The organism is Enterobacter sp. Li2LvB3 (genome assembly GCF_056156645.1).
Window position 1 is genome coordinate 1 of the sequence record NZ_JBSICG010000001.1, and the last position, 57,671, is coordinate 57,671.

The following is a 57,671-nucleotide window of genomic DNA, read 5'->3' on the forward strand; positions in this document are numbered from 1 at the left end:
CCTTAATGCGAGTAAGGGTTTTTTGATCGCTTGGAAGATTAAGCCAACTGTAACGTACAAAATAACAATCGAAAGCATGGCATACGCAAAATCGCTGATTGGATACATTTACTTACTTGCCCCGTCGAGTCCTGTTCTTCAGTTTACATCCTCCTATCGAAAATGTACCCGTAACAGTTGGTGATCTGTTAGACCGCCAGCCCAGACCCTCCGCAAAGAACCAGAATGTTCACAAAATATCCAACAGCCGACACCCCCAGCAGTGCACTTCACTACTTCATCCCATAGGCCATCACAACAGGGAAAACTTACCACAACAGAGCATTTTGCTGTTCGTTTTCTGCTCTATTTAACATAATGGTTCTTATAAGTACTTGACTGGAATTGTCAGGTATTGCTTTTCGGAGCGTTGATGCGAAGCGGGGTAGACAACAGCGATTTCATCAACAGAAGGAAAGCATTCGGGAGGATTTGAGGTAAGTTCTCTTGTTCAAGGATTTTGGATGAGTTTATCTGGTCACCACACAATTTCAGGTTTCAGGCCTTTGAAGTTGCCAGTGCATCAAATGCCATAAAAGCACATTTTTCTATTCGCAGCAGACACAAAGCCACTACAGCGACGTTACCACAACGGGTTGAAGGTTTGCCATCACCTAGCGAAATTCTCTCGTCCCAGCGGCCACAGATGCGTACCTTTTTCCACACCAGCGTATGCATTCTCACCAATCCCTTCTACGCTTCACCAAAAGCGCTACAGCGCGTCATCTCCACACAATTGTAAACTGACAGACCCATATCACAGCGCCACGCTGAGAGGCTCTCACAGGCCCAGAAATGGACGATTTTTCGTTGATTTTGCACGAGAAATTATTATTTTTCGGTTTGAAATGAGGAGGGATCGGTGATTGTGTTTAGCCACACCACGAGTGACAGATCTGCCGAGGCAGCGCCATTACTGGCTTCGTTGTATACCTTACACTATAACGGTTACCACATCCCACAGGTGAGACAGTGACAACACGACGCATTTACGGCGATATACCAGCGATTAAATTTGAATTTTCAGCGGTTTATTTGCAGCTTGGTGAGGCGCACATCCCAAAGGATGAGGTGATTGAGAAGTAACCAACCCCGGTCACTGGTGTCCGGACACCCCGGTCATGGATGACCTACGATATAATAAAGAACTAGATAATAAAGATAAAAAACCTAAAACATGATCTTTATAAAAAAAGCTAACGGCAAGGCCGCATAGCGGTGAGCGTTATCGTTCATCACTTCGTGACCGGATCACCAGGTGTCTTCTGTCAGAGGGGAGGGTGTCTTCTATTGGAAGATACGTGTCTTCCACCAGAGGGGAGGTGTCTTCTGAGAGACGTAGCATAAGAGCATTTATAAAAACACTTATAAAACACTTATAAGATCTTAAAGACCTGAAGGTCAAAGACAGATTGAACATGCGTTCAATTGTTGGAGTTGTTAGGTGTTATGTAGACAGGCTTCGCCTGTTTACACTATGTGTGGAAGACAAGCGCAAGCGCGTCAGTCCAATGTGAACGACTGCGATGCAGTCAGGAGCTTTAAACGCGACGTAACTCCCCCCTTGGAGGGGCGGCGCTCCCCCCTCAGACTTCACAAAGACGCTATGCGGTGAATCCCCGATTCATCTTGATTGTTGTGACCGTTGATTGACAAAGGACAATCAAGACTAGATAACAGGAGGCTCACAGAGCGCATCAGACACGCTACACGGCATTTAAACGGTAGAGGTAACCCATAGGCACTGCCTACGGCTTGGAATCGCTTAGAGCGCGTCAGAGGCGATTTGTGTAACCCTGAATTATTTCCCACCTAAAATAAGAATGCAATACATATAATTAAATTCAGCACGAATTGCTAATGACATTGTATGTTGCTTTATGGAATTATGCGGCCCAGCCCAAAAGGTTGCTAGCACACTTTTATCTATGATACAACAAGAAACTTGACAAAAAGTGTGATTTATGACATAATATATTCATACCTTGAGAAAAGGAAACATTAAAACAACATAGGAGATTAGATGACAAAACCAGTCCTGTTCGACTTTTCGAACGCTACCGCCTCAGAGATTGTTTCTGCAATCGACAACAAAATCACTTCTTTAGTAAATCTTCGCAGTTTCAGAACCCGCGTTGGCGGCTCCAAGAAAGCAGACAAACTATACCCGGCAACTCGTGAAGCCATGAATATCATCAAAGGTCTGCGCCAGCAGGCTAAGAATGCAAAAATCATCCGGGATATTCTGAAGCCTTACAGCCATGAGTTGGCAAAAGGCCGTGATGTTATGGAAATCATTGAACCTGTGCTTTCTGGCTGGCGTGTCTATTACGCCTCTCATGGCATCGGCCTGATGAATGAGCAGATCCTTCTGCTTAAGATGATTGAGTCTAGCGGTGAACTTGAAGGCATTATCGGAAAAACTATTCCAGACTTAACAACACCAGCTTAATCCCGCCTTAGCATCACCCGCTGGCGCAAGCCATCAAACTAAACCGCCGTAAAAACGGCTCCTCACCCTTGGTCAATTCCATGATCGCAGGGGTGTGTTCCCACATCTCACAGACAGGAGACAGGATGTATGAATATTTCATTTCCGGATGAAACGTACCGCACATTGCTAAGGGAGGCCAACCGCCGAGACATGCCAATGGCAAAATTATGTAGTGAATTGCTGCAAATGGCAGCCAAAATCATCGAAAACAATAAAACAGATAACCAGCGAGGATATTATGACGACCGAGAAAGCAGAAAGTAAACTTTACGAATCCCTACCGCAGCCGAACGAAGACAAACCGATCACGGTTGATACTTTTTCCCCTTGGGTGATCCAGATTGCCCGTATCAAATATTTCAACGGAGTGAAAAACAGCCCAGAAATCATGGCGGTCTACAGTCATCTGCTTGGATGGAAGAAGACGACAGGTGAGATCCGTCCGTCTCAACAATATATTGCGGATTGCTGTTGTATGGGACTCTCAACTGTTCAGAAAAAAGTGAAACTGCTAATGATAATGGGGTGGATTACAGCGATACCAGCTCGTAAACCAGGAAGTAAAGAGATCTCCCATACTGACTACACAGTCAAAGATCCTGAGGAAATTTTAGCAGAACTTAACGCTGGGTTATCACAGCAAGGTGACGCAGTAGTAACCATCGCAAATAATCAGAAAGTTAAAACCGGGGAGAGCGGCAAAGATGAGCAGAAACAACAGGATGACGAACAACCCGTTACTACAACCTCTGCGGCTGCTGCTGGAGTCGGAAAATCTGTATCTCCTGTGGATGTTGGCGGCAATGCTCCTTTATCCTCTGATGCTGATGCGTTGAACGAACGGCACTATGCCGATCTTAATACCCTCAACTACTGGCAGAATCAGGGTGAGGAAGGTTTAGAGGAATATCTCACAATGTGGGGCAAGACTTCGAAAGAGGCGCAGACTCTGATCAAGAGCCATATCACCATTCTCCATAGCCAGGGAAGTAAAGGATCGAGGTCTGCCGCTAACGACGAATCGTCAGGCGCTGATGCAATTTACAAACAGCAGCAGGCGCGAAGAGCAGCCGAATCGAAACAGGCTATTAATGCCCCGCAGCAGCAAGAGGATGAGCAGCTTGAATTTAATGATAACGAACCGTTTTAGCAATTGGAGGAATAATTGTGTGAGAACGTAACTGGCAACAGCCACTCTCTGGCTGACCAGAAAAAAACAGATTTAGAGCGTCTTTTTAAAAAGCGCCGCCGTGATGAGGATATTGTTAAAACCGCTAAGGCACTCCTTGTGCATGGCATGACCCCCGGCAAAGTTGCCTTGTTATTACGTCTTGATCCTGAGTTTGTAGCTGAACTGGCTAAGACATGGAATCCCAAGTTTCGAAAGGTGAAATACACCAGTCAGTACGCAACTAAGCGAACTGTACGCCAATATTTCGACTCGGGTGCAATGCTCGGAAAAATCTGTGCTGACCTCCAGTTACCTCTATTTTCTGTGATCACGTTTCTTCAACGTGACGGAGTGAGCGATCAGGAAATGGCATCCCGAATGCCTGTTAGTGACGATCCGTTGTTCATTGAGTACCGGAAGACTATTTCACGCAAGCAGGCAGCGCCCCAACGCCGATCACCACGCCTGCATTACTAACACCCTGAAAGGGTTAACAGCAATTGCTGTTAATCGCCTTGCGATGCACTGACCCAACCCCAGCCGGGGAAACTTGACCCTATTTGAATATTTATCCTTTCTGCCGTTAGCGGTAGCCGTATTTCTATGGCTTCGTGACGGCCTGGACCTCTACAGGAAACATAAAAATGAAAAACGTAAACGACATCCGCGCCGATATTCTCGCCGCAATGCAGGCCGCTGCCGAACCGGAGAGCGGAGATCTGAATAAAAGCGCCCACCAGGTGTTGGCTGATGCTATCGAGGGATATCTGACCGCTTCGACTGCAACAGCCAGCAAATCAGCCCCGAAAGGTGGCAAGGCTATCAAAAGCAAAGGCATAGCTTTAACCGCTGCCGTTCAGGGTGGACCCGCTAACCTCCGTCCGGTCAGTCTCATGATGAAGAGCAAGATCGAAGATCTGACTAATGAACAGTGGTTAGCGCTAAAGTATTTAGGCTACCAGATCAACAGATTAGCTTAATATGAGATTAACGGACTCGAGCTAAATACGGCGGAGTAAACCGCCGATTGTCGCATATAGGATTATTTGACAAGACTTAAATGAGGTGGTCGCTTGTGTTTGATCGACGACGAAAGGCCGTCCCCAGCTATGGCCTCCATGAAGAAGCGATTGTTAAATGTGAGCGCGCCTATTTCATCAGCGGGGAAGCGCAGCTGTTTAAGTATTTCGACACGCTTTACTCCCTGAGAGTGCAACGATGTAAAGACTTTTTCCAAAATCAACGACTTCTCTCGTTCTGGCATGCCCTGGGGTTCCCCAGTACGGTAACCACGGCGGTTGAGTTCTATCGCCAGTTGTCTGTAATGCCATTCAGAAGACAAACCGACATCAAAGGTACGTCGAACTAAAGCCGCTAGGGATACTTTCCAATTTTTCTTCAATAAAACAAGCTGGTCTAGGCTAGGCATCCTTGGTACTGAGGCTAAGATACTACGCTCAGGCATCAATAACGCCGAAGCAAAGCGATCTGCATCCTGTTCAGCTTGGCGACCATTGTTGCTGGAGTGTTTGTGCAGAACCAAATGACCAAGCTCATGAGCAGCGTCAAAGCGGCTGCGTTCTGGAGTTTTCATTGTATTCAGCAGAACAAAGGGTTTTTCGTCCATCCAAAATGAAAAAGCATCTACTTCAACGCAATTTTCAGCAAGTGAGAATACCCTGACGCCATTAGCTTCAAGCAAATGAATTATGTTCGAAATTGATAGTTCACCAATACCCCAGGCTTCTCTAACTGCTCTAGCAGCACGCTCCGGCTCAGAATATCCGTCGAAACTACAATCAGGGATGTTGGGCTTCGGTAACTTGAATTGCCCATCAATCCATGCCGATAATTCTTGTGCTAGTTTGCCAGCGCCGAGTGCCGAATCACGTTTTTGGGCGCTTAACTTTGTCATTGCACGAAAACTGACGGCTTCGGGCGTCAATGAAGGAACATCCCGATCGAGGAAAAATTCGATAGGATATTCCAAAACAGAAGCGATTCTTTCCATACTATCGCTGGCAATTGGCTCGAAGATACCTGCTTTTTCATAGTTAGAAATGGTCTTGCTGGTTAATCCAGCAGCTTCAGCTAGCGCTCTTTGAGTCAGGCCTCTCCGTTCTCTTGCTATACGTAAACGCTCTGAATTAAACATGGTGCATCTTTAGCCTGTTTTCAAAATATCAAGATCAATATCTGGTGTAAACTGAGGAGTCTCACCACCCTGAACCATTGGATCTGGCTGATGGGCATCAAGAATCAAACGAGTAGAAAAACTGTTAACAACATTTTTGTCATTGTAGGAAACAGGCCGGGACAGCTCCGCGCGAATACCTACACGGTTGAATTCATCCAGTTCATCAAAATCGTAAAGTAAGAACCATAAGTCCCGTCCGATTTTGTTCGGGAGTAATGGGACAACCTCACCTTCTGGCAGGTCTAAATCTAATTTGAGCTGGTTATCATCCAGCATTAGTTTCCCCTGACCAGGGTGGTTATTATGGATTAACCCCATGAGTTCACGAGTAAAGTCTCCTTTCTTCATACGTGACTCAGGATAGCCATGAACCAAACCCGTTTGATCGCAGCCACGGCAGAGATAAATCGCCACCGTTTCACTAATAGTCAATTCAACGTTTCGTAGAGACAATCGCTTGAATCCCTTCGGAGCAAGGATATCTCTGGCAGCGCTTACCCCTTCACCGTAAAAGTACTGTCCGCGAGACGTTACAGGGTGATTTTGTGTAGTGGAATAGCGACCAGACAAACCACGCTCAAGAATGCGTATAAGGTCGTTTTGACTGAGATTCAGAGGTTGCAAGTAAGATTCGATATCATTCGGATCAGCCAATACTACGGTTTTTTCGAGATTATGAGAGTACATCGGTATAGGCCTCATGATTATTTTCTGTTTTTTATACCTCAATTGAGGGAGGAAAACAAGAAAATAACTGGATGAATAGACAGATGTGACTTCTTTACTCCACTTAAATTTGCTAACTCTTCTGATGCTGTTGGAAGTGGATACCGGTATAGCTTCATAGAACTTTATAGCTCTTACACCTAGTAATGATGTAACCTTTTGATTGTAAAAATAATAAGTAAATGATAAAATAGTTTATATTGGTTATTATTATCATTGAATCCTTTCCTGCTGTGATTGCTCTCTAGAGATTATCGGCCTGAAAAGGCTATGCCATGGCGGCAACCCAATAAAAGATTAAGATTCGCCTTTAGCACCCGTGGACGGGTTTAAAACTTTGTTTTAAATCGCGTTGCGATGTCATAGGGCGTACAAAGTCCGGGCCACTGGTCTGGATTTGCCATTAAATCCGGCGCTCTCCTCGTCGGTCATCTTGCCATGATGCAAACTGGCATTGAGTGCTGCAGCGAAGATATGAGGTCTCCCGCTGCTGTGCTCCCTCATTCCTGAAGCGTGACTCACCGATCATGCTTTCCATATCTCTCCATCAGAAAACTACTTACCTACACCAGGCGGGATATTCTCGCCTTGGTCTTTTTCTGTATGGAAAACGAAGTGAAGAAGGTCGCCTTTGTGCGGCCTCTTTTATACCTGAAGCAAATCTCGGCGAATCTGCCGAATAACAATAACTGTATGGAGATACAAATATGTTGATGTACGAAGAGAACTATTCCCCGCAGGATGTGATCGCCTATCGAGACGATGAGGTGTTTTCCCATAAAACCCGCACTTTCGCCACGCTGGCAATTGATGTTGTGCCTGGCACACTGCTTACCTCAGAAGGTGAAGCATACTCCAGTGGTAGCGATGTTCTGATCGCGCTGGATGACCAAAAGGCTGGCACTAATGTTCCGGTGATTGTTGTAGACCGAGGCTGCATCTTAAAGCGCAATGGTCTGAAAGCGGTTACCCCTGCTGCGCTGGCGAACGCCATCACTGCTATCGAAACAGACGGTAAAAACCGTGTTTCTATTTCTGAATAAGAATAACGATAAGGAAATCAAACTATGACTATTTCTACCTCTGGTTTTAAGGTTAATTATTTCACTGGCGCGTACAAAGAGCGGTTCGGGGATAATTTCCTACTCCAAGCGTTGGATATTTTCAAAGAAAAGACAAGCCCACTGCCTAAACTGGAACTCGACGAGCTTCACGAAAATATGCAGGCCGTTTCTTCCAGTGTGAACCGTTACAGCACGGAAGTTTCAGTGACAGATCGCCCCCTCGCAAAAAATCGCCTGATTGAAATCCCCCATTTTGTAACAGTTGGGAATGTGAGCGCAGCCGATTTCCAGTCACGTCGCCGGGCCTCTACCCAGCGTCAGACTCTGCGCGATGAGTTAATTTCTGATGAGGGGATTCGCCAGTATCTGAAATTCCGAGCCACCAAAGAAGAGTATCTTGCTCGCGCATTATTCACCGGACAGGTTCTGTCACCGTATACACAAGATCGTCCTGTGCTGGATTTTGAAGATGAATTCGGGCAGCTAAATGCAACTGCAACCGTGGACGCTACCAAATCAGGTGATGGCCCGTTAGAAGATCTGGACACCGCAGCAAACGCAATGAGTTTTGCTCTAGGTGGTTGGATGTCGTCTATGCGTGGCGTGGTGGTTCTGTGTTCACCGGAAGCGTACAAGGCGATTAAATTCCATCCCTCTATGCTGACACTGGTTAATCATGGCGTGTTGCCAGATAGCAACCTCTTCAATGCGAGCGTTAAGGCCAGCCTTCCTGCATTCCAAGCAATGACCATCGATGGTCTGACATTCGTCAATACTGGTTTGCTATACCGCGAGTTTATCCCCGCAGGGCAGGCGTTCATGGTTCCTCTATTCGGTGCAAACAATGTTGTTGGTAGTGACCTGCAACCATTCGAGGTTTACCACGGGCCAGCCTCACGAGATGCACGTCTAGCGGCAGAGGAAGCAGAGAGCCAATTCTTCCAGTATTCATGGGAGGACCACCTTCACAACACCACGGTCCAGTCAGAATATGGCCTGCTGCCGATCTGCTACAACCAGTCAATGATTACCCGTTTAACGGTGAATACGTCAGAAGGCTAACGCTACGGTAAATTTGGGGCTGACCATTCGGCCCCGCCGTGAAGAATGGCCCAAAAGGGGCGAGGCAAAGGAAAGGAGATACATATGAAATTAGCTTTGATCGGTACTGGCAACATGCCGCTGATGCAGTGGATTCTAGATGGCAAGGGCGATGATGCGATCATCAACATGTCAGCGTTAGCGCGTCGGCTTGATTGTAGTCGTTCCAGCCTACTTGACCGCATCCATACGTATGGATTCGACAGCGCTATTAGGTACTACTTGAGCGAACAGCGACAACGAAAACTGAAAACATGAGAGCCGGGTTAATCCCGGCTTTTTTTTTAGCGCTTTTTATTCGATTGGGAAACAACCGAACCAGCTAAGGTTTTAGTAACCTCGCTTGAGCGTGGGTTTTTCAGTGCTGCGGATGCTTTGGCTTCCATGTTTGCGCCAGTCTGATTTTTTGTTCCTGCTTGTGATAGCACCGAACCCGCTAAACTTTTCTGAATCGCAGAGGCGTTTGGGTTGTTTAGAGTCTCTGCTGCCAGATGTGCTACATCTTTCGAGGATTGCTTATCATTGTTCGCCATTTCAACACCTATTCACAGGATGGATTTTTGGATATATTGTATTTGTTATATCAATAAACACAATATGTAGTGGTTATGATAGAAACGAAGCGGCAAGATTAGCAAGCTCGGAAAAAAGTTTTTACTGGTTTTATGACCAGTGTCAATTGTTTGATAACTGACCGTTTACGAAGCGGTAGAGAAGTCATATAGGTAGTATGCAGGCATAAGCTTGTAATACTCAGGACAAACCAAATGGCAGATAACTTACAGCGTCGGCAGCCAGAAGATAAACGTTTCATCAGCTTGAGTGAATCTTGGGAAGTAGCATATTGGACCCAAGCGTTGGGTGTTACTGAATCTCAGCTTAGGGCTGCTGTTAGAGCTGTTGGTAATGGCACCGCTAAGGTAAGAGCACATCTAGGTAAATAGGTTTGTGAAGGCATATTCAACTGTGCTGTTGAGGCTGGGGAAACCCGGCCTTTTGAATAGCCACGGATAATCTAGACACATCCGAGCCGTTGATAATATTGGTTTTCATATTCCGTCGGTGGCATCTGATCACTCGAACCATGTCGACGCTTACTGTTATAAAACATTTCGATGTAATCAAAAATATCGCTGCGCGCTTCTTCCCGTGTTCCGTAAATCTTTTTCTTTATCCGTTCACGCTTCAGTAGCTGGAAAAAGCTTTCTGCAACTGCGTTGTCGTGACAGTTACCACGACGGCTCATACTGCCCTCCAGACCGTGTGATTTCAGGAACGACTGCCACTCATGGCTTGTGTACTGACTACCCTGGTCCGAATGAACCAGCACCTGTTTTTGGGGATTACGTCGCCACACGGCCATCAAAAGCGCATTCAGAACAATATCTTTTGTCATCCGCGGTTGCATTGCCCAGCCGATAACTTTGCGCGAGAACAGGTCAACAACTACGGCCAGATACAGCCAGCCTTCGTGGGTTCGGATGTACGTTATGTCCGTTACCCAACGTTCATCTGGTGCTTCCGGGTTGAACTGCCGCTGGAGTCTGTTGGGTGTCACGATACTGGCTTCACCTTTACGCGATCGTGGGCTTCGATACCCAACCTGAGCCTTTATCCCGGCACGCTTCATCAGCCGCCAGACCCGGTTAATCCCACATTGTTGCCCACTATCTCGCAGGTCGATATGGATCTTGCGATAGCCATAAACGCAACCGGACTCCAGCCAGAACTGTTTGATTTGTCCTGTCAGTCTGAGATCCGCCTGATGCCGTGGTGAATACGGCTGCTGAAGCCAGGCGTAAAACCCACTCGGATGAACATTCAGCACCCGACAGAGCAGGCGAACAGGCCAGCAACAGGAGTTGTCACGGATAAAGGCGTACCTCAGTCGGACAGCTTTGCGAAGTACGCCGCGGCTTTTTTTAATATGTCCCGTTCGTCAGTAACCCGCTTCAGCTCCTTCTGAAGTCGACGGATCTCGGCCTGAGCATCTGACTGCTCTTTGTTGGTGGAAGAGTCCGGTCCGAACTTCTTTATCCAGGCATAAAGACTGTGGGTAGTAATATCGAGGCGTGTTGCAACGCTGGAAACAGAATGACCACGATCAACAACCTGTTTGACAGCTTCAATTTTAAACTCTTCAGGGTAACGCTTACTGCTCATGTGCACCTCTCTTTAAGCCATTTTAAATGACTCTGAGGTGTCTGTTAAACCCGTGGCTATTCATTTTTTGTGTTCGGTGTTTGGTACTGTGAGCCACAACTTGAGACACAAGCTGGGACACAGAGCATTTTTTAAGGTTGTGTCTTTGGCTTCCCGCTGGCATGATCCAGAACAGGGATTAACGGGACGTTAATCGCAAGCTTTTGATTTTGTTTTATTTGACTCGGGGTGCCCTTCTTCGATGAAGGCTGAGAAATACCCGTATTACCTGATCTGGATAATGCCAGCGTAGGGAAGTCAGATGCCTTCCCGGTCATCGCTTCTTCACGCAAGGCAGGAGCGACACCATGCAGCCTGACCTGCCCGACTTACACGTTTTACATCAGTTCCGAACCCGTTCCCCGCTCACGCACTGCATGACTAACGATGTCGTGCAAACTTTTACCGCTAACGTGCTGCTGGCGCTTGGTGCTTCTCCGGCGATGGTCATTGAAGCGGAAGAAGCTGAACAGTTCGCTACTTTTGCAGATGCATTGCTGATTAATGTCGGCACGCTTACCGCCCCGCGCGCGCAGTCGATGCGGCGGGCGATAGAGAGCGCCGTTGCCGCAGGTAAACCCTGGACGCTCGACCCGGTTGCGGTCGGCGCGCTGACGTTCCGCACCCGTTTTTGCCATCAAATCCTCACGCTTAAACCTGCCGCCATTCGCGGTAATGCCTCGGAAATTCTGGCGCTTGCCGGAATGAGCGCCGGGGGCCGTGGCGTAGATACCACCGACACGGCCTCAAGCGCACTGCCCGCGGCGCAGGCGCTGGCACGACAGACTAATGCCATCGTCGTGGTCACCGGGGAAGTCGATTATGTGACTGACGGGCTGCGAACCCATACGGTGACAGGGGGTGATCCCCTAATGACGCGCGTTGTGGGAACCGGATGTGCGCTTTCGGCTGTGGTGGCCGCCAGTTGTTCATTGCCTGGAGACCGGCTGGATAACGTGGCGGCAGCCTGTGGCTTTATGAAGCGCGCAGGAACGGTCGCCATCAGGCATTCTCGCGGCCCGGGTAGCTTTGCCAGTGCGTTTCTCGATGCGCTCTACACCCTGGAGGAACAGGCATGAAGCGAATTAATGCACTGACCATTGCCGGCACCGATCCAAGCGGCGGCGCGGGTATTCAGGCCGATCTGAAAACCTTCTCAGCGCTGGGAGCCTATGGCTGTTCGGTGATCACTGCTCTGGTGGCGCAAAATACACGTGGCGTACAATCGGTTTATCGTATTGAACCCGATTTTGTCGCGGCACAGCTGGACTCGGTGTTCAGCGATGTGCGCATCGATACCACAAAAATCGGGATGCTGGCGGAAACAGATATTGTTGAAGCGGTGGCTGAACGGCTTAAACGTTACCAGATACAAAACGTGGTGCTCGATACCGTGATGCTGGCCAAAAGTGGCGATCCGCTGCTTTCTGTTTCTGCTGTCGAGACCCTGCGGCAAAAACTGCTCCCGCAGGTGGCGCTGATCACGCCAAACCTGCCAGAAGCCGCAGCGCTGCTGAATGCGCCGCACGCGCGGAATGAACGCGAGATGAAAGAGCAGGGCAGTGCGCTGCTGGCCATGGGCTGTGGCGCGGTGCTGATGAAAGGCGGCCATCTTGATGATGCCGAAAGCCCGGACTGGCTCTTTACCCGTGATGGCGAAGTGCGGTTTACCGCGCCCAGGGTACAGACCAAAAACACGCACGGTACAGGCTGTACACTCTCGGCGGCGCTGGCGGCACTGCGCCCGCGACATAACTCCTGGGCCGATACGGTGCAGGAGGCCAAAACCTGGCTCTCTGCGGCACTGGCAAAAGCCGATACTCTGGAAGTGGGTCACGGTATTGGGCCGGTTCATCATTTTCATGCATGGTGGTAAGCCGTATACTGACAGGAAACACCACGCCTGAGAAAACACAGATGGAACAAGCGCATACCCGGTTAATCGAGCAGCTTAACGAACGGATCGCCGCGCCGGACAACACGCCGCTGTATCTTAAGTTTGCCGAAACGGTCAAAAACGCCGTGCGTAGTGGCGTGCTGGAACACGGGAATATTTTGCCGGGTGAGCGCGACCTGAGCCAGCTGACCGGGGTATCGCGCATCACTGTGCGTAAAGCGATGCAGGCGCTGGAAGAAGAGGGCGTGGTCACCCGCGCCCGGGGTTATGGCACGCAAATTAATAATATCTTTGAATATTCCCTCAAAGAGGCGCGTGGATTTTCTCAGCAGGTGGTGTTACGCGGGAAAAAGCCCAATACGCTGTGGGTCAACAAGCGGGTGGTGAAATGCCCGGAAGAGGTCGCCAGCCAATTATCACTCGCGCCGCAAAGCGATGTCTTCTTACTTAAACGTATTCGTTACGTGGATGACGACGCCGTTTCGATTGAGGAGTCCTGGGTTCCGGTGGGATTAATTCACGACCCGGATGCGATTGGCATCTCGCTGTATGATTATTTCCGCAGTCAGAATATCTTCCCGCAGCGCACCCGTTCCCGCGTTAGTGCCCGGATGCCAGACAGCGAATTTCAGGCGCATATCAAAATGGACGATAAAATACCGGTGCTGGTGATAAAGCAGGTTGCGCTTGACCAACAACACCGGCCCATTGAGTACAGCATCAGCTATTGTCGAAGCGATCTATACGTCTTTGTGTGCGAGGAGTAACGCGTCCCGCGTAGGGGCGCAATCGCCGCCCCGATGGCTGACCACCCATGCCGCGACCGCGTTGCCAAGCTGCACCGCGTCGGCCAGACTCCATCCCGCAGCCAGCCCGGCAAGCGTACCGCCTGCATGACTATCGCCCGCGCCGATGGTGTCCACCACCGTGGCAGGAAAGGCTGGAACATACCCGCTCTCTTCCCCGTTAAAATACCCGGCACCGTCTTTATCGTGACGCACGATCAGCGCTGAGGCGAACCGCTTTTGCCATTGCGCGCCTAATGACTCCGGATCCATGCCAAACCTTTCGGCGGCAATGTCTGCCTCCTGGCGATTCAGGGATACGATAGGCTGACGGGCCATAATGCGTGCCATCAGCGCGTCGGGAATATCGGCAATGCGCGGGCCAAAGTCGATAAACGCAGTCACGTTATGCAGGCCTTCCAGCCATGTCGTAAGCAGCTCGCCGCAGGGTGACGCCAGCTGGTAGCCGGATAAATACACCAGACTTGCGGGCGGTACGCTGAGCGCATCCAGCCAGGGTTTCTGCCACTGGTTTTCCACGCCGCTGAACGACATAAACGTGCGTTCACCGTCAGGCTCGACCAGCGCCAGACACCAGCCGTTGTCGCCTGTTTCGGCTTCCACCGCGCTGTGCAGATCCTGTTTTGCCATCGCGTTACGGATGATATCTGCCCATACGCCGTGGCCGACGGGCAGTGCGTTTTGCGCGGTAATGCCAAGTCGTTTCAGCGCAATGGCAATGTTCAGCGCACAGCCGCCAATGTTCACGCCCTGCTGTTTTAGCTCGATATCACACCCGCGCCACGGCAGGGCGTAGGCATCAGCAATGACGTCAATCACTGCCGCGCCCAGTACCGTTACCGGGCGTGTAGCCTGTAATGTCTCAAGGTGACGGGCAAAATCTGACGTCATACACCCTCCCTTTGCTCCCGGTAGTGCAGTAATTTTTCGCAGTAATGACCAAAGTCGAGCTGGTTAACGGCATCGAGTTCATCCTTAAGCGCCGGATCAATCGCCTGCACGCCATGCAGCGCGCCACAGATGGCCGTTGCCATCGCCCCGATGGTGTCAGTATCACCGCCCAGGTTGGCACATAAAATGGCGCAGCGGTTCGGATCGGTTCCAGCCAGTTCAACCATCGCAATGGCTGCCGGAACAGATTCAATGGTACTGGTGCCCGCCCCGACGAGTTGATAAACCTGCTCGCTGGCGGACTCGATCCCCTTTGCAGTACGCACGGTGTGCAGCGCCAGTTCGATACGTGCGGCCAGAGAAGCGCTGAATGTGGTGGGCTTCGCTTCCTGGGCGTAACGGGCGATGCCGGGCAGGGCATCAACAATGTTTTGCCAGCGCTCACCATCAATGGCACGCGAAATCGCCCAGGCAATCACCACCGCTCCGGCAATCGCGAGGTCAGATTTATGCGTGGGGCTGGACGCCAGCGCCACCTGTTCGACAAAGTGCTCAAGACGGGTAGCGGGCAGCAAACATCCCAGCGGGGATGCGCGCATGGCCGCGCCGTTGGTTACGCCGTTGTTCTCAAGCGCACTCACCGGTTTACCGTCGCGGATGGCATTCAGCGCGATTTTGGACGTTGGGCCAAGCACGTTTTTGTTAAACGCGTCGAACGACTCGGCCCAGTGCAGAATATGTCTGCCGATGACATCAGCATTGATCTGCCCGTCGCATTCGATAATCGCATCGGCCAGGCACAGTGCCATTGAGGTGTCATCGGTAAACTCTGCCCGGTCAAAATAGCAGGCCGCGTTGTTCTCGGCCGGCCCTGGTAAGAAGCGGTCTATCCAGCCGAAGTGGGCTTTTACACGGCTTCTTGGCCACAGCTCCGATGGCATCCCCATCGCATCCCCTAACGCCTGCCCGTAAAGAGCCCCGAGAACACGTTTGTGTTTCATTTCACTTCCCCTTGTGTCAGCGCGGCATCGCCATCAACCACCTCAATTGCGGTGATCTCTTTATCCGATTCGCGGAAAAACAGCATAAACATCACGGCGATCACGGCAATCATGATCCCACCAAATGCCCACATTCCGGCCCAGTTGAAGGTCAGCCCGTTCACTGGCTCTTTGTATGCGAACATTTTTTCCATCATCACACCGCCCAGGCGGTAACCCAGCAGGCTACCAAAGCCCTGACAGCACAGCGTGATCAAACCCTGCGCGGCAGTACGCATATGCGCGGGCGCTTTTTTATCAACGTAGATGTACGCGGTTACGTAATAGAAGTCATAGCTCACGCCGTGCAGCAGAATACCGAGGAACAACAGGGCGTAGGTGAAGTATTGCTCGGCGCCGCCGTAAACAAAGAAACCATAGCGGACTGCGGCGGTGATAAGCCCCAGAAGTAATACCTTCTTAATACCAAAGCGTTTGGTGAAGAATGGCAGCGCCAGCATAAAGAAGATTTCAGAGAACTGGCCGAGCGTCATCCAGCCGGTGGCGTTTTTCATGCCCACTTCGGTGAGATACCCGTTGGCGAAGATGTAGTAAAACGCCAGCGGCATCGCGAACAGGAACGAGCAGAAGAAGAACACCAGAAAGTTCTTGTCGCGCAACAGGATCAGCGCATCAAGCCCCAGCATCACTTTGATGTCCAGCTTGCCGGTGCTCTTCGGTGGCGTATTCGGCAGAAACAGCGCAAACACGCCAAGCAGCGCGGAACTGGCGGCGGTCATCAGCAGCGGGATGTTGGTATCAGAGATGTCGCTATAGCCCATCATTTGTGGCAGAAAACCGCAGGCCAGGCCGGAGGCGATCCAGCCGATAGTGCCCATCACGCGGATGCGCGGGAAATCGGCCTCCACATCGTCCACGTTAGAGAAGGCGATACTGTTGGTCAGGGCGATGGTGGGCATATAGGTCAGGGAATACGCCAGCAGCAGCGGGAAAAAGGTGGCGAACTGGGTCTGCTGCGCGGCGAAGTACATCAGCACAGCCCCGGCAAACATCAGCACCGCCAGCACTTTCTGGGCGGCAAAGAAGCGGTCGGTTAACGAGCCGACAAGAATCGGCGAGAGGATCGCGGCGATCGCGGTACAGGCGTAAGACCAGCCAATTTCCCCGGCGCTAAAGCCGCTTTTGCTCAGCCAAAGCCACAGCGGCACAAACCACGCGCCCCAGATAAACCATTCAACAAACATCATGAATGACAGTTGGACTTTCGTTTTCATTGTTTAATCCTGCATGTCAGAGAGGGTACTCCTTTAACATACCATTCAATAATACCTTTTAAATACCTTTGTGGTGATTGTTTGATCAATGTAGCATTTTTGTTGTACACGAATCGAGCCAGCGGATTGTGCTGAAAAAATCCCTGCTGGTGGAAAATCTGTTAAGTCAGTACCAGGCTTAGTCTGCCCACAAAAATGTGGGTCTGGATATCACTCACCGACACGACGTCGGAATTACGGGAGCATCACTATGACTGATATTGCGCAGTTGCTTGGCAAAGACGCCGACAGCCTTTTACAGCATCGTTGTATGACCATTCCTGCCGACCATCTCTATCTGCCCGGTCACGACTATGTCGACCGCGTGATGATAGACAACAACCGCCCGCCAGCCGTACTGCGTAATATGCAGACGCTCTACAACACCGGGCGGCTGGGCGGAACCGGGTATCTGTCCATTCTGCCGGTTGACCAGGGCGTTGAGCACTCTGCGGGGGCATCCTTCGCTGCCAATCCGCTCTATTTCGATCCGAAGAACATTGTAGAGCTGGCGATTGAAGCGGGTTGCAACTGTGTGGCGTCGACTTACGGCGTGCTGGCCTCGGTGTCCCGCCGTTACGCGCACCGCATTCCTTTCCTGGTGAAGCTGAACCATAACGAAACCCTGAGCTACCCAACCGAATATGACCAGACGCTGTACGCCAGCGTCGAGCAGGCCTTCAGCATGGGCGCGGTGGCGGTAGGGGCGACCATCTATTTTGGCTCTGAACAGTCGCGTCGTCAGATTGAAGAGATCTCTGCCGCCTTTGAGCGTGCGCACGAGCTGGGGATGGTGACCGTGCTGTGGGCCTATCTGCGTAACAACGCGTTCAAGAAAGACGGTGTGGATTACCACGTCTCCGCTGACCTGACCGGCCAGGCAAACCATCTGGCGGCGACCATCGGCGCGGATATCGTGAAGCAGAAAATGGCCGAGAATAACGGCGGTTATAAAGCAGTTAACTTCGGTTACACCGACGATCGTGTTTACAGCAAACTGACTACCGATAATCCAATCGATCTGGTGCGCTACCAGCTGGCGAACTGTATATGGGCCGTGCGGGGCTGATTAACTCCGGCGGTGCGGCAGGCGGTGAAACGGATCTGTCAGACGCGGTACGTACAGCGGTTATCAATAAACGTGCGGGCGGCATGGGGCTGATCCTTGGCCGTAAGGCGTTTAAGAAATCGATGGCCGACGGCGTGAAGCTGATTAATGCGGTTCAGGATGTGTATCTGGATACCAAAGTGACCATTGCTTAAAACATTGCCCCCTCTCCCCAAAGGGGCGAGGGGATTGTTGAAGCGCCAGCCGGCAAAAACATCAGCGCAAAAGCACACAGTCCGGCGGCAACCGACACTGTAGCGCGCCAGGCAAAACTTCGATGCGGAACCGCTCTCCGCTCAACGGCTCTCCGTCGAGGTTAAAGGTCATCCCGTGCGGGGCATTTACCTCAAACCAGGCCGATTGACCGTCGATAATGTTCGGGCTTTCCTGCGGCTGAGTAAGTGTGGTGAACAGCGCAGGCAATAGCCCGTCACCAGTGAAAATACGCAGTTCTAACAGACCGTCGTTAATCAGCGCCCCCGGGCACAACTGCTGCCCGCCGCCTGCCTGACGCCCGTTGCCGATACCGATCACCAGCGCATCTCCTTGCCAGTGAAAATCATCCCCGGTGATTTCGCAGCGATCCGGTTTCAGCGTATCCATCCGCATCAGGCCGTGGATCAGATAAGAGACACCGCCGAGCGCCGCTTTCAGTTTTTCCGGCGTTTCGCTGGTGATCCGCGTACCAAATCCGCCCGTCGCCATATTGATAAAACAGGTCTTATCATTCACCAGAGCGATATCCACAGCGGTGGTTTTTCCAAGAATGGCCAGCTGGAGCGCTTTCGCCAACTCCTCCGGGATCCCGGCGCTGGTGGCAAAATCGTTAGCCGTTCCAAGCGGCAAAATGCCCATTGCCGGGCGCTGGGCCGTCTCCAGGTGAATCAGCGCGGTGGCAATTTCGTTAATGGTCCCGTCGCCACCGCCGGATATCACGGTGTCCACGCCAAGCTCGCACGCCTCGGCAATATACCGGGCGGCATCGCCTTTTTCCCACGTGACACGTACGTGAATACAGGCACCGTCGTTTCGCAAGTTAACAATTGCCTGACGCAGCATATCGTTACCGGCACTCTTGCCGTTCAGAATTAATAAACTGGCTGGATAGGTTGCCATCCGCATCGCTCCCTTTTTTGCTTTATCAAAAGTGTATCTCAGGGAGGAAAAAAGCGGGTAAGAACAGGACGAAAGGCAAAAAATAAGCCCGCGTAAGGGAGATTACGCAGGCTAAGGAGGTGGTTCCTGGTACAGCTAGCATTTATGGGTTATGTTTTTCAGCGCTGTGGATAATACCCGTATTGAACGAAGCGGTATGTGATCCGATTCTAAGAATCATTCCAACCTGAAAAAATCCCCATTATTAACTATTTGCTGTGCGGATTTCGGGTGCTTTCTCCGTCGAAATTACGCATCAGCAGCGCAAATTCCAGATCCACTTCTTCCGGGACTGGCAGCCAGACAACGTGACCGTCACCCGGAGCCACCTCAATCGCTTCGCCTTTTTTGTTTTCCAGATGCTCCAGACGGAAGTTCATGTTGCCCTGCGGGGTCATCAGCTCCAGGCTGTCGCCTTTGGTGAATTTGTTTTTCACGGCAACCGCAGCCAGCGGGCCTTTGCGCTCGCCGGTGAAATCGCCGACAAACTGCTGGCGCTCAGAGATTGAATAGCCGTGCTCGTAGTTCTGGTAGTCGTCATGGGTATGACGGCGCAGGAAGCCTTCGGTATAACCGCGGTGTGCCAGGCCTTCCAGCGTTTCCAGCAGGCTGGTATCAAACGGTTTACCGGCGGCGGCATCATCAATGGCTTTACGGTAAACCTGAGCGGTGCGGGCGCAGTAGTAGTAGGACTTGGTGCGGCCTTCGATTTTCAGCGAATGCACGCCCATCTGGGTCAGGCGTTCAACGTGGGCGATGGCGCGCAGATCTTTGGAGTTCATGATGTAAGTGCCGTGTTCGTCTTCAAAGGCGGTCATGTACTCGCCCGGACGTTTGGCCTCTTCAATCATAAACACGCTGTCGGTTGGTGCGCCGATACCGAGCGTTGGTTCGACGTTGGTGACCGGGATAGGCTCGTGCTTGTGCACGATATTCCCGATGTCATCCTCTTTGCCTTCCTGGACGTTGTATTCCCAGCGGCAGGCGTTGGTGCAGGTGCCCTGGTTCGGGTCGCGCTTGTTGATATAGCCAGAGAGCAGGCAGCGGCCGGAGTAGGCCATGCACAGCGCGCCGTGAACGAAAATCTCGATTTCCATTTCCGGCACCTGGGTGCGGATCTCTTCGATTTCTTCCAGCGAAAGTTCACGAGACAGGATGACGCGGGTCAGCCCCATCTGTTTCCAGAATTTCACCGTTGCCCAGTTGACGGCGTTCGCCTGTACCGAGAGGTGAATATCCATTTCCGGGAAGTTCTCCCGAACCAGCATGATTAAACCCGGGTCCGACATAATCAGCGCATCTGGCCCCATATCCACTACCGGCTTGAGGTCACGGATGAACGTTTTCAGCTTGGCGTTGTGCGGCGCGATGTTTACCACCACGTAGAATTTTTTGCCCAGGGCATGTGCTTCATTGATGCCGAGTTGCAGGTTCTCGTGGTTGAATTCGTTGTTGCGCACGCGCAGTGAGTAGCGCGGCTGGCCCGCGTAAACAGCATCGGCACCATAAGCGAAAGCGTAACGCATATTTTGCAGCGTTCCCGCCGGGGAAAGGAGTTCCGGTTTAAACATGTTTGTTCTCGTTCTGATGACAGGTCAGATCCGCGTACACCTGGTGCAGCGGTAAGGGGAGATCCCCCACTTTAAGGGCGGGCATTGTAGCGCTGCGGGGCAGGGAGGTAAAGCGATTGTGGCCGGGCGGCGGCTGCGCTTGACCCGGCCTGAAACGTCAGAGTCTGACGATCATGCAATCCTGCACGCATCCGCTTCCCAGCGATACCCTACACCATACACCGCGCGAATAAATGACTGGTCGGTGTCGAGCGCTTCCAGCTTGCGGCGCAGGTTTTTGATGTGGCTGTCGATGGTACGGTCGGTGACGACGCGGTAATCGTCATACAGATGATTCAGCAATTGCTCGCGGGAGAACACTTTTCCCGGCTCGTGAGAGAGAGTTTTCAGCAGGCGGAACTCGGCGGGGGTGAGATCCAAAAGCTTGCTGCGCCAGCTCGCCTGGAAGCGGCTTTCATCGACAATCAGCGGGCTTTCGGCATCCAGCGCCTGCAATTCGCGATGCGGCTTGCAACGGCGGAGAATGGTTTTCACGCGGGCCACCACTTCACGCGGGCTGTATGGTTTACAGATGTAATCGTCGGCACCGATTTCCAGGCCCAGCAGACGGTCGATTTCTTCGATTTTGGCGGTCACCATAACGATGGGGACGTCAGAGAAACGGCGAATTTCCCTACACAGTGTCAGACCGTCGGTGCCCGGCAGCATCAAATCCAGCAGGATCAGGTCCGGCGGCGTCTGGCGCACATAGGCCAACACCTGATCGCCATGGCTGATAAGCGATGGGGCATAACTTGCCGCACGTAAATAGTCGATCAGTAACTGCCCAAGCTTAGGCTCGTCTTCCACGATCAGAATACGTGGTGTGTTTTCGTCAATCGGTAACTCGGTCATACTTCTCTCGATATATCCCGTTCCAGCGGTAACTCTACTGTAATGCTTACCCCGCCAAAAGGCGAATGGGCGGCGCGGATTGTGCCGTTATGAGCCTCAACGATGTTGACGCAAATCGCCAGCCCAAGCCCGGAGCCACCGCTGGCGCGGTTGCGCGAACCTTCGGTACGATAAAAGCGCTCAAACAACCTTTCCAGTTGTCCATCCTGCACGCCGGGTGCCGAATCCGCAAAGGTGAGGGCAAAGCGCCCGTTTTCGCGCTTGCCGGAGATATGCAGCCCGCCACCGCTGTCGGTATAACGCAGGCTGTTTTCCAGCAGATTATTGAACAGCTGCATCAGGCGGTCGCGGTCGCCAAACACGATGGCGCTGTCCGGCAGCGAGAGGTCAATTTTCAGGTTGCGGCTGGCAAAACGTTCGCGGAAGGCGCCGCTGGCGACTTCCAGCACGTTAATCACATCGATCGGTGCTTTCTGGTAGGCCAGTGCCCCTTCATCGGACATCGAAAGCTGGTGCAGATCGTCAACCAGCTTGGTCAGTGTGCCGACTTCGGCCTGCAGAGAGGTGACAGATTCCGGAGTAAACTGCCGCACGCCGTCCTGAATGGCTTCCAGCTCCCCGCGCAGTACCGCCAGCGGCGTGCGCAGCTCGTGCGAAATATCGGCCATAAAGTCGCGGCGCATCTGCTGGTTTTTCTCAAGCGTGCTTGCCAGTTGGTTAAAGTCCTGCGCCAGTTTGCCCAGTTCGTCCTGGCTGCGGGTGTCCACGCGGGTTGAGAAATCCCCGGCCGCCAGCTTGTGCGTGCCTTCTACCAGCCGTTTCACCGGTGCAAGCAGGCCGCGTGCCAGCGGGAAGGTGGCCAGCGCGGCAAGCAGCGTCGAAAGCGCGACAATCAACCAGCTGGTCTGGCGCTGCTGTTTGTCGAAGTTGATATCCGTGTTGCGCGTCAGGCGTTCAACCGGGGAGGCGATCACCCAGCCGACCGTCGCGTTATTCACTGTGATGGCGCGCTTTGTGCCATCAGGCGGGACGGGCGCACGCGGGCCCACAAGCACACGCATGTCCTGGTCTATCACCCAAAACTGGGTACGCCAGCCGTGCGGCGGCATCCCGGGGCCGGGACGATCGTCGTCGGTATCGTGCTCAAGCGAGCGGAGGATTTGAAAAACAAAGCGGTCGTTATTACGCAGAAAACGCCAGTTGCCGTGCAGGGCATACTGTTCACCCAGCGCATCGCTCAGCCCCTGTAAACGCTGTTCGTTCCCGTGTTTGATGTAGTCAATAAAACCGCGCTCAAAGCTAACCCGCACCGCCCAGTGCATCGTGATCAGCAGAACGATACAGGTGGCAAAAATCGCCACAAACAGCTTTCCGGTGATCCCGGGGCGCCAGAATTTCATGATGCACTCCTTTTGCCACGACGGATAACAACGTTCTTACTGGTATCGTCCGGTACTCTGGCGAAGATAATCGCGGGCAGGGCGATAATTACCGCCATGCTGAGATAGGTATATAAAAACACCTGATGCGCGACCGGCGTGTCGACGCTGAGATGCTGCTGCCCGTACATGCCGAGCAGCAGGCCCGCCACGGTAACACCCACGCTCATGGAAAGCTGCATGATCATCGACAGCAGGCTGTTGCCGCTGCTGGCCAGTTCGTCCGGTAGATCTTTCAGCGTCAGGGTATTCATCGACGAGAAACGCATCGAGTTGATAATGCCCTGGCAGAACAGAACCAGCGGCAGTGCGTAGTACCAGCCCATCAGCGCTACGCCCATAAATAGCAGGCTGATGAGCGCCAGCCCCAGGGTGGCCGTGACCAGCACGCGACGGTAGCCAAAGCGGTTCACCACCTGCACCACTATGCGTTTCATCCCCATGCTACCAAGCACCATCGGGATCATCATTAAGCCCGCGTGGAACGGTGAAAAGCCCATCCCAATCTGGAGAAAAACCGGCGTCATAAACGGCAACATACCGCTGCCGATGCGCCCGGCAAAGCTGCCAAACAGCCCAAGACGGTAGGTAGCGTTTTTAAACAGCGACAGGCTGAACAGCGCCTGATCGTTACCCCGCGCATGGTACAAATACCACAGCACTGACATCACGCCGAGGGCGACAAGCATGCCCAGCGTCAGGGATGAAATCCCCAGCCCTTTTTGCCCATCGAGCGCCAGGGTCAGGGTCGCCATACCGGCGGCCAGCAAGGTAAAGCCAACGAAATCAAAGCGCCGGGTTTGCATGGTGTAGTTAGGCATCAGCACCAGCGTGGCGATAGCCCCCACGATACCCACCGGCAGATTAATCAGGAAAATCCAGTGCCAGGAGGCGTATTCCACCAGCACACCGCCCAGCGCCGGGCCGAGTAGCGGGCCGACCTGGCCGGGCAGGGTGACAAAGGTCATCGCCGCCATGTACTGTTCGCGCGGGACGATTTTCATCACCGTCAGTCGCCCGACGGGCACCATCATCGCCCCGCCAACCCCCTGAAGGACACGCGCCATCACCAGCTCATTGAGCGTGTTGGCTTGGGCGCAAAATAGCGAGCCCGCGGTAAATAGGATGATGGCGGTGAAAAAGATATTTCGGACCCCCACTTTGTCTGCCAGCCAGCCGCTTGCGGGCAGCATGACGGCAACCGTCAGCACGTAAGCGACGATCACCATATGCATGTGCAGTGGGCTTTCCCCCAGGCTTCTCGCCATAGAGGGGAGGGCGGTATTAACGATGGTCGTATCCAGCGACTGCATAAAGAAGCCGAAGGCGACAATCCATAACTGCCAGCGGACATTTTTGGGGAGTTCTGTCATTTACCCGTTTACCGTTTCTCTGTTTTTACGTGAAAAACGCACCCGCAGGCGGTCGAAGAAGAGATAGACCACGGGGGTGGTGTAGAGCGTTAACAACTGGCTCATCACCAGACCACCAACAATCGTTATCCCCAGCGGCTGACGCAGCTCTGAGCCATCGCCACCGGAAATCACCAGCGGCAGGGCGCCAAACAGCGCCGCCAGCGTGGTCATCATGATCGGGCGAAAACGCAGCTGGCAGGCCTGGAAAATGGCCTCTTCCGGGCTCAGATTGCCGTGACGCTGCGCCACCAGCGCGAAGTCGACCATCATAATGGCGTTTTTCTTTACTATGCCTATTAATAGCATGATACCGATTAGCGCGATTAGGCTGAATGGTGCACCGAACAGCTCCAGCGCCAGCAATGCCCCCACACCCGCCGAAGGCAGGGTAGAGAGGATTGTCAGCGGATGAACGTAACTTTCATACAACACCCCCAGCACGATATACACCGTGGCGATGGCCGCCAGGATCAGGATCACCTGTGAGTTCATTGTCTCCTGGAATACCTGTGCCGTTCCGGCAAAACTGCCGCGCACGGTGGACGGCACGCCAAGCTGGGTCATAGTGCGGTTGATAGCATCACTCGCCTCAGACAGCGACGAACCGGTTGGCAGGTTAAACGAAATGGTTGAGGCGGCGGAAAGCCCCTGATGGTTAACAGAAAGAGGGGCGTTTGCGGGCTGCCAGCTGGCGAAATACGAGAGCGGGATGGCCTTACCATCGCTGTTAATCACAAACATTTTGTCCAGCGCGCTGATGTCCTGGGTGTAGCGCGGATCCACTTCCATCACTACCTTATACTGGTTCATCGGCTGGTAAATGGTGGAAATCTCGCGCTGACCAAAGGCGTTGTTCAGCAGGCTGTTGGCGGCTTCTACGTTAATGCCCAGCCGCGACATGGTTTCGCGATCGTAGGCCAGATCCATCTCTGCGCCGTTGTCCTGCTGATCGGAGTTCACGTCTGCCAGTTGTGGCAGCGCCGCCAGCGCTTTACGGATCTTCGGCTCCCATTCGCGCAGGGCGGCGAGGTCGTCAGACAGCAGGGTGTACTGATAGCTGGCATTGGCCTGACGTCCGCCCACGCGGATATCCTGAACGGCCATCAAAAACAGATTGGCTCCTGGCTCTTTGGCAAGCTTCATGCGCAGGCGGTCGATAACCTGCTGCGCAGTTTCGTTGCGCACATCCCGGGGCTTGAGGGTAATAAACATCATCCCGCTGTTCACGCGTGAGCCGCCAGTAAAACCGGTGACATTATCCACGGCTTTGTCTTCGCGGATGATTTTCATAAAGTCCTGCAATTTACCGCGCATCGCCTGGAACGAGATGCTCTGGTCGGCCTGAATGCCGCCCATCAGTACCCCGGTATCCTGTTCCGGGAAGAACGTTTTCGGGATAGAAATGTACATCCAGACGTTGAGCACAATGGTGCCAATCAGCACCAGCCCGACAATCCGCGTGTGGTTCAGCACCCATTTCAGCGACTTGCCGTAGCTCTCCTGCATGGCCATCAGGACGCGGCCAAAACCTTTACGCCGTGGCTGCGAATGCGGTTTGCTGCGCTTAAGCATCCAGCCACACATCATCGGCGTTAACGTCAGCGAGATGGCCAGCGAAATACCAATGGCGACGGAGAGCGTAACGGCAAACTCCCGCAGCAGGCGGCCAGGCAGCCCGCCCATCAGCAGCAGCGGCAGGAACACTGCGACCAGTGACAGGCTCATGGAGAGCACCGTGAAGCCCACTTCGCGCGTTCCCTGAAGCGCCGCCTGGAGCGGTTTCACACCCGCTTCCAGATGGCGCGAGATATTCTCCAGCACCACAATGGCGTCATCCACAACGAAACCTGTGGCAATGGTCAGCGCCATCAGCGAAAGGTTGTTCAGGCTAAACCCGCACAGGTACATGGCGGCAAAGGTCCCAATCAACGACACCGGAACGGCCACCGCCGGGATAAGCGTTGCGCGACCTGAGCGCAGGAACAGAAACACCACCAGGATAACCAGCGCCACGGAGATAATTAACGTCTGCTCCACCTCTTCGAGCGAGGCGCGGATCGTCGGAGAGCGATCCTGGGCAATCTGCAAATCAATGGCTGCCGGAATGGTTTCCTGCAACTCCGGCAGGCGCGCACGGATGCTGTTGACCGTCTGGATGATGTTGGCTTCCGGCAGCTTGCGGATCATCAGCAAAATAGCCGGTTTGGCGTTGGTCATCCCGGCGTTACGCACATCCTGCACCGAATCGGTAACGCTTGCGACATCGCTTAAGCGTACCGCCGCACCGTTGTTGTAGTGGATGATCAGCGGTTGATATTCCGCGGCGGTTTTCAGCTCGTCGTTAGTCTGGATCTGCCAGCGATGGCTCTGGTCATCGATCGCCCCTTGCGGCTTGCGAACGTTCGCATTGCTGATGGCAGTGCGCACGTCATCCAGCGACACGCCCTGGTTGAACAGCGCCTGCGGGTTTAAACCCACGCGTACTGCGGGCAGGGAGCTGCCGCCGACGTCAACGTCACCCACGCCGTCAATCTGGGCGATGGTCTGCGCCAGTTGGGTTGAGGCAAAGTCGTAAAGTTGCCCCTGAGAGTAGGTGTCTGAGGTGAGCGTCAGGATCATGATTGGCGCGTCAGACGGGTTGGCTTTACGGTAGGTCGGACGGCTTGGCATCCCGCTTGGCAACAGGCTTTGCGCGGCGTTGATTGCGGCCTGTACGTCACGTGCGGCGCCGTTAATATCACGGTCGAAGCTGAATTCCAGAATGATACGCGTGCTGCCAAGCGAACTGCTGGAGGTCATTTCGTTCACCCCGGCAATGCGTCCCAGCGAGCGTTCCAGCGGCGTGGCCACCGAAGAGGCCATCGTTTCTGGCGAAGCGCCGGGCAGCGAGGCGCTGATCATGATCACCGGGAAATCCACCTGTGGCAGCGGTGCCACCGGCAGCAGCCGGAAGCCAAGCACGCCGCACAGAGTGATTGCGAGCGAAATTAATATCGTCGCGACCGGGCGGTAAATGAAGAGGGCGAAAAACTTCACTTACGCCTCCTCTTCACGTTTCGGGAAACGGCTTTTGGCCCAGATAGCCAGCTGGTCAAAGAGCAGGTAAATCACCGGGGTGGTAAACAGAGTCAGTACCTGGCTTACCAGCAGACCGCCGACCATGCCAATCCCCAGAGGGCGGCGCAGCTCAGCGCCCACGCCGGTACTCAGCATCAGCGGCAGGGCACCCAGTAGCGCGGCCAGCGTGGTCATCAGGATCGGGCGAAAACGCAGCAGACACGCCTGGAAGATTGCGTCCCGCGGCGACATGCCCTGTTCGCGTTCGGCGGCAAGGGCAAAGTCGATCATCATGATGGCGTTTTTCTTCACGATGCCGATAAGCAGGATGATACCGATTATCGCGATCACATCCAGTTCACTGCCTGCCAGCATCAGGGCCAGAAGGGCACCAACGCCTGCGGTCGGCAGGGTAGAGAGGATAGTTATCGGGTGAATAAAGCTTTCGTACAACACGCCGAGCACGATATACATCGCCACCACGGCGGCGACAATCAGCCAGATGGTATTCCCCAGTGCCGCCTGGAAGGCCAGCGTGCTGCCCTGGAACTGGGTCTGAATGTCTGACGGGAAGCTAAGCTCTTTTTCTGCCGCAAGAATGGCCTCTACGGCTTCACCCAGCGAGTATGCGTCCGGCACGTTGAACGAAATGGTGGTGGACGGGAACTGATCGAGATGGTTAATCGCAAGTGGGGTATAGCGCTCTTCCACGCTGGCAATGGCACTTAACGGCACAATGCCGCCATCTTTACTGGTCAGGCGCACCGTATCCAGCGCGGCAAGCCCCGGAGTGTTTTCGGTGTTGTGCTCCAGCACCACGCGATACTGGTTCGCCTGGGTATAGATAGTGGAGATCAGCCGCTGCCCGAACGCGTTGTACAGCGCGTTATCCACATCCGCCATCGTGATACCCAGACGGCTGGCGCTGTCGCGATTAACGTTCACATATGCCGCCAGCCCTTTGTCCTGCCAGTCGCTGCTGACGTCGGAAATTTGCGGCAGCGCCTTGAGTTTATTCACCAGTTGCGGCACCCATGTGCTGAGTGCATCAAGCGAAGTGGCCTGTAATGTGAACTGATACTGGGTGCGGCTCACCTGGGTATCGATGGTCAAATCCTGAATCGGTTGCAGATACAGCTCGATTCCCGGCACGCGGGCGACGGCAGTTTGCAGGCGTTCAATCACCGTTTGTACGCGGTCATCCCTGTCACTCAGCGGTTTGAGATTGATTTGCAGACGCGCGCTGTTCAGCGACGGGTTGGTTCCGTCAACGCCCACGAAAGAGGTCAGGCTTTCAACCGCCGGGTCTTTCATGATGAGCTCTGACACCTGCTGCTGGCGCTGCGCCATGCTGGCAAAGGAGACGGACTGCGGGGCCTGAAGCGTGCCCTGAATGATGCCGTTATCCTGAATCGGGAAGAATCCTTTCGGGATGAAAATCCACAGCATCACGCTCAGCGCCAGCGTACCCAACGCCACGCCAAGGGTTGCCCACGGATGATTCAGCACTTTTGCCAGCAGACGGCCGTAAGCGGCGATGATGCGTTCGAACATCCGCTCCGACGCACGCGAGAAGCGATTTTGTTTGCGCAGGGACTCAACGCTCAACATGCGGGCGCACATCATCGGTGTAAGCGTCAGGGACACTATCGCCGAGATTAAAATCGCGACCGCCAGGGTGACGGCAAATTCGCGGAACAAGCGGCCGACAATATCCCCCATAAACAGTAGCGGGATCAGTACGGCAATTAATGAGAAGGTGAGAGAAATAATGGTAAAGCCGATTTCTCCCGCCCCTTTCAGCGCGGCGGCTAACGGTTTTTCGCCTTTTTCGATGTAGCGGGAGATGTTTTCGATAACCACGATGGCGTCATCCACCACAAAACCGGTGGCGATGGTGAGCGCCATCAGTGTCAGGTTGTTGATCGAAAAATCAAGGAACACCATCACGGCAAACGTACCCACCAGCGATAACGGCACGGCGACGGCAGGGATAATGGTGGCCGGTACGTTACGCAGGAAGAGGTAGATGATCATAACTACCAGCGCAATGGCCAGCATCAGCTCAAACTGGGTGTCGGAGACGGACGCGCGAATATTGGTTGTGCGGTCGGAAAGCACTTTCACGCTGACGGACTTCGGCAGGCTTTCAATCAGTTGCGGCAGCATGGTGCGGATGCTGTCGGCGGTGTTAATGATATTGGCGCCAGGCTGGCGCTGTACGTTCATTACAATCGCCTGCTGTTTGTTGGCCCAGGCACCAAGCCAGCTATTTTCTGCGCCTTGCTCAACGGTTGCCACATCGCCCAGGCGAACGGGCGCGCCATTTTGATACGCCACAATCAGCTGGCGATATTCATCGGCAGACTGCATCTGGTCGTTCGCAGAGAGCGTGACGGCACGCGTCGGGCCATCCAGCGAGCCTTTTGCGGAATTGACGTTCGCATTGCTGATCGCCGCGCGAATGGTTTCGCTGGTTAATCCCAGAGAGGCAATGGCCTGGGCATTCAGCTTCACGCGCACAGCCGGGCGCTGCCCGCCTGCCAGTGTTACCAGACCCACCCCGGACACCTGCGAGATTTTCTGCGCTACGCGGGTTTCTACCATATCTTCCACCTGGGTCATCGGAATGGCAGATGAGGTGACCGCAAGGGTCATGATTGGCGGATCCGCCGGGTTAACCTTGCTGTAAACCGGTGGGTTGGGCAGGTCGGACGGCAGAAGGTTAGTGGCGGCGTTAATCGCGGCCTGCACTTCCTGCTCGGCAACGTCCAGCGACAGCGTCAGCTGGAACTGGAGAGTTACCACAGAAGCGCCGCCCGAGCTTTGCGAGGACATCTGTTTTAAGCCGGACATCTGGCCAAACTGACGCTCCAGCGGCGCGGTAATGGCAGAGGTCACGACATCCGGGCTGGCGCCAGGATAGAGCGTGATAACCTGAATGGTGGGGTAATCAACTTCCGGCAGCGCCGAAACGGGCAGAAAACGGTAACCAATGATCCCTGCCAGCAAAATGGCCACCATCAACAGCGTGGTGGCAACGGGGCGCAAAATGAACAGGCGTGACGGCCCACCTGTAGAGCTCGGTGGCATCACCTGCATCAGGAAGCCGCTCCCTGTTTTTTATGTTCGCGTCTGGCGGGTTGTTCCGCGGCGGTGGTGCTGTCATGCGCTTCAACCACTTCGACTTTGGCGCCTTCGGTCAGGCGGTCAATGCCGTCGGTCACCACGCGGTCGCCTGCGGAGATCCCGGCGCTGATAACCACCGTCTGGCTGTCCTGGATCCCGGTTTTCACCAGATGTTTGCTGACCTTGTTCTCACTGTTCAGCACCCAGACAAAGTTGCCTTCATTCCCCATTTGCAGTGCCGCTGCCGGAATGACTACGGCATTTTCTTCCGTGGCTACCAGCATTCGTGCATTTACAAACTGGTTCGGGAACAGGGCATCGTCCTGGTTGTTAAAGCGGGCTTTGAGCTTGATGGTGCCAGTGGTGGTATCAATCTGGTTATCAAGGCTCAGGAGAGAGCCTTGGCTCAGTTTCTGTTTGTTGGTGCGATCCCAGGCTTCGACGACCAGCCCCTGACCGGCTTTTTGCGCCTGCACAACGGTTGCGATATCGCTTTCCGGCAGGGTAAAGATCAAATCGATAGGATGGGTCTGGGTTATCACCACAATACCGGTGGTGTCGCTGCTGGAGATTTGATTTCCGATGTCGACCTGTTTCAGCCCCACGCGGCCATCAATGGGGGCGGTGATGCGACTCCAGTCGAGCTGTAACTGTGCACTGGCGACGGAAGCTTCATCAGCTTTTATCGTGCCCTGGGTTTCGCTCACCAGTGACTGCTGGGTATCAAGCTCCTGGCGTGACACCAGATTGGTTTTGACCAGCTGTTGATAGCGCGCTAAATCACGCTGCGCATTCGCGAGCGTGGCTTTATCTTTTGCGAGCTGCCCCTGAGCCTGGGCGAGGGCGACTTTGAACTGGCTCGGATCGATCTCTGCCAGTAAATCACCGGCTTTAACCTGCTGGCCTTCCTGGAAATGAATGGCCATCAACTGACCTTCGACACGGCTGCGGACGGTTACCGTGTTTGCCGCCGTAATGGTTCCCAGGCCGGAAAGATAACGAGGAACGGCTTTGTTCACTGCAGTTGCGGCTTGCACTGGCGCCAGCGCGCCGCCGCGCATCCCGTGACGGCCACCACCCACAGGGCGCTGTGGCTGGGAATTTACCCCTGCGGGTGCCGCACTGTCGGAAGATTGACTGTGCCAGTACCAGGCGGCGGCAAGGACCACCACAATGATGCCAGCGGCGATTGCCCAGCGGGATTTATGACTGCCTTTCATCGTTATACGTTCTCATCCTGAAATACTTCGGGGAATGATACTAGTTTAGTCAGGCAAGACGGCAGAAAAATGGAGGAAATATGGAAGACTGTCTGGAATTGTCTGAGAGTGGTGCTTTTACTTACCCGGCTTGCGGTTCGAGGATTTTGTAGGCCGGGTAAGGCGGAGCCGCCACCCGGCACAACGACATTAGCTAAACATCACCTGCGCCCAGCGCGCCAGACCTGCGGTAACAGAGCCAAAGTCATCACCGCCCGCAATCGGTATTCCCGGCAGTTGTTCCGCAAGCGCTTTCTTGATGAGCGGTGAGCGGGCGCTTCCTCCCGTCAGGTAAATCACGTCCGGCTTCTCTTTGCCATTTTCCAGCGCCAGCTGAACCTGCTCCAGAATGCGCTGTAGCGGCTGCGTGAGTGCCGTTTCCAGCCCTTCCTGCGTAATGGCAGTGGCAAGGTCATCGCTAATGAACGGCAAGGTCACCGCGTGCTCAGGACGGGCCGAGAGCGCAATTTTACTCTCTTCAGCGGTACGCACCACGCGGTAGCTCAGACGCTGACGCCACACTTTATACAGCAGGGCGACTTTATCTGCATCCTGGGCATCGCGTACCAGATCATTCAGGAAACGTCCGTTGGCGGTGCTGTAGAAATCACTTTGTGCCGGTACATCGTTGATGGCGATAGCGTTCCACCACGGCAGGATCGGCAGGGCGATCCCTTTTTCGGTTTGCCCACCCATGCCCAGCAGCGGCATCAGGCTTTTAAACGCCAGAGCGATATCCAGATCGTTACCGCCCACGCGGCAACCACTGTGCCCCAGCAGGCTATTTTCGCGGTCACGACGCGCGTGCCATTGCGGCCCCATCAGCAGCAGAGAGCAGTCTGTCGTCCCCCCGCCGATATCCACTACCAGAACCCGCTTTTCTTCCGTCAGTGTGGCTTCAAAATCAAGCCCTGCGGCAACCGGCTCATACTGGAACACCACATCACGGAAACCCGCGCGGTGTGCGGCACGCTCAAGAATACCCTGTGCCTGCTGGTTGGCTTCTTCGCCGCCTAATCCCTGAAAGTTAATCGGACGACCAATCACCGCCTGGGTGATGGCATCAGTAACCTGGGTCTGCGCCTGATTGCGGATGTGCAACATCATGGCGCACACCAGGTCTTCAAACATGGCCACCTGCTGCGGTTTCAGCCCGCTTGCGCCCAGGAACGACTTCGGTGATTTAACGAAGTAGACCTCTTCAGGATCCTCAACGTAGTGGCCAAGCGAAGAGAGGCCAAACTGCACGCTGGAAGGCGTGACGTCGATATCCTCTTCGCGGTTAAAACTGACCGCACGGCGCAACAACGCCTGCGATTCTGCGGCTGTGGCCGGAACCTGGTGATGACGGAACAGCCATTCGCTGACCGCTTCACGCGTGGGAGCGCAAAGCATGGACGGCAGCAATGTGCTCTCTTTTTCCATTTTCAGCAGCTGCGGTTGCCCGTTTTGCATGATGGCAACTGAACAGTTTGCCGTACCGTAGTCAAATCCAATAAACACGTAGACATCCCCATGCCAGTGAGAAGGGGCGAGACTTTAGCGAAATGTCTGGCCTGCGACAACAGGAATATGAAAGCAAGGCGAAGCAAGCGAGTTCGGTTTATGCTGTGCAGAACCTATAAGGAGTCGCGATGTACACCCTGAACTGGCAGCCCCCTTACGACTGGCAATGGATGTTTGGCTTTCTTGGCGCGCGTGCGGTCACGGGCGTTGAAACCGTCACGGATACCTTCTACGAGCGGAGTTTCGCCTGTGACGGGCATCAGGGCGTGTTTCGCGTTACTCCTGATACCGACACCTGTACCCTGAAGGTTACTCTAAGCCCGGGGCTGGTTCCTGTGGCGTCGGCCTGCCTGGCGCGGATTGAACGTCTGTTCGATCTTGCCTGCGAACCGCAACGCGTCCTCGCAACGCTCGGTGAGCTTGGCGCAGCCCAGCCAGGGCTTCGCTTGCCGGGCTCGATGGATGCCTGGGAGCAGGGCGTAAGGGCGATTCTGGGGCAACTGGTGAGCGTGGCGATGGCGGCGAAACTGGCCGCGCGCGTGGTGGCACTGTGTGGTGCACCGGTGAAAGATTTCCCTGACTACCTTTGCTTTCCCTCCCCTGATGCGCTGGCAGCCGCCGATCCGCTGGCGCTGAAGGCGCTTGGGATGCCCGTTAAGCGGGCTGAGTCGCTGATTCATCTGGCGCAATCTGTGGTCAACGGGACATTCCCGCTCACGCCGCCGGATGATATCGAGGCGGGAATGAAAGCGTTACAGCAGCGTCCCGGGATTGGCCGCTGGACGGCCAACTATCTTGCGCTGCGCGGATGGCAGGCAAAAGATGTGTTCCTGCCGGATGATTATCTGATTAAGCAGCGTTTTGCCGGGATGACACCGGCGCAAATCCGGCGCTATGCCGAGCGCTGGCAGCCGTGGCGCTCCTATGCGTTACTGCACATCTGGTACACCGACGGCTGGACGCCGTTAGTTGATGGCGAAGTAACTGGTGTTCAGCAGTAACTCCAGCGGCTGCGGTTCGGCGATGGTGTCGCCATAGATAAAGTCGATGCCAATGCCGGATAAGGTGTCCATCATCATCGGCTGATTGCTTGGGCCGGCAATGGTTTTCATGCCCAGGCGCTGCGCGTGGCCCTGGATAATGGTCACCATCATCTCATCCATCAGATTACCGTGAACGTTGGTCACCACTTCGGCATCCAGCATCAGGTAATCGGCCATATTGATGCTCAGCTGGTTAAACACATCCATATTGCGCCCCACCTGGCTTAACACCACACGACAGCCAACGTGACGGAGTTTTTGCAGCCCATTCTGCACGTTTGGATCCGGGTTGTTCAGAACGTCAATGGTGATAATCAGATGCAGCAGACGCCCCGGGAACGGGCCTTTCTCCAGCAGTTCGAGCAGTTCGTCTACCAGCGTGACGCTGGCTAAACCCGCCTCTGAAAGCGGCAGGGCAACGCCCATTCCTTTGCTGGCAACCTGTGCCGCATAGGTACGGAAAAACTCACTGAAAATACGTCTGTCGAGGGCATGCAGCAGTTCAGGTTCGGCCAGCCCGGCACGGAATGCATGTTCTTCCTGCACTTCGCCCTGGCTGGTCCACAGGCGCAGTGAAATCAGCCAGAAATTACTGCTTTCCGGGATGCGCGGCGAGGCCACGCTGCGGGCAATCATCATCAGGTGGTTGTCTTTGATCATGTGCCACTGCTCATCGAGCGACATCATGCCACGCGTGGTGTGAACACGTTCCTGCTGAGGCTCGTAGACCGTAACTACACCACGACCGTTATTCTTGGAGGCGTAACAGGCGATATCCGCCTGGGACATCACTTCCGCTGCCTGGTAGTTATTTTCGTCAATCAGGGTGATGCCCGCACTGGCGCCGATACGATGCAGGCGACCTTCCCACATAAAGTGATAGTCATTGATGGCGTGGATCAAACGCCCCGCAATATAGCGTGCGCTTTCGATATTACAGTCAGGCAGCAGCAGACCAAACTCATCGCCGCCCAGACGCGCCAGAACATCGCTTGAACGGAGCATGGTCAGCATTAATGATGAAAGCTCACGCAGCAGGGCATCGCCCGCCGCATGGCCTGCCGTATCGTTGACGGCTTTGAAGCGGTCAAGATCGATAAAGACCAGCGCATGACGCTGGCGAGTTTCCTGAACCGTCTGCAACAGTCGCTTGAGATGGCTTTCAAAGCTCACGCGGTTTGCCAGGTGGGTGAGGGCATCGTGAGAAGCGCTATAACTCAACTGGCGCAGCATTTTGCGTGATTCGGTGACGTCCTGGATAACCAGCACCGAGCCGATATTTTGCCCATCCAGCGTACTGAGCGGCGTAATGCTGTAATGAATGTCAAAACTCCCGCCGCTGCGGCAGTTCAGCACCACATCCTGTTCGATATCGGAGCGAGACATATCACCGCTGTGGATGTTTTCCATCAACGGGCCGTTCTCACCAAAGGTAATATGCAGAACTTTCAGGATAGGCTGACCAATGGCTTCAACCTGAGTCCAGCCGCTCATCTTCTCGGCGACAGGGTTCATAAAGGTGACGTTCATGTCGACATCGGTACAAAGTACTGCTTCGCCGATGGAATCAAGGGTAATGTGCAGCCGCTCTTTTTCCTGGAATAACGCCTCGTTAAGCTGTTTAACTTCGGTCATATCCATGTTGATGCCAAGCAGACGCTCAACTTCCCCCTGTTTATTCAGCACCCGGTTGGCGAGAGAGCGGATGTGGCGCACACCTTCTTTCACCCGGATACGGAATTCCAGCTTAAACGGCAGCCTTGCCATCAGCGAATCGCGGATCACCTGTTCAGCATAGGGACGGTCTTCCGGCACCATCGATTCATGCCAGATTTGCCACGTAGGTTTGATATGCGGCGGGATTTCATACAGCTCGAACATTTTTTTGTCCCAGCTGATGATGTCAGGTTCAAGATCCCATTCCCAGATACCAATACCACCCGCTTCATTGGCGAGCGTAATACGCTCCATCAGACGTTTATTTACCCATTCCGTCTGTTTCAGGTCGTTAATGTCTTCAATCTGGGCAATAAAGTAGAGGGGAGTGCCATCCGCATGGCGCACAACCGAGACGGCGAGCAACGCCCAGACCACTTCCCCGTGACGGGTGTAGTAGCGTTTTTCCAGTGAATAGGTGTTGATGTCCCCGTTGATCAACTGTTCCAGCTGTTCGAGGTCGGAGTTTAAATCGTCGGGCCAGGTCAGTTGCTGGAAGGTGAGCGACTGCAGCTCGGTCTGGGTATATCCCAAAAAATTACACAATGCTTTGTTGGCCTGGAGCCACTGGCCTTCAATACCGACTAATGCCATACCGATGGCGGAATATTCCATCGCGTTGCGAAAACGCTCTTCGCTTTCGGTGATGTGCTTACGTTCCGCCCGAAACGCATACATCACCATGGTCATCACGTTGGCTGGCAGCAGCATCATCAGGAACGGTAGCCACGGCGCGTTGACCATTGCGCTGGCATTTTGGGTGGCCATTGGTGCGGGGTTTTGCGCAATCATCAGCGACACCATCATCACGGTGACCAAAAATACCAGGAACGCTTCCAGACGCGGCAGGCGTACTGCGCTCCACATCAGCAGGACAATGACACAGGTGAACGGCCACGGAAGCCAGGTGATAGCAAGCCAGCTCAGGACCAGCGTAATCGCCATAGTCACGAGCGTTTCCAGCAGCAGTCGCGGGTTACGGTGGCGCAGCAGATAGTGCGGTTTAAACAGTAACCCTAGTGGCACCAGTGCTAGTGCGCCGATGGCCTCTGATAATACCCAGACCAGAAAGTTACGCAGCGGCTCCGGGCTCGGAACGATGAGGTAAACCAACACGCCACCTACCAGTGGCGGTATCAGGGCGCTGCCGATGGCCAGACGGATCCAGTCATTCAGGTTTTGCAGCGGGTTGTACCAGGGCAGAAGTTTACGTAGCAGTAATGCGCCGATACAGGCTTCGATAACGTTAATGACCGTGTAGGCGAGGCTGATTTCGCCCCATGAGAGGATCATCCAGGAGGCGAAAACATTGCCAAAGGAGCAGGCCAGCGCAATGCCGGGCCACATTTTCCCCGCGTGACGGTAAAATGCGACCATCATAATTGACGTCGGGAACCATAATGGCGCCAGCAGCGTTCCAAAACGGGTCAGTTCAAGCGAGAACAACGTAAAGATAAAGGTGACCAGGCCCAGAAAGACAAGTCGCAGTAAAGGATGTGGGGTGGTAACCAAAACCCGCTGGTATTGTTTATTCATTACCGCTTTATCCAGGGACGCGAGGCCGTCCGGAAACAGGTCCAGACGAATGAATTTATGAATTTCGTTTATGCTAGTACAAACAATTTACAATTCATATGGCGACTGCTCATAATTTGACATCATAGACTTATTAAATAGTTACTCTGCAAAAAAATCTTGTTAAACGACGAAAAAATGGTCATTTAAATTTCGTTAAGGGAGTGAAAAGTCACTTTTGAGGCTGTCTCGCATAACCTGTGTATTCGACTGGTATCACGCCCACGAAATCCCTATAATTGCCGCGTTTGACGCTCCGGCGTCGTCCTTCCTTAACATCCAGGTTAATCAGGTCGCTAAATTTATGACTGATAAGTCTCATCAGTGCGTCATTATCGGCATCGCCGGCGCATCGGCTTCAGGTAAAAGTCTTATTGCCAGTACGCTTTATCGCGAACTGCGAGATCAAGTTGGTGATGAGCACATCGGTGTCATTCCCGAAGATAGCTATTATAAAGATCAATCGCATCTCTCGATGGAAGAGCGCGTTAAAACCAACTATGACCATCCGAATGCAATGGATCACAGCCTGCTGTTCCAGCATTTAGAAGCGCTTAAAAGCGGCCAGGCGATCGAACTGCCTGTTTACAGCTATGTTGAGCATACCCGTACCAAAGAAACGGTACGTATTGAACCGAAAAAGGTCATTATCCTTGAGGGCATTCTGTTACTGACGGATGCTCGCCTGCGTGAATCAATGAACTTCTCTATCTTTGTTGATACCCCGCTGGATATCTGCCTGATGCGTCGTATCAAGCGTGACGTTAACGAACGTGGCCGTTCGATGGATTCCGTTATGGCGCAATACCAGAAAACCGTCCGTCCGATGTTCCTGCAATTTATCGAACCGTCCAAGCAATACGCCGATATCATCGTGCCTCGCGGCGGTAAAAACCGTATCGCCATTGATATCTTAAAAGCGAAAATCAGCCAGTTTTTTGAATAAACCGCGCGAATTGTGTACCGTTCAGAGATAACCTGGTTTGCCCTGAAGCCTGACAGGCTTCAGGCATTGATGCACGAAAGGAGAAAGTGCCATGCGTCTTTGTGACCAAGATATAGAAGCCTGGCTGGATGAAGGCCGCCTGTCTATTACTCCTCGTCCACCTGTGGAGCGAATCAACGGTGTGACCGTTGATGTGCGTCTGGGGAATAAATTCCGTACGTTCAGTGGTCATACTGCGCCATTTATCGACCTCAGCGGGCCGAAAGATGAAGTCAGCGCTGCGCTTGACCGCGTAATGAGTGATGAAATCGTACTTGAAGAAGGTGACGCGTTTTACCTTCATCCGGGCGAACTCGCCCTGGCAGTCACCTTTGAGTCCGTCACGCTTCCGGCTGACCTGGTTGGCTGGCTGGATGGCCGTTCCTCTCTGGCGCGTCTGGGGCTGATGGTACACGTGACCGCACACCGTATCGATCCGGGCTGGTCTGGTCGTATTGTGCTGGAGTTTTTCAATGCCGGTAAACTGCCGCTGGCACTGCGTCCTGGTATGATGATTGGGGCGCTGAGCTTCGAGCCGCTGTCCGGCCCGGCAGCGCGTCCTTACAATCGCCGTCAGGATGCTAAATACCGCGATCAGCAGGGTGCCGTCGCCAGCCGTATCGATAAAGACTGATTGTTAGTCCACTGAGGATGCCATGAGAAGAGTTCTGACAACGCTGATGATTTTGCTGGTGGTGCTGGTAGCTGGCCTTTCGGCGTTGGTTCTGCTGGTTAACCCAAATGATTTTCGCGCCTACATGGTGCGTCAGGTCGAGGTGCGCAGCGGATATCAACTGAAGCTTGATGGGCCGCTGCGCTGGCACGTCTGGCCGCAGCTCAGCATCCTCTCTGGTCGCATGTCGTTAACGGCGCCTGGGGCGTCAGCGCCGCTGGTGTCGGCAGATAACATGCGTCTTGATGTCGCTCTGATCCCGCTCTTTTCGCATCAGCTCCAGGTCAACCAGGTGATGCTCAAAGGTGCGGTGATCCAGCTTACACCGCAAACCGAAGCGGTCCGTACATCCGATGCGCCGGTTGCGCCGCGTGAAAATACCTTACCGGATGCGCCGTCTGATACTGGCTGGTCGTTCGATATTGGCAGTCTGAAAGTGGCCGACAGCGTCCTCGTGTTTCAGCATGAAGATGATGAACAGGTCACCGTGCGCAATATCAGCCTGAAGATGGAGCAGGATGCAAACCACCAGGCAGCCATTGAATTCTCCGGGCGTGTCAATCGCGATCAGCGGGATCTGACGGTGTCTCTGGACGCAAACGTCAACGCCGCAGATTATCCGCATCAGCTGACGGCGGATATCCAGCAGCTTAACTGGCAGCTCACGGGCGCAGACCTGCCGACACAAGGTATTACCGGGCAGGGCACATTACAGGCGGTCTGGCGTGAAGAGCTTAAACAGCTTGAGCTGGATAATCTTAATTTGCAGGCCAATGACAGCAACCTGAAAGGGCAGGCGAGCGTCACGCTTGCTGAAAAACCGAAGTGGGTGTTCAACCTGCAATTCGATAAGCTCAATCTGGAAAATCTGCTCGCGGCCCCTTCGCCGGATGCCGCCAGCGCTGATGCACCGCAGAACGGTCAGAGCCAGGTGAAGCAGCCGCGTCCTGTTATCTCGTCGAATCTTGACCAGCCCGATTACAACGGGTTGCGTGGCTTTACCGCCGATGTCTTGCTCAAGGCTAACAGCGTGCGCTGGCGTGGTATCGACTTCACTGACGTCAGCAGCCAGATGTTCAACCATAATGGCCTGCTGGTTATCTCTGAACTCAGTGGCAAAATGGGCGCAGGGCACCTTTCATTACCCGGCACTCTGGACGTACGCAACGACAACCCGACGGCAGAATTCCAGCCGCGTCTCGAAAATGTTGAGATTGGCACCATCCTTAAAGCCTTCAATTACCCGATCTCACTGACCGGACAGATGACGCTGGCGGGGGATTTCTCCGGCACCAGGATTGATGCTGATGCTTTCCGCCGCGAATGGCAGGGGCAGGCGCATCTTGACCTGAAAGACACCCGCATGGAAGGGCTGAACTTCCAGCAACTGGTGCAGCAGGCGGTTGAACGCAGCAGTGATGTGAAAGCTAAAGAGAACTACGACAGCGCAACGCGTCTTGACGCATTTACCACGGACCTGACGCTGGACAACGGACAGCTTTCGCTGGATAGCATGGAAGGGACATCATCCTTACTGTCTTTGACCGGTGCCGGTACGCTCGACCTGGTGAAAGAGACGGCGGATACGCGTTTTAAAGTGCGTGTGTTATCCGGCTGGGAAGGCGAAAGCAAGCTGATCGACTTCCTGAAAGAAACGCCGATCCCGCTGAACGTGTACGGTAAATGGCAGGCGCTGAACTACAGCCTTCAGGTGGATCAAGTGCTACGTAAGCATTTGCAGGATGAAGCGAAGCGTCGACTGAACGACTGGGCGGATCGTAATAAGGATTCGCAAAGCGGGAAGGACGTGAAGAAGCTGTTAGATAAGCTTTGATGTCTGTTGTGCCGGGTGGCCTGTGCGGCCCCGGCCCAGAGGGCGCAAACTCTAAAAACGGCAACGGGGTTGCCGTTTTTTTTACCTACACCTCAAAATCCAGTTCGTCCTCACTGCGCAGCGGTATCAGCTGCACTTTCTGCACGCGATGGCTCTCAACCTGTAGCGTTTTAATCAGGTAATCACCCACCTGCACCGCTTCGCCTGGCTGCGGAATACGTTGCAGATACTCCATCAGCAGGCCCGCGATGGTGTGGTATTCGCGCTTTTCATCCAGCGGCAACGGAACATACTGTACCAGGTCTTCCAGCGGCATATGGCCGTTGGCCGTCCAGGAGCCGTCCGGGTTTTTCTGAATATCATGGCGGGCGTCAATTTCATCAACCTCATTCGGCAGATTACCGGCGATGGTTTCCATCACGTCACTGAGGGTGACCAGCCCTTCAACCGAGCCAAACTCATCCACCACAAAGGCAAAGTGAGTGCGGGCATTACGGAACTGCTCCAGTGCAGAGAGCAACTGCAACGTCTCCGGGAACACCAGCGGCTGGCGCACCAGGGCGCGTAAATCGAGCGTCTCACCGCGCAGCTGTTGCTGGAGAAGGTCGATAACGTGCACCACGCCAAGTAAGTCTTCTTCCTCTTCACCCCCCGTGACCACTACACGGGTATGCTGGTTTTTGTCCAGCAGGGCGCGAATCTGGTCCTCTGGTGCCGTCAGGTCGATATGCTCGATATCATGGCGGGAGGTCATGATACTGCTGACCGATCGCTGATTGAGGTTGAGCACGCGCTCAATCATCAGCCGCTCCTGCGGATTAAAAATCTGGTTATCGTTGTGGTCGGCAAGCAGAGAAGCGGACTCCGCATCAAGCTCGGCATCCTCTTTTTGCCCGCTGAGCAGGCGCATAACCGTGTCGGCGGTGCGCTGGCGCAGGGTCTGGTTGGCAGACAGAAAGCGACGACGGTTGAAAATGGCCAGCTGGTTAAGTGACTCGATGATCACCGAGAAGCCGATTGCGGCGTACAGGTATCCTTTCGGAATGTGGAACCCAAAACCGTCGGCGACCAGGCTAAAACCAATCATCAGCAGGAAGCTGAGACACAGGATAACAATTGTCGGATGGCTGTTCACAAACCGTGTGAGCGCTTTGCTTGCCATCACCATCAGGGTAATAGCAATAATCACCGCTGCCATCATCACGGCCAGATGGTCCACCATGCCAACCGCGGTAATCACGGAGTCCAGCGAGAAGACCGCATCCAGCACCACGATTTGCGTCACGACGGGCCAGAACTTTGCGCCCCGGCGCTGGGTCGGGTTTTCGCTGTCTTTGCCTTCGAGCCGTTCGTTGAGTTCGACCGTTGCCTTAAACAGCAGGAACAACCCACCGAACAGCATGATCAGATCGCGGGCGCTGAAACTCAGGCCGTGAAAGGCGATCAGCGGTTTCGTGAGCGTCACCAGCCAGGAGATAGAGGCCAGCAGCAGTAAACGCATCACCATCGCCAGCAGTAAGCCCGTTACGCGCGCGCGGTCGCGCTGTGAAGGGGGCAGTTTTTCGGCGAGGATGGCGATAAAGACCAGATTATCAATCCCGAGCACTAATTCGATGACCACCAGAGTGACCAGCCCGGCCCAGATTGATGGATCGGCAATCCATTCCATAGTAATAGCAATACCTTCTGTTATATGACCAATGTCACACTTCGATCATGGATAAAGCTGGGCTAAATTGCAATGACGGCCTGGGATTTATCTCAATAGTCGGCTGAATGCTGCGCGGGAAAATAGCCTTATTATTTTCATGTTAAATATCGTTTTATCTGATAATGAATAAAAATAAGAAATATCGCAGGGAGTGGTTTTTAATTTAATTATGTCAATATAAAGAAAATCCTAAAAGGTGAAAAATTTGCTCTTAATATTATTCTTAAAAAACCATTTCCGGGCGGTTGTTACCTTGCCTGCTATTACGTTAGCTGCAACAATTCCTCCAGTATCAAATTTCTCGTTGCTATTACCATGCTTACGGAATGGTGAGAGATTCATTATCAAAGCGGCCTTAATTGCGCCTGATATATTTTCATCTCAACCGAATCAAAGAGGGTTTTTATCCATAACATATTGTTTAGACAGTACATTGGTAACTGAAAGCCAAGGGCGGTAGCGTGCCTGAAAGCGTGTGAATCGGCCCCGATTATTCTGTCAATAGCCAATGGATGAATAAGCTTTTTTTAGGACTGATGCCAGTTATATTTCTATTTTATTAACTGCATTCTGAGTGTCGTTTCAATCCGCGCTTATTTAAATTGCACAGGATAATTACTCTGCCAAAGTGATAAATAATCAATGATGAAATCCAAAATGAAATTGATGCCATTATTGGTGTCTGTGACCTTGATGAGTGGTTGTACGGTTTTTCCCGGCAGCAATATGTCAACCATGGGAAAGGATGTGATCAAACAGCAGGATGCTGATTTCGACCTCGACAGGATGGTGAATGTTTATCCACTGACACCGCGTCTGGTGGAACAATTACGTCCACGGCCAAACGTGGCCCAGCCAAATACATCGCTGGACCAGGAGATTGCCGCCTACCAGTACCGTGTCGGGCCAGGGGATGTGATTAACGTGACCGTCTGGGATCACCCGGAGCTGACCACGCCAGCAGGCCAGTACCGCAGCTCCAGCGATACCGGAAACTGGGTGCAGCCGGACGGGACCATGTTCTATCCCTACATCGGTAAAGTCCACGTGGTGGGCAAAACCCTTGCCGAAATTCGTAGTGATATTACCGGCCGCTTAGCGCAGTACATCGCTGACCCGCAGGTGGACGTTAATATCGCCGCATTCCGCTCGCAAAAGGCCTATGTCTCCGGGCAGGTGAATAAATCGGGTCAGCAGGCCATCAGCAACGTGCCGCTGACGGTGCTGGATGCTGTCAACGCCGCAGGCGGCCTGACCGATGCGGCAGACTGGCGCAATGTGGTGCTGACTCACAATGGCCAGGAGCAGCGCATTTCCCTTCAGGCGCTGATGCAAAACGGCGACCTGAGCCAGAACCGTCTGCTCTATCCGGGTGACATTCTGTACGTTCCGCGCAATGACGATCTGAAAGTGTTCGTGATGGGCGAAGTGAAAAAACAGAGCACGCTCAAAATGGACTTCAGCGGCATGACCCTGACCGAAGCGCTGGGGAATGCAGAAGGCATCGATCTTACCTCGTCTAACGCCAGCGGTATTTTCGTCATCCGTCCGCTGAAAGGTGAGGGCAGTGCGAAAGGTAAGATTGCCAACATTTACCAGCTGGATATGTCCGACGCGACCTCCCTGGTGATGGCAACCGAATTCCGCCTCCAGCCGTACGATGTGGTGTATGTCACGACCGCACCGGTTGCCCGCTGGAACCGCCTGATCAACCAGTTGCTGCCAACCATCAGTGGCGTTCGCTACATGACGGATACGGCGCGCGACATCCATACCTGGTAATCCGCGATGTTTAACAAAATTCTGGTGGTGTGCGTGGGGAACATTTGCCGTTCCCCAACGGCCGAGCGGTTGTTGAAAAACTATCAACCCGCTCTCACGGTCGACTCAGCGGGGCTTGGGGCGCTGGTGGGTAAAGGTGCCGACGAGCGTGCAGCGAACGTGGCGTTGGATCATAACCTCTCTTTAGACGGGCACTGCGCCCGTCAGGTCTCCGGGCGCATGTGCCGTGAATATGACCTGATCCTGACGATGGAAAAACGCCACATTCATGCCCTGTGTGAAATCGCACCTGAAATGCGAGGCAAAGTGATGCTCTTTGGTCACTGGGACAATGAACGCGAAATTCCCGATCCGTATCGCAAGAGCCGAGAGGCATTTGAGGCGGTTTATACCTTACTTGACCAGTCTGCCCGTCAGTGGGCGCAGGCACTGAAAGCTCAGCAGGGATAACAATGACAGAAAAAACAAAACCTTCTGCCGCCCCGATATCGGGCAGTGATGAAATCGATATTGGCCGTCTGGTTGGCACGATTGTAGAGGCGAAATGGTGGGTTCTGGGCATAACTGCCGTGTTTGCCACGGCGGCCATTGTTTACACTCTGTTCGCCACGCCAATCTACAGCGCCGATGCGCTGGTGCAGATCGAACAAAATACCGGTAACTCACTGGTGCAGGATATTGGCTCTGCGCTGGCGAACAAACCGCCGGCATCCGATGCCGAAATTCAGCTGATCCAGTCGCGTATGGTGCTGGGAAAAACGGTTGACGATCTGAATCTGGATATTGCCGTCACCAAAAACTCCTTCCCGGTATTCGGTGCGGGATGGGACAGGCTGATGGGGCGCCAGAACGACACGGTAAACGTGACCACCTTTACCCTGCCAAAAGGCGGTGCCGATCAAACCTTCACGCTGACCGTGCTTGGGCCAAAGCAGTACCAGCTTACCAGCGACGGTGGTTTTAGCGCGCGCGGTGAAGTGGGACAGATGCTGAGCAAAAATGGCGTCAGCATGATGGTAAGTGCCATTCAGGCCGCTGAGGGCAGCGAGTTTACCGTCTCGAAATTCTCCATGCTGGGGATGATCAACAACCTGCAAAACAACCTTAGCGTCACCGAAAACGGCAAAGACACCGGCGTGTTGAGCCTCAGCTTTACCGGTGAAGATAAGGATCAGATCCGCGACATCCTGAACAGCATCACCCGCAACTACCTTGAGCAGAATATTGCGCGTAAATCGGAAGAGGCGGCCAAAAGCCTGGCTTTCCTGGCAAAACAACTGCCGGAAGTGCGTCAGCGTCTGGACGTAGCCGAAGAGAAGCTCAACAGCTATCGCCAGAAGAAAGACTCGGTGGATCTGCCGCTGGAAGCGAAGTCGGTACTGGATTCGATGGTGAATATCGATGCCCAACTGAACGAGCTGACCTTTAAAGAAGCGGAGATCTCCAAGCTCTACACCAAACGTCACCCGGCGTACCGCACCTTGCTGGAAAAACGCCAGGCGCTGGAAGATGAAAAAGCCAATCTCAACAAGCGTGTGAACTCCATGCCGGAAACCCAGCAGGAGATCGTTCGTCTGACCCGTGATGTGGAATCTGGCCAGCAGGTTTACATGCAACTGCTGAACAAGCAGCAGGAGCTGAAAATCACCGAAGCCAGTACCGTGGGCGATGTGCGCATTGTTGACTCCGCCATCACACAGCCCGGCGTGCTGAAACCGAAAAAAGCGCTGATTATTCTGGGCAGCATTATTCTCGGCTTGATGCTTTCCGTGATGGGTGTGCTGCTGCGCTCGCTGTTTAACCGCGGTATCGAAAGCCCGCAGGTGCTGGAAGAGAATGGCATCAGCGTTTACGCCAGTATTCCGCTGTCGGAATGGCAGAAATCGCGTGATAGCGTCAAAACGGTTAAAGGCGTTAAGCGCTATAAGCAGAGCCAGTTGCTGGCGGTGGGCAACCCAACTGACCTTGCCATCGAGGCGGTTCGTAGCCTGCGCACCAGCCTGCACTTCGCCATGATGCAGGCCAAAAATAACGTGCTGATGATGACCGGGGTGAGCCCGTCAATCGGTAAGACGTTTGTCTGCGCCAACCTGGCGGCCGTGGTGAGCCAGACCAATAAACGCGTTCTGCTGATCGACTGCGACATGCGTAAAGGCTACACCCACGAACTGCTGGGCACCAATAACGTCAATGGCCTGTCGGAGATCCTGCTTGGTAAAGGGGAGATTGAACAGTGCGCCAAACCGACCTCAATCCCGAATTTCCATCTTGTGCCACGTGGCCAGGTTCCGCCAAATCCGTCTGAACTGCTGATGAGCGAACGCTTCAGCCAGCTGGTGGAGTGGGCGAGCAAACACTACGACCTGGTGTTGATTGATACCCCACCAATTCTGGCCGTAACCGATGCTGCCATTGTGGGTCGCCATGCGGGCACTACGCTGATGGTGGCGCGCTATGCGGTGAATACCCTGAAGGAAGTGGAAACCAGTCTGGGCCGCTTTGAGCAGAACGGTATCGATGTGAAAGGGGTGATCCTGAACTCTATCTTCCGTCGCGCGAGCAGTTATCAGGATTACGGCTACTACGAGTACGAATATAAATCTGACAGTAAATAAAGCCCCTCACCCAGACGGTGCGGGATATAACGACATGTTGCCTTTCACCCTCTCCCCAAAGGGAGAGGGCTGGGGTGAGGGGAATACCATGACCACACAACGCCCTTTGATTTCTATTTATATGCCGACATGGAATCGTCAGCAGTTGGCGATCCGCGCAATTAAGTCGGTCCTGCGTCAGGACTACGATAACTGGGAACTGCTCATTGTTGATGACTGTTCCTCTTCATACGAACAACTGCAAAAGTTCGTGACTGACCTCAATGACCCACGGGTGATGTACACGCATAACGCCATCAACTCCGGGGCGTGTGCGGTACGTAACCAGGCGATATTGCAGGCGCAAGGGCAGTATCTGACCGGGATTGACGACGATGACGAATGGACGCCCAACCGTCTGTCGACCTTCCTGTCGCACCAGCATCAGCTGGTTACACATGCGTTTCTGTATGCCAACGACTATGTTTGCCAGGGCGAAGTCTATTCGCAGCCAGCGAGTCTGCCGCTGTATCCGAAATCACCGTACTCCCGTCGTCTGTTTTACAAGCGCAATATCATTGGTAATCAGGTCTTCTCCTGGTCCTGGCGCTTCAAAGAAAACCTGTTCGATACCGAACTCAAGGCGGCGCAGGATTACGATATTTTCCTGCGCATGGTGGTGGAGTATGGCGAACCCTGGAAAGTGGAAGAAGCCACGCAAATCCTGCATATCAATCACGGGGAGATGCAAATCACCTCGTCGCCGAAGAAATTTTCCGGCTACTTCCACTTTTACCGCAAGCACAAAGACAAGTTCGACCGTGCCAGCCGTAAGTATCAGCTCTTTACCCTCTATCAGATCCGCAATAAGCGCATGAACTGGCGCACACTGCTGACGCTCTTTTCCGTGCGCAATACCAAGCGTCTGGCTGATGGACTTCGGGGGAAATAATGTTTCTGGAAGACTGCCGCGCGAACAGCTGGAGCCTGCGCCCTTGCTGCATGGTTCTGGCCTATCGCATCGCACATTTTTGCTCGGTATGGCGCAAAAAAAACGTGCTGAACAATATCTGGGCAGCACCGGTTCTGGTGCTGTACCGCATCATCACCGAATGCTTTTTTGGCTACGAAATTCAGGCAGCCGCCACCATTGGCCGCCGCTTCACCATCCACCACGGCTATGCCGTGGTGATCAATAAGTTTGTGGTCGCGGGTGATGACTTCACCATTCGCCACGCGGTGACCATTGGCAACCGTGGGCCGGCGAGCCTTACGTGCCCTGTCATCGGGAATAACGTCGAGCTGGGCGCCAATGTGGTGATCATTGGTGACATTGCCGTGGGTAACAACGTAACCATTGGTGCCGGCAGCGTGGTGCTGGACAGCATTCCTGATAACGCGCTGGTGGTGGGCGAGAAAGCCCGCGTGAAGGTGATCAAATGAATATTCTGCAATTTAACGTTCGTCTGGCTGAGGGCGGGGCGGCAGGCGTGGCGCTGGATCTTCACCAGCGCGCGCTGGAAAAAGGATTACAGTCGCGTTTCATCTACGGCTATGGCAAAGGCGGCAAAAAAAGTGTCAGCCACGATGACTACCCGCAGGTGGTGAAACAGACCCCGCGCGTGACTTCCATCGCCAACATTGCGCTTTTCCGTCTGTTTAACCGCGATCTGTTTGGCAATCTGAACAACCTGTACCGCACGGTAGCGCGCTCGGCCGGGCCCGTGGTGCTGCATTTTCATGTGCTGCATAGCTACTGGCTGAATCTGGAAGAGGTTGTGGCCTTTTGCGAAAAAGTGAAAGCACATAAACCAGACACCACTTTTGTCTGGACGCTGCATGACCACTGGAGCGTGACCGGACGCTGCGCCTTTACCGACGGTTGCGAAGGCTGGAAAACGCACTGCCAGAAGTGCCCAACGCTGACCAACTATCCACCGGTAAAAGTGGACCGGGCGCATCAACTGGTGGCGGGAAAGCGCCAGCTCTTTCGCGAGATGCTCGCGCTTGGCTGCACGTTTATCTCCCCCAGCCAGCATGTGGCCGATGCCTTCAACAGCCTCTACGGGGCAGGGCGTTGCAAAATCATCAATAACGGGATCGACGTGGCAACCGAAGCTATCCTGGCAGAGCTGAAACCCGTGGCGCACACCGCAGGCAAACCGAAAATTGCCGTGGTGGCACACGATCTGCGTTACGACGGCAAAACCAATCAACAGCTGGTGCGCGACATCATGGCGCTCGGCGACAAGATAGAGCTGCATACCTTCGGTAAGTTTTCCCCGTTTGAAGGGGCGAACGTGATTAACCACGGATTCGAAACCGACAAACGTAAACTGATGAGCGCACTGAACGGCATGGATGCACTGGTCTTTAGCTCCCGCGTGGATAACTACCCGTTGATCCTGTGCGAAGCGTTGTCGATTGGCGTGCCGGTGATTGCCACCCACAGCGATGCAGCGCGTGAAGTGCTGGAAAAATCTGGCGGCAAAACCTTCAGTGAAAATGAGGTGCTGCCGCTGGTGCAACTGCCAAAGCCCGCCGTCGCGCAGGCCGTTTTTGGCACTGACCTGGAATCGTTCCGCAACCGCAGCCGTAAGGCGTACAGTGGCCAACAGATGCTGGAGGAATATGTCTCGTTCTATCAGAATCTGTAGTTATCTGCTGCTGCCGCTGATCTACCTGCTGGTCAACGTCAAGATTGCCCAGCTCGGCGAAAGCTTCCCCATTACCATTGTGACGTTCCTGCCGGTCTTACTGCTGCTGTATGTCGAAAAAATCAGCCTGAAAAAGCTGATGATTGCCCTCGGCGTTGGATTTAGCCTGACGGCATTTAACTACATCTTTGGTCAGTCGCTGGATGCCAGTAAATACGTCACCTCGACCATGCTGTTCGTTTATATTGTCATTATTATTGGCATGGTCTGGAGTATTCGCTTTAAAACTATTTCACCGCACAATTATCGGAAAATCCTTAGGTTCTTTTATATTGCCGTTACGTTAATTGTGATGCTGGCTGCACTGGAAATGGCGCAAATTATTTTGACCGGTGGCAGTAGCCTGATGGAGATGATTTCGAAATATCTCATTTACAGTAACAGTTATGTACTGAACTTCATTAAGTTTGGCGGCAAGCGTACTACCGCACTCTATTTTGAGCCGGCATTTTTTGCTCTGGCGTTAATCTCAATTTGGCTCAGCACCAAACAGTTTGGTATCAAAACCCCCAAGACCGATGCTATGATTCTTGCAGGGATTGTTCTGTCGGGTTCTTTCTCAGGGGTAATGACATTTATATTGTTCTACCTGCTGGAATGGGCGTTTCAGTATCTGAACAAGGATGCGATAAAGAAAAAGCTGCCGCTGGCGATTATCTCCCTGACGGTGTTTTTAGTCGGCGTAATATTTGCATTCCCGTACATCTCAGAACGTCTGGGTGATTTGGGAACGGAAGGTTCGTCGTCCTATTATCGCATTATTGGGCCGCTGGTCATGGTGGGCTATTCATTAACCCATATTGATGGCGTAGTCAGATTTGGCTCACTTTACGAATATGTTGCATCATTCGGAATCTTTAACGGTGCAGATGTCGGTAAAACCATAGACAATGGTCTGTATCTGTTAATTATTTATTTTTCGTGGTTCGCCGTATTGTTGACGCTGTGGTATCTGTTTAAAGTTTTCAAAATGATGATTAACGCGTTTGGGGATAATCAGAACTTTCGCGTGCAGCTTTATCTTTTTACGCCAGTGTCGCTGTTCTTTACGGGGTCAATATTTAGCCCGGAATATGCTTTCTTGATTGTCTGTCCGTTTATTCTGCGCAAGGCACTCAATATTACGCGCGTATGACGAAATGAGGTGGTTTATGTTTCTTAGCGTGATTACTGTCGCCTTTCGCAATTACGAAGGCGTGGTAAAAACCTGGCGCTCGCTACGCAACCTGGCACGCGATCCAAGCCTCACTTTTGAATGGATTGTCGTGGATGGTGGCTCGAATGACGGTACGGCTGAGTTTTTGAAAAAACTCAACGGGGAGTTCAACTTACGTTACATCAGTGAGAAAGATAAAGGCATCTACGACGCCATGAATAAAGGCATCGACATGGCCCAGGGGCGCTATGCCATCTTTCTGAATTCCGGTGATGTGTTCCATGAAGATGTTGCGCTCTTTGCCCGTCAGCTGGCGCGGCAGAAAGAGGACGCCATGTATATTGGTGATGCGCTTCTGGACTTCGGCGATGACCATAAAGTTCTGCGTAGTGCAAAGCCAGGCTGGTATATCTACCACAGTTTACCGGCCAGCCATCAGGCTATTTTCTTCCCGACCGTGGGGCTGAAAAAACAGCCGTATGATTTACAGTATAAAGTGTCATCAGATTATGCACTGGCAGCAAGTTTGTATAAGTCGGGTTACCCGTTTCGTCGAATTAAAGGCACGGTGTCTGAATTTTCGATGGGTGGTGTGTCAACTTCGAATAATCTGGAATTGTGCCAGGATGCAAAAAACGTACAGCGCAATATATTGCGAATGCCGGGGCCACTGGCGGAATTATCTTATTTATTGCGTCTGAAAACGACGGGTAAAACGAAAGCCTTATATAACAAAGCCTGAATATAAGGAAGCGTAATGCAGGAACTCAATGGGTTCTCCGTGCCGAAAGGTTTTCGGGGCGGGAACGGTATTAAGGTGCAGTTATGGTGGGCGGTGCAGGCCACATTATTTGCCTGGTCACCGCAAATACTGTATCGCTGGCGCGCATTTTTATTACGCTTGTTCGGTGCAAAAATCGGAAAAAACGTAGTCATTCGCCCGTCAGTCAAAATTACTTATCCGTGGAAATTAACGCTCGGTGATTACGCCTGGGTGGGTGATGACGCGGTGTTATATAGCCTGGGTGACATCACCATTGGCGCAAATTCAGTGGTATCACAGAAGTGTTATTTGTGTACCGGTAGTCACGATTTTATGAGTCAGCATTTTGATATTACCGCTTCGCCTATTGTGATTGGTGAAAAATGCTGGCTGGCGACAGATGTGTTTGTCGCACCGGGTGTTTCTGTTGGTGATGGTACCGTTATTGGTGCCCGCAGCAGCGTTTTTAAATCGCTTCCGGCAAATAAAGTTTGCCGTGGCAATCCCGCAGTGGTGATACGCGAACGCGTAGAAACTGAAAAACTTTGATAAGTACAGAGGAAATTAATATGTCTAAAGTCGCTCTCATCACCGGCGTTACCGGACAGGATGGTTCTTACCTGGCAGAATTGCTGCTGGAGAAAGGTTATGAAGTACACGGTATTAAACGTCGTGCCTCTTCGTTCAACACCGAGCGTGTGGACCATATCTATCAGGATCCTCATGCGAAAAACCCGAAATTCCATCTGCACTACGGCGACCTGACGGATACCTCCAACCTGACCCGTATTCTGCAAGAAGTGCAGCCGGATGAAGTCTACAACCTGGGTGCGATGAGCCACGTGGCCGTGTCGTTTGAATCCCCGGAATATACCGCTGACGTTGATGCCATGGGTACGCTGCGTCTGCTGGAGGCGATCCGCTTCCTCGGTCTTGAGAAGAAAACCCGTTTCTACCAGGCGTCTACCTCTGAGCTGTATGGCCTGGTGCAGGAAATCCCGCAAAAAGAAACCACCCCGTTCTACCCACGCTCCCCATATGCGGTAGCCAAACTGTACGCCTACTGGATCACCGTAAACTACCGCGAATCCTACGGCATGTATGCGTGTAACGGCATTCTGTTCAACCACGAATCCCCGCGCCGTGGTGAAACCTTCGTGACCCGTAAAATTACCCGCGCGATCGCCAACATTGCACAGGGTCTGGAGTCTTGCCTGCACCTGGGCAACATGGATTCCCTGCGTGACTGGGGCCATGCCAAAGACTACGTGAAAATGCAGTGGATGATGCTGCAACAGGACAAGCCAGAAGACTTCGTTATTGCGACCGGCGTGCAGTATTCCGTGCGTCGTTTCGTTGAAATGGCTGCGGCACAACTGGGTATCAAACTGCGTTTCGAAGGCACTGGCGTTGACGAGAAAGGCATCGTGGTTTCCGTGACAGGCCATGATGCACCGGGCGTGAAACCGGGTGATGTGATTGTTCAGGTTGACCCGCGTTACTTCCGTCCTGCTGAGGTAGAAACCCTGCTGGGCGATCCAACCAAAGCGCACGAAGTGCTGGGCTGGAAACCGGAGACCACTCTTCAGGAGATGGTGTCTGAAATGGTAGCCAAAGACCTTGAAGCGGCGAAGAAACACTCACTGCTGAAGTCCCACGGCTACGAGGTTGCCATCGCGCTGGAGTCCTGAGAATGACCAAACAACGTATTTTTGTCGCCGGTCATCGCGGCATGGTGGGTTCCGCCATTGTCCGCCAGCTGGAACAACGTGGTGACGTTGAGGTGATTGTCCGTACGCGTGACGAGCTGAATTTGCTCGACAGCAAAGCCGTGCAGGATTTCTTTGCAGACTCGCGTATCGATCAGGTGTATCTGGCGGCGGCAAAGGTGGGCGGCATTGTCGCCAACAACACCTACCCGGCTGATTTCATCTACGAGAACATGATGATTGAGAGCAACATTATTCACGCCGCGCATCTGCACAACGTGAATAAGCTGCTGTTCCTCGGTTCATCCTGTATTTACCCGAAAATGGCGAAACAGCCGATGGCGGAAAGCGAGCTGCTGCAAGGCACGCTCGAAGCGACCAATGAGCCGTACGCTATTGCCAAGATTGCCGGGATCAAACTGTGCGAGTCCTATAACCGCCAGTACGGTCGCGATTATCGCTCGGTCATGCCGACCAACCTGTATGGGCCGAACGATAATTTTCACCCGAGCAATTCGCACGTGATCCCGGCGCTGCTGCGCCGCTTTCACGAAGCGACGGCTGATAACGCACCGGATGTGGTGGTGTGGGGCAGCGGTACGCCGATGCGTGAGTTCCTGCACGTGGACGACATGGCGGCAGCCAGCATTCACGTGATGGAGCTGGATCGCGAAGTGTGGCAGGAGAACACGCAACCGATGCTCTCGCACATTAACGTGGGCACCGGCGTGGACTGCACCATTCGCGAGCTGGCGCAAACCCTGGCGAAAGTGGTGGGTTACAAAGGCCGCGTGGTGTTCGACGCCTCAAAACCCGACGGCACACCACGTAAATTACTGGATGTAACGCGCCTGCATCAGCTGGGCTGGTATCACGAGGTGTCACTTGAGCAGGGGCTTGCCAGCACCTATCAGTGGTTCCTGGAAAACCAGCACCGCTTCCGGGGGTAGATATGTTTTTAAATCAGGAAGACTTTGCCACGGTAGTCCGTTCCACTCCACTTATCTCAATCGATTTAATTGTGGAGAACGAACGCGGCGAGTTCTTGCTGGGGAAACGAACCAACCGCCCGGCACTTGGGTACTGGTTCGTACCCGGTGGACGTGTGCAGAAGGATGAGACGCTCACCAGTGCTTTTGAGCGTCTTACCCTGGCGGAACTCGGGCTGCGCTTGCCGCAGTCTGCAGGCCAGTTTTACGGGGTCTGGCAGCACTTCTACGACGATAACTTTTCCGGGGCTGATTTCACCACACACTACGTGGTGCTCGGTTTTCGCCTGAAGGTGAATCAGGCAGACCTTCGTCTGCCTGATGCTCAGCATGACGACTACCGCTGGCACAAGCCAGAGGCGTTGCTGGCAAGTGACAACGTACACGACAACAGCCGCGCCTATTTTTTGGCGGAGCGTCAGGCTGAGGTGCCGGGCTTATGAAAATCCTCGTATACGGAATCAACTATTCGCCGGAATTAACGGGGATTGGTAAATACACCGGTGAAATGGTCGAGTGGATGGCAGACCAGGGTCATGACGTGCGGGTCATTACCGCGCCGCCTTACTACCCGGAATGGCAGGTGGGCGAGCGCTACTCTGGTTGGCGGTATCGCCGCGAACAGGGCGCGGCAACGGTCTGGCGCTGCCCGTTGTACGTGCCGAAACAGCCTTCGACGCTGAAACGTTTAATTCATCTGGGCAGTTTTGCCCTGAGCAGCTTCTTCCCGCTGATGGCACAACGTCGCTGGAAGCCTGAACTCATTATCGGCGTGGTGCCCACGCTGTTTTGCACGCCAGGAATGCGCCTGCTGGGCAAGCTTTCGGGTGCGCGCACCTTGCTGCACATTCAGGACTACGAAGTGGACGCTATGCTGGGGCTGGGAATGGCCGGGAAAGGCAAGGGTGGCAGGGTGGCAAAACTGGCCAGCGCGTTTGAGCGTAGCGGCCTGCACAACGTGGATTACGTCTCGACCATCTCACGCTCAATGATGAATAAAGCGCAGGAGAAAGGCGTCGCAACGGAAAAAGTGATCTTTTTCCCGAACTGGTCTGAAGTGGCGCGTTTTCGCAATGTGTCTGAACACGATGCAGTGGCGCTTCGTGAACAACTCGGTTTGCCTGAAGATCAAAAAATTATTCTTTACTCGGGCAACATCGGGGAAAAGCAGGGGCTGGAAAGTGTGGTTGAGGCTGCCGGACAGCTTAGCCGTCATGCCCTGACGTTTGTGATTGTCGGGCAGGGTGGCGGTAAAGCGCGACTGGAAAAAATGGTCAGCGAACGTGGCCTGACCAACGTGAAATTTTACCCGCTTCAGCCGTACGAGACGCTGCCGGCGCTGCTGAAGATGGGGGACTGCCATCTGGTGGTACAAAAACGCGGTGCAGCAGATGCCGTGCTGCCATCAAAACTGACCAACATTCTGGCGGTAGGCGGCAATGCGGTGATCACCGCCGAGGCCGATACCGAGCTGGGTCAGCTATGCGACAGCTACCCGGGAATTGCGGTTTGCGTTGAGCCAGAGTCCGTTGAGGCGCTGGTTACCGGGATCGAACAGGCGCTCGCGCTGCCTAAAGAGAACATCGTGGCACGTGAATATGCCGGGCGCACGCTCGAAAAAGAGAATGTCCTTAGCCAATTTATTGCAGATATACGGGGATAAATAATGAGTCAAACCAAACTTTTTCCGGTCGTGATGGCTGGTGGCTCTGGTAGCCGGTTGTGGCCGCTGTCCCGCGTGCTCTATCCAAAACAGTTCCTCTGCCTGAAAGGGGATCTCACCATGCTGCAAACGACAGTTTCTCGTCTGAACGGCGTGGAGTGCGAAAGCCCGGTGGTGATTTGTAATGAACAACACCGCTTTATCGTGGCCGAGCAGCTACGTCAGCTCAACAAGCTGACTGAAAACATCATTCTGGAGCCGGCAGGGCGCAACACGGCGCCAGCCATAGCACTGGCGGCGCTGGCGGCAAAACGCAGCAGCCCGGAGTGTGATCCGATGATGCTGGTGCTGGCCGCTGACCATGTTATCCAGCAGGAAGACATCTTCCGTGACGCAGTGCGTTCCGCCATTCCTTACGCCGAGAGCGGCAAGCTGGTGACTTTCGGGATCGTACCGGATCTGCCAGAAACCGGTTATGGCTACATCCGCCGGGGCGATGTCACGCCAGGTGAAGGCGAGAGCCTGGCGTTTAACGTGGCGCAGTTTGTCGAAAAACCGAATCTGGAAACCGCGCAGGCCTATGTCGGCAGCGGCGAGTATTACTGGAACAGCGGTATGTTCCTGTTCCGCGCCGGGCGCTATCTGGAAGAGCTGGAAAAATTCCGCCCGGATATCCTCACTGCCTGTGAAAAAGCGATGGATGCGGTTGACCCGGATCTCGACTTTATCCGTGTGGATGAAGAAGCCTTCCTCGCCTGCCCGGAAGAGTCCATTGACTATGCCGTGATGGAGCGCACCGCGGATGCGGTAGTGGTGCCGATGGATGCCGGCTGGAGCGACGTTGGCTCATGGTCATCCTTGTGGGAGATCAGCGCACATACCCCGGAGGGAAATGTCCACCATGGTGATGTAATCAGCCATAAAACGGAAAACAGCTATGTGTACGCTGAATCCGGGCTGGTTACCACGGTGGGCGTGAAGGATCTGGTTGTTGTTCAGACCAAAGATGCCGTGCTGATTGCTGACCGTAACGCGGTTCAGGATGTCAAGAAAGTGGTCGAGAAGATCAAGGCAGATGGCCGACATGAACACCACATTCATCGCGAAGTGTATCGCCCGTGGGGCAAATATGACTCCATCGATTCCGGCGATCGCTATCAGGTAAAACGCATCACCGTGAAGCCAGGGGAAGGGCTGTCTGTGCAGATGCATCATCACCGCGCCGAACACTGGGTGGTGGTGGCCGGAACCGCCAAAGTAACCATCGACGGTGAAATCAAACTGATTGGTGAAAACGAGTCCGTGTATATCCCGCTTGGGGCGACG

At 53.6% G+C, this 57,671-nt stretch carries 48 protein-coding genes, 1 pseudogene and 1 riboswitch (1 of these 50 running past the window's edge); of the genes and pseudogenes, 31 read left to right on the forward strand and 18 right to left on the reverse strand.

Going from position 1 to position 57,671, the window contains the following annotated elements:
• The first annotated feature begins 2,062 nt into the window (after positions 1–2,062).
• From ACS603_RS00005 to ACS603_RS00025, 5 genes are all read left to right on the forward strand, one after another.
• Complete coding sequence (locus ACS603_RS00005; RefSeq protein WP_474943540.1) at positions 2,063–2,491, forward strand: hypothetical protein; 429 nt, start codon at positions 2,063–2,065, stop codon at positions 2,489–2,491.
• Positions 2,492–2,620: 129 nt separating this feature from the next.
• Positions 2,621–2,797 carry a hypothetical protein gene (locus ACS603_RS00010; protein ID WP_182272021.1) on the forward strand — a complete coding sequence of 59 codons (177 nt, stop codon included), beginning with the start codon at positions 2,621–2,623 and terminating at the stop codon, positions 2,795–2,797.
• A complete protein-coding gene (locus tag ACS603_RS00015) occupies positions 2,772–3,683 on the forward strand; it encodes a hypothetical protein (protein ID WP_182272020.1) in 912 nt (303 codons plus the stop codon). Before ACS603_RS00010 ends, ACS603_RS00015 begins: the two co-directional genes overlap by 26 nt.
• A 15-nt stretch (positions 3,684–3,698) precedes the next feature.
• Positions 3,699–4,181, forward strand: coding sequence for a hypothetical protein (locus ACS603_RS00020; protein ID WP_474943541.1), 483 nt, complete (start codon positions 3,699–3,701; stop codon positions 4,179–4,181).
• 167 nt (positions 4,182–4,348) lie between these two features.
• Positions 4,349–4,684, forward strand: a complete 336-nt coding sequence (locus ACS603_RS00025) for a hypothetical protein (protein WP_231825293.1) — start codon at positions 4,349–4,351, stop codon at positions 4,682–4,684.
• 62 nt (positions 4,685–4,746) lie between these two features.
• Here ACS603_RS00025 and ACS603_RS00030 read toward each other — a convergent pair whose 3' ends face one another.
• Positions 4,747–5,859 carry a helix-turn-helix domain-containing protein gene (locus ACS603_RS00030; protein ID WP_209417914.1) on the reverse strand — a complete coding sequence of 371 codons (1,113 nt, stop codon included), beginning with the start codon at positions 5,857–5,859 and terminating at the stop codon, positions 4,747–4,749.
• A gap of 9 nt (positions 5,860–5,868) precedes the next feature.
• Positions 5,869–6,588, reverse strand: a complete 720-nt coding sequence (locus tag ACS603_RS00035) for a hypothetical protein (protein WP_286463668.1) — start codon at positions 6,586–6,588, stop codon at positions 5,869–5,871.
• A gap of 746 nt (positions 6,589–7,334) precedes the next feature.
• On the opposite strand from ACS603_RS00035, the gene ACS603_RS00040 reads away from it, so the two are divergent.
• From ACS603_RS00040 to ACS603_RS00050, 3 genes are all read left to right on the forward strand, one after another.
• Complete coding sequence (locus ACS603_RS00040; protein ID WP_082228176.1) at positions 7,335–7,670, forward strand: hypothetical protein; 336 nt, start codon at positions 7,335–7,337, stop codon at positions 7,668–7,670.
• A gap of 24 nt (positions 7,671–7,694) precedes the next feature.
• Complete coding sequence (locus ACS603_RS00045) at positions 7,695–8,753, forward strand: major capsid protein (protein ID WP_474943542.1); 1,059 nt, start codon at positions 7,695–7,697, stop codon at positions 8,751–8,753.
• Between the two features lie 84 nt (positions 8,754–8,837).
• Positions 8,838–9,050 (forward strand): hypothetical protein, encoded by a 213-nt coding sequence (locus tag ACS603_RS00050; RefSeq protein WP_423969958.1) that lies wholly within the window; start codon positions 8,838–8,840, stop codon positions 9,048–9,050.
• A gap of 26 nt (positions 9,051–9,076) precedes the next feature.
• On the opposite strand, the gene ACS603_RS00055 is transcribed toward ACS603_RS00050, so the two are convergent.
• A complete protein-coding gene (locus tag ACS603_RS00055; RefSeq protein WP_000002667.1) occupies positions 9,077–9,325 on the reverse strand; it encodes a hypothetical protein in 249 nt (82 codons plus the stop codon).
• 234 nt (positions 9,326–9,559) lie between these two features.
• On the opposite strand from ACS603_RS00055, the gene ACS603_RS00060 reads away from it, so the two are divergent.
• Positions 9,560–9,736 (forward strand): DUF3606 domain-containing protein, encoded by a 177-nt coding sequence (locus ACS603_RS00060; RefSeq protein WP_071579603.1) that lies wholly within the window; start codon positions 9,560–9,562, stop codon positions 9,734–9,736.
• Positions 9,737–9,807: 71 nt separating this feature from the next.
• Here ACS603_RS00060 and ACS603_RS00065 read toward each other — a convergent pair.
• Positions 9,808–10,955 (reverse strand): IS3 family transposase gene (locus ACS603_RS00065; RefSeq protein ID WP_474943543.1). Its coding sequence is split into 2 segments (ribosomal slippage): positions 9,808–10,718 and positions 10,718–10,955, totalling 1,149 coding nucleotides; the frame shifts between segments, so codons are not numbered across the junction.
• 214 nt (positions 10,956–11,169) lie between these two features.
• A riboswitch (TPP riboswitch) is annotated at positions 11,170–11,267 on the forward strand.
• Between the two features lie 35 nt (positions 11,268–11,302).
• Between ACS603_RS00065 and thiM the strand changes: the two genes are divergently transcribed.
• The 3 genes from thiM to ACS603_RS00080 are packed head-to-tail and all read left to right on the forward strand — an operon-like array spanning position 11,303 to position 13,658.
• On the forward strand, positions 11,303–12,073 hold the full coding sequence (thiM, locus tag ACS603_RS00070) for a hydroxyethylthiazole kinase (protein WP_474943544.1): 771 nt from the start codon (positions 11,303–11,305) through the stop codon (positions 12,071–12,073).
• A complete protein-coding gene (gene thiD / locus ACS603_RS00075) occupies positions 12,070–12,870 on the forward strand; it encodes a bifunctional hydroxymethylpyrimidine kinase/phosphomethylpyrimidine kinase (RefSeq protein ID WP_315686155.1) in 801 nt (266 codons plus the stop codon). The genes thiM and thiD overlap by 4 nt, the downstream gene beginning before the upstream one ends.
• 41 nt (positions 12,871–12,911) lie before the next feature.
• Positions 12,912–13,658, forward strand: a complete 747-nt coding sequence (locus ACS603_RS00080) for a GntR family transcriptional regulator (protein WP_182061717.1) — start codon at positions 12,912–12,914, stop codon at positions 13,656–13,658.
• Here the strand turns inward: ACS603_RS00080 and ACS603_RS00085 are convergent.
• From ACS603_RS00085 to ACS603_RS00095, 3 genes are read right to left on the reverse strand one after another with little or no spacing between them, the layout of a single operon-like run.
• Positions 13,632–14,588: a PfkB family carbohydrate kinase gene (locus tag ACS603_RS00085; RefSeq protein ID WP_474943545.1), complete on the reverse strand. Its 957-nt coding sequence runs from the start codon at positions 14,586–14,588 to the stop codon at positions 13,632–13,634. The genes ACS603_RS00080 and ACS603_RS00085 overlap by 27 nt on opposite strands.
• Complete coding sequence (locus ACS603_RS00090) at positions 14,585–15,589, reverse strand: ADP-ribosylglycohydrolase family protein (RefSeq protein WP_474943546.1); 1,005 nt, start codon at positions 15,587–15,589, stop codon at positions 14,585–14,587. The genes ACS603_RS00085 and ACS603_RS00090 overlap by 4 nt, the downstream gene beginning before the upstream one ends.
• Positions 15,586–16,863: a nucleoside permease gene (locus ACS603_RS00095; RefSeq protein WP_315686150.1), complete on the reverse strand. Its 1,278-nt coding sequence runs from the start codon at positions 16,861–16,863 to the stop codon at positions 15,586–15,588. The genes ACS603_RS00090 and ACS603_RS00095 overlap by 4 nt, the downstream gene beginning before the upstream one ends.
• A gap of 250 nt (positions 16,864–17,113) precedes the next feature.
• Between ACS603_RS00095 and fbaB the strand changes: the two are divergent.
• Positions 17,114–18,165, forward strand: a pseudogene (fbaB, locus tag ACS603_RS00100) (class I fructose-bisphosphate aldolase).
• 61 nt (positions 18,166–18,226) lie between these two features.
• Here the strand turns inward: fbaB and yegS are convergent.
• The 9 genes from yegS to yegD all read right to left on the reverse strand — a co-directional run bounded on the left by yegS (position 18,227) and on the right by yegD (position 33,432).
• The gene (yegS, locus tag ACS603_RS00105; RefSeq protein WP_474943547.1) at positions 18,227–19,126 is read right to left on the reverse strand and encodes a lipid kinase YegS; all 900 of its coding nucleotides are present in this window, start codon (positions 19,124–19,126) and stop codon (positions 18,227–18,229) included.
• A gap of 248 nt (positions 19,127–19,374) precedes the next feature.
• A complete protein-coding gene (gene trhP / locus ACS603_RS00110) occupies positions 19,375–20,736 on the reverse strand; it encodes a prephenate-dependent tRNA uridine(34) hydroxylase TrhP (RefSeq protein ID WP_182061711.1) in 1,362 nt (453 codons plus the stop codon).
• A 171-nt stretch (positions 20,737–20,907) separates the two neighbouring features.
• Positions 20,908–21,630, reverse strand: coding sequence for an envelope stress response regulator BaeR (gene baeR, locus ACS603_RS00115; RefSeq protein ID WP_182061710.1), 723 nt, complete (start codon positions 21,628–21,630; stop codon positions 20,908–20,910).
• Positions 21,627–23,030: an envelope stress sensor histidine kinase BaeS gene (gene baeS, locus ACS603_RS00120; protein ID WP_182061709.1), complete on the reverse strand. Its 1,404-nt coding sequence runs from the start codon at positions 23,028–23,030 to the stop codon at positions 21,627–21,629. Before baeS ends, baeR begins: the two co-directional genes overlap by 4 nt.
• Positions 23,027–24,442, reverse strand: a complete 1,416-nt coding sequence (gene mdtD, locus ACS603_RS00125) for an MFS transporter (protein ID WP_182061708.1) — start codon at positions 24,440–24,442, stop codon at positions 23,027–23,029. Before mdtD ends, baeS begins: the two co-directional genes overlap by 4 nt.
• The gene (mdtC, locus tag ACS603_RS00130) at positions 24,443–27,520 is read right to left on the reverse strand and encodes a multidrug efflux RND transporter permease subunit MdtC (RefSeq protein ID WP_474943548.1); all 3,078 of its coding nucleotides are present in this window, start codon (positions 27,518–27,520) and stop codon (positions 24,443–24,445) included.
• Entirely contained in the window at positions 27,521–30,643 is a 3,123-nt protein-coding gene (locus ACS603_RS00135) for an MdtB/MuxB family multidrug efflux RND transporter permease subunit (protein ID WP_474943549.1), read from the reverse strand.
• Positions 30,643–31,890 (reverse strand): MdtA/MuxA family multidrug efflux RND transporter periplasmic adaptor subunit, encoded by a 1,248-nt coding sequence (locus ACS603_RS00140; protein ID WP_315686143.1) that lies wholly within the window; start codon positions 31,888–31,890, stop codon positions 30,643–30,645. The genes ACS603_RS00135 and ACS603_RS00140 overlap by 1 nt, the downstream gene beginning before the upstream one ends.
• Before the next feature lie 189 nt (positions 31,891–32,079).
• Complete coding sequence (gene yegD, locus ACS603_RS00145) at positions 32,080–33,432, reverse strand: molecular chaperone (RefSeq protein WP_182061704.1); 1,353 nt, start codon at positions 33,430–33,432, stop codon at positions 32,080–32,082.
• A 131-nt stretch (positions 33,433–33,563) separates the two neighbouring features.
• Here yegD and alkA point away from each other — a divergent pair, with 131 nt between their 5' ends.
• Positions 33,564–34,436 (forward strand): DNA-3-methyladenine glycosylase 2, encoded by an 873-nt coding sequence (alkA, locus tag ACS603_RS00150; protein WP_474943550.1) that lies wholly within the window; start codon positions 33,564–33,566, stop codon positions 34,434–34,436.
• Here alkA and ACS603_RS00155 read toward each other — a convergent pair.
• Complete coding sequence (locus ACS603_RS00155) at positions 34,401–37,730, reverse strand: diguanylate cyclase (RefSeq protein ID WP_182061702.1); 3,330 nt, start codon at positions 37,728–37,730, stop codon at positions 34,401–34,403. The two genes, alkA and ACS603_RS00155, sit on opposite strands and share 36 nt — an antisense overlap.
• A gap of 343 nt (positions 37,731–38,073) precedes the next feature.
• Here ACS603_RS00155 and udk point away from each other — a divergent pair, with 343 nt between their 5' ends.
• The 3 genes from udk (at position 38,074) to asmA (ending at position 41,261) form a co-directional block, all read left to right on the forward strand.
• Positions 38,074–38,715 (forward strand): uridine kinase, encoded by a 642-nt coding sequence (gene udk, locus ACS603_RS00160; protein ID WP_182061701.1) that lies wholly within the window; start codon positions 38,074–38,076, stop codon positions 38,713–38,715.
• A 91-nt stretch (positions 38,716–38,806) separates the two neighbouring features.
• Positions 38,807–39,388 carry a dCTP deaminase gene (gene dcd / locus ACS603_RS00165; protein ID WP_182061700.1) on the forward strand — a complete coding sequence of 194 codons (582 nt, stop codon included), beginning with the start codon at positions 38,807–38,809 and terminating at the stop codon, positions 39,386–39,388.
• 22 nt (positions 39,389–39,410) lie between these two features.
• Positions 39,411–41,261, forward strand: coding sequence for an outer membrane assembly protein AsmA (gene asmA / locus ACS603_RS00170; RefSeq protein ID WP_474943551.1), 1,851 nt, complete (start codon positions 39,411–39,413; stop codon positions 41,259–41,261).
• An 85-nt stretch (positions 41,262–41,346) separates the two neighbouring features.
• Here the strand turns inward: asmA and ACS603_RS00175 are convergent, their stop codons facing one another.
• Entirely contained in the window at positions 41,347–42,930 is a 1,584-nt protein-coding gene (locus ACS603_RS00175; RefSeq protein WP_315686139.1) for a TerC family protein, read from the reverse strand.
• Between the two features lie 684 nt (positions 42,931–43,614).
• On the opposite strand from ACS603_RS00175, the gene ACS603_RS00180 reads away from it, so the two are divergent.
• The 14 genes from ACS603_RS00180 to cpsB form a co-directional block, all read left to right on the forward strand.
• On the forward strand, positions 43,615–44,754 hold the full coding sequence (locus ACS603_RS00180; RefSeq protein ID WP_182061693.1) for a polysaccharide export protein: 1,140 nt from the start codon (positions 43,615–43,617) through the stop codon (positions 44,752–44,754).
• Between the two features lie 6 nt (positions 44,755–44,760).
• Positions 44,761–45,204: a low molecular weight protein-tyrosine-phosphatase Wzb gene (gene wzb, locus ACS603_RS00185; protein WP_182061692.1), complete on the forward strand. Its 444-nt coding sequence runs from the start codon at positions 44,761–44,763 to the stop codon at positions 45,202–45,204.
• 2 nt (positions 45,205–45,206) lie between these two features.
• Positions 45,207–47,369 (forward strand): tyrosine-protein kinase Wzc, encoded by a 2,163-nt coding sequence (gene wzc, locus ACS603_RS00190; protein ID WP_474943552.1) that lies wholly within the window; start codon positions 45,207–45,209, stop codon positions 47,367–47,369.
• Between the two features lie 88 nt (positions 47,370–47,457).
• Positions 47,458–48,300: a colanic acid biosynthesis glycosyltransferase WcaA gene (gene wcaA, locus ACS603_RS00195; RefSeq protein WP_014070940.1), complete on the forward strand. Its 843-nt coding sequence runs from the start codon at positions 47,458–47,460 to the stop codon at positions 48,298–48,300.
• Positions 48,300–48,791, forward strand: a complete 492-nt coding sequence (wcaB, locus tag ACS603_RS00200) for a colanic acid biosynthesis acetyltransferase WcaB (RefSeq protein ID WP_474943553.1) — start codon at positions 48,300–48,302, stop codon at positions 48,789–48,791. The genes wcaA and wcaB overlap by 1 nt, the downstream gene beginning before the upstream one ends.
• A complete protein-coding gene (gene wcaC / locus ACS603_RS00205) occupies positions 48,788–50,005 on the forward strand; it encodes a colanic acid biosynthesis glycosyltransferase WcaC (protein ID WP_474943554.1) in 1,218 nt (405 codons plus the stop codon). Before wcaB ends, wcaC begins: the two co-directional genes overlap by 4 nt.
• Entirely contained in the window at positions 49,980–51,200 is a 1,221-nt protein-coding gene (gene wcaD / locus ACS603_RS00210) for a colanic acid polymerase WcaD (protein WP_474943555.1), read from the forward strand. Before wcaC ends, wcaD begins: the two co-directional genes overlap by 26 nt.
• Before the next feature lie 16 nt (positions 51,201–51,216).
• Complete coding sequence (gene wcaE, locus ACS603_RS00215; RefSeq protein ID WP_474943556.1) at positions 51,217–51,963, forward strand: colanic acid biosynthesis glycosyltransferase WcaE; 747 nt, start codon at positions 51,217–51,219, stop codon at positions 51,961–51,963.
• Between the two features lie 15 nt (positions 51,964–51,978).
• Positions 51,979–52,533, forward strand: coding sequence for a colanic acid biosynthesis acetyltransferase WcaF (gene wcaF, locus ACS603_RS00220; RefSeq protein WP_315686134.1), 555 nt, complete (start codon positions 51,979–51,981; stop codon positions 52,531–52,533).
• Positions 52,534–52,553: 20 nt separating this feature from the next.
• Entirely contained in the window at positions 52,554–53,675 is a 1,122-nt protein-coding gene (gmd, locus tag ACS603_RS00225; RefSeq protein ID WP_182061685.1) for a GDP-mannose 4,6-dehydratase, read from the forward strand.
• Positions 53,676–53,677: 2 nt separating this feature from the next.
• A complete protein-coding gene (gene fcl, locus ACS603_RS00230) occupies positions 53,678–54,643 on the forward strand; it encodes a GDP-L-fucose synthase (RefSeq protein ID WP_182061684.1) in 966 nt (321 codons plus the stop codon).
• A gap of 2 nt (positions 54,644–54,645) precedes the next feature.
• A complete protein-coding gene (locus tag ACS603_RS00235) occupies positions 54,646–55,125 on the forward strand; it encodes a GDP-mannose mannosyl hydrolase (RefSeq protein ID WP_182061683.1) in 480 nt (159 codons plus the stop codon).
• Positions 55,122–56,345 (forward strand): colanic acid biosynthesis fucosyltransferase WcaI, encoded by a 1,224-nt coding sequence (wcaI, locus tag ACS603_RS00240; protein WP_474943557.1) that lies wholly within the window; start codon positions 55,122–55,124, stop codon positions 56,343–56,345. Before ACS603_RS00235 ends, wcaI begins: the two co-directional genes overlap by 4 nt.
• A gap of 3 nt (positions 56,346–56,348) precedes the next feature.
• Positions 56,349–57,671: the 5' portion of a mannose-1-phosphate guanyltransferase gene (cpsB, locus tag ACS603_RS00245; RefSeq protein ID WP_182061681.1), read on the forward strand. 114 nt of this gene lie beyond the right edge of the window; 1,323 of the gene's 1,437 nt are visible here — the first part of the coding sequence; the start codon lies at positions 56,349–56,351; its stop codon lies off the right edge, out of view.

What these genes read in the sequence shown, in the direction of transcription:
- ACS603_RS00005 (WP_474943540.1), top strand. Translation starts at nt 2,063, where the DNA reads ATGACAAAACCAGTCCTGTTCGACTTTTCGAACGCTACCGCCTCAGAG.
- ACS603_RS00010 (WP_182272021.1), top strand. Translation starts at nt 2,621, where the DNA reads ATGAATATTTCATTTCCGGATGAAACGTACCGCACATTGCTAAGGGAG.
- ACS603_RS00015 (WP_182272020.1), top strand. Translation starts at nt 2,772, where the DNA reads ATGACGACCGAGAAAGCAGAAAGTAAACTTTACGAATCCCTACCGCAG.
- ACS603_RS00025 (WP_231825293.1), top strand. Translation starts at nt 4,349, where the DNA reads ATGAAAAACGTAAACGACATCCGCGCCGATATTCTCGCCGCAATGCAG.
- ACS603_RS00030 (WP_209417914.1), bottom strand. Translation starts at nt 5,859, where the DNA reads ATGTTTAATTCAGAGCGTTTACGTATAGCAAGAGAACGGAGAGGCCTG.
- ACS603_RS00035 (WP_286463668.1), bottom strand. Translation starts at nt 6,588, where the DNA reads ATGTACTCTCATAATCTCGAAAAAACCGTAGTATTGGCTGATCCGAAT.
- ACS603_RS00040 (WP_082228176.1), top strand. Translation starts at nt 7,335, where the DNA reads ATGTTGATGTACGAAGAGAACTATTCCCCGCAGGATGTGATCGCCTAT.
- ACS603_RS00045 (WP_474943542.1), top strand. Translation starts at nt 7,695, where the DNA reads ATGACTATTTCTACCTCTGGTTTTAAGGTTAATTATTTCACTGGCGCG.
- ACS603_RS00050 (WP_423969958.1), top strand. Translation starts at nt 8,838, where the DNA reads ATGAAATTAGCTTTGATCGGTACTGGCAACATGCCGCTGATGCAGTGG.
- ACS603_RS00055 (WP_000002667.1), bottom strand. Translation starts at nt 9,325, where the DNA reads ATGGCGAACAATGATAAGCAATCCTCGAAAGATGTAGCACATCTGGCA.
- ACS603_RS00060 (WP_071579603.1), top strand. Translation starts at nt 9,560, where the DNA reads ATGGCAGATAACTTACAGCGTCGGCAGCCAGAAGATAAACGTTTCATC.
- thiM (WP_474943544.1), top strand. Translation starts at nt 11,303, where the DNA reads ATGCAGCCTGACCTGCCCGACTTACACGTTTTACATCAGTTCCGAACC.
- thiD (WP_315686155.1), top strand. Translation starts at nt 12,070, where the DNA reads ATGAAGCGAATTAATGCACTGACCATTGCCGGCACCGATCCAAGCGGC.
- ACS603_RS00080 (WP_182061717.1), top strand. Translation starts at nt 12,912, where the DNA reads ATGGAACAAGCGCATACCCGGTTAATCGAGCAGCTTAACGAACGGATC.
- ACS603_RS00085 (WP_474943545.1), bottom strand. Translation starts at nt 14,588, where the DNA reads ATGACGTCAGATTTTGCCCGTCACCTTGAGACATTACAGGCTACACGC.
- ACS603_RS00090 (WP_474943546.1), bottom strand. Translation starts at nt 15,589, where the DNA reads ATGAAACACAAACGTGTTCTCGGGGCTCTTTACGGGCAGGCGTTAGGG.
- ACS603_RS00095 (WP_315686150.1), bottom strand. Translation starts at nt 16,863, where the DNA reads ATGAAAACGAAAGTCCAACTGTCATTCATGATGTTTGTTGAATGGTTT.
- yegS (WP_474943547.1), bottom strand. Translation starts at nt 19,126, where the DNA reads ATGGCAACCTATCCAGCCAGTTTATTAATTCTGAACGGCAAGAGTGCC.
- trhP (WP_182061711.1), bottom strand. Translation starts at nt 20,736, where the DNA reads ATGTTTAAACCGGAACTCCTTTCCCCGGCGGGAACGCTGCAAAATATG.
- baeR (WP_182061710.1), bottom strand. Translation starts at nt 21,630, where the DNA reads ATGACCGAGTTACCGATTGACGAAAACACACCACGTATTCTGATCGTG.
- baeS (WP_182061709.1), bottom strand. Translation starts at nt 23,030, where the DNA reads ATGAAATTCTGGCGCCCCGGGATCACCGGAAAGCTGTTTGTGGCGATT.
- mdtD (WP_182061708.1), bottom strand. Translation starts at nt 24,442, where the DNA reads ATGACAGAACTCCCCAAAAATGTCCGCTGGCAGTTATGGATTGTCGCC.
- ACS603_RS00135 (WP_474943549.1), bottom strand. Translation starts at nt 30,643, where the DNA reads ATGCAGGTGATGCCACCGAGCTCTACAGGTGGGCCGTCACGCCTGTTC.
- ACS603_RS00140 (WP_315686143.1), bottom strand. Translation starts at nt 31,890, where the DNA reads ATGAAAGGCAGTCATAAATCCCGCTGGGCAATCGCCGCTGGCATCATT.
- alkA (WP_474943550.1), top strand. Translation starts at nt 33,564, where the DNA reads ATGTACACCCTGAACTGGCAGCCCCCTTACGACTGGCAATGGATGTTT.
- ACS603_RS00155 (WP_182061702.1), bottom strand. Translation starts at nt 37,730, where the DNA reads ATGAATAAACAATACCAGCGGGTTTTGGTTACCACCCCACATCCTTTA.
- udk (WP_182061701.1), top strand. Translation starts at nt 38,074, where the DNA reads ATGACTGATAAGTCTCATCAGTGCGTCATTATCGGCATCGCCGGCGCA.
- dcd (WP_182061700.1), top strand. Translation starts at nt 38,807, where the DNA reads ATGCGTCTTTGTGACCAAGATATAGAAGCCTGGCTGGATGAAGGCCGC.
- asmA (WP_474943551.1), top strand. Translation starts at nt 39,411, where the DNA reads ATGAGAAGAGTTCTGACAACGCTGATGATTTTGCTGGTGGTGCTGGTA.
- ACS603_RS00175 (WP_315686139.1), bottom strand. Translation starts at nt 42,930, where the DNA reads ATGGAATGGATTGCCGATCCATCAATCTGGGCCGGGCTGGTCACTCTG.
- ACS603_RS00180 (WP_182061693.1), top strand. Translation starts at nt 43,615, where the DNA reads ATGATGAAATCCAAAATGAAATTGATGCCATTATTGGTGTCTGTGACC.
- wzb (WP_182061692.1), top strand. Translation starts at nt 44,761, where the DNA reads ATGTTTAACAAAATTCTGGTGGTGTGCGTGGGGAACATTTGCCGTTCC.
- wzc (WP_474943552.1), top strand. Translation starts at nt 45,207, where the DNA reads ATGACAGAAAAAACAAAACCTTCTGCCGCCCCGATATCGGGCAGTGAT.
- wcaA (WP_014070940.1), top strand. Translation starts at nt 47,458, where the DNA reads ATGACCACACAACGCCCTTTGATTTCTATTTATATGCCGACATGGAAT.
- wcaB (WP_474943553.1), top strand. Translation starts at nt 48,300, where the DNA reads ATGTTTCTGGAAGACTGCCGCGCGAACAGCTGGAGCCTGCGCCCTTGC.
- wcaC (WP_474943554.1), top strand. Translation starts at nt 48,788, where the DNA reads ATGAATATTCTGCAATTTAACGTTCGTCTGGCTGAGGGCGGGGCGGCA.
- wcaD (WP_474943555.1), top strand. Translation starts at nt 49,980, where the DNA reads ATGTCTCGTTCTATCAGAATCTGTAGTTATCTGCTGCTGCCGCTGATC.
- wcaE (WP_474943556.1), top strand. Translation starts at nt 51,217, where the DNA reads ATGTTTCTTAGCGTGATTACTGTCGCCTTTCGCAATTACGAAGGCGTG.
- wcaF (WP_315686134.1), top strand. Translation starts at nt 51,979, where the DNA reads ATGCAGGAACTCAATGGGTTCTCCGTGCCGAAAGGTTTTCGGGGCGGG.
- gmd (WP_182061685.1), top strand. Translation starts at nt 52,554, where the DNA reads ATGTCTAAAGTCGCTCTCATCACCGGCGTTACCGGACAGGATGGTTCT.
- fcl (WP_182061684.1), top strand. Translation starts at nt 53,678, where the DNA reads ATGACCAAACAACGTATTTTTGTCGCCGGTCATCGCGGCATGGTGGGT.
- ACS603_RS00235 (WP_182061683.1), top strand. Translation starts at nt 54,646, where the DNA reads ATGTTTTTAAATCAGGAAGACTTTGCCACGGTAGTCCGTTCCACTCCA.
- wcaI (WP_474943557.1), top strand. Translation starts at nt 55,122, where the DNA reads ATGAAAATCCTCGTATACGGAATCAACTATTCGCCGGAATTAACGGGG.